55 protein-coding genes and 2 tRNA genes (1 of these 57 running past the window's edge) are annotated in these 57,671 nt (G+C 39.0%); 36 read left to right on the top strand and 21 right to left on the bottom strand.

Features of this window, described 5'->3' with window-relative positions:
• Positions 1-1,914, top strand: the 3' portion of a protein-coding gene (locus EZL74_RS06560) for a DUF7619 domain-containing protein (protein ID WP_131475807.1). Its footprint begins 612 nt before the window's first position; the window shows 1,914 of its 2,526 coding nt (coding positions 613-2,526); its start codon lies off the left edge, out of view; its stop codon occupies positions 1,912-1,914.
• Positions 1,915-1,966: 52 nt separating this feature from the next.
• Here EZL74_RS06560 and EZL74_RS06555 read toward each other — a convergent pair whose 3' ends face one another.
• The gene (locus EZL74_RS06555; RefSeq protein WP_131475806.1) at positions 1,967-3,235 is read right to left on the bottom strand and encodes an acetyl-CoA hydrolase/transferase family protein; all 1,269 of its coding nucleotides are present in this window, start codon (positions 3,233-3,235) and stop codon (positions 1,967-1,969) included.
• Between the two features lie 154 nt (positions 3,236-3,389).
• On the opposite strand from EZL74_RS06555, the gene map reads away from it, so the two are divergent.
• Complete coding sequence (map, locus tag EZL74_RS06550; protein WP_131475805.1) at positions 3,390-4,208, top strand: type I methionyl aminopeptidase; 819 nt, start codon at positions 3,390-3,392, stop codon at positions 4,206-4,208.
• Positions 4,208-4,978, top strand: a complete 771-nt coding sequence (locus tag EZL74_RS06545; protein WP_131475804.1) for a class I SAM-dependent methyltransferase — start codon at positions 4,208-4,210, stop codon at positions 4,976-4,978. Before map ends, EZL74_RS06545 begins: the two co-directional genes overlap by 1 nt.
• A 52-nt stretch (positions 4,979-5,030) precedes the next feature.
• Here the strand turns inward: EZL74_RS06545 and EZL74_RS06540 are convergent, their stop codons facing one another.
• A complete protein-coding gene (locus EZL74_RS06540; protein WP_131475803.1) occupies positions 5,031-7,835 on the bottom strand; it encodes a M16 family metallopeptidase in 2,805 nt (934 codons plus the stop codon).
• A gap of 186 nt (positions 7,836-8,021) precedes the next feature.
• Between EZL74_RS06540 and EZL74_RS06535 the strand changes: the two genes are divergently transcribed.
• From EZL74_RS06535 to EZL74_RS06520, 4 genes are all read left to right on the top strand, one after another.
• Positions 8,022-9,272: a type IX secretion system plug protein gene (locus tag EZL74_RS06535; protein ID WP_131475802.1), complete on the top strand. Its 1,251-nt coding sequence runs from the start codon at positions 8,022-8,024 to the stop codon at positions 9,270-9,272.
• Positions 9,273-9,345: 73 nt separating this feature from the next.
• A complete protein-coding gene (gene apaG / locus EZL74_RS06530) occupies positions 9,346-9,732 on the top strand; it encodes a Co2+/Mg2+ efflux protein ApaG (RefSeq protein WP_131475801.1) in 387 nt (128 codons plus the stop codon).
• Positions 9,733-9,882: 150 nt separating this feature from the next.
• Entirely contained in the window at positions 9,883-11,511 is a 1,629-nt protein-coding gene (gene pruA / locus EZL74_RS06525; RefSeq protein ID WP_131475800.1) for an L-glutamate gamma-semialdehyde dehydrogenase, read from the top strand.
• A gap of 106 nt (positions 11,512-11,617) precedes the next feature.
• On the top strand, positions 11,618-12,631 hold the full coding sequence (locus EZL74_RS06520) for a T9SS type A sorting domain-containing protein (RefSeq protein WP_161971708.1): 1,014 nt from the start codon (positions 11,618-11,620) through the stop codon (positions 12,629-12,631).
• A gap of 28 nt (positions 12,632-12,659) precedes the next feature.
• Here EZL74_RS06520 and rsmG read toward each other — a convergent pair whose 3' ends face one another.
• Entirely contained in the window at positions 12,660-13,289 is a 630-nt protein-coding gene (rsmG, locus tag EZL74_RS06515) for a 16S rRNA (guanine(527)-N(7))-methyltransferase RsmG (RefSeq protein WP_131475798.1), read from the bottom strand.
• A gap of 108 nt (positions 13,290-13,397) precedes the next feature.
• On the opposite strand from rsmG, the gene EZL74_RS06510 reads away from it, so the two are divergent.
• The 13 genes from EZL74_RS06510 to EZL74_RS06450 all read left to right on the top strand — a co-directional run bounded on the left by EZL74_RS06510 (position 13,398) and on the right by EZL74_RS06450 (position 22,659).
• Complete coding sequence (locus EZL74_RS06510; protein ID WP_131475797.1) at positions 13,398-14,492, top strand: fatty acid desaturase family protein; 1,095 nt, start codon at positions 13,398-13,400, stop codon at positions 14,490-14,492.
• Between the two features lie 55 nt (positions 14,493-14,547).
• Positions 14,548-15,735 carry a pyridoxal phosphate-dependent aminotransferase gene (locus tag EZL74_RS06505; protein WP_131475796.1) on the top strand — a complete coding sequence of 396 codons (1,188 nt, stop codon included), beginning with the start codon at positions 14,548-14,550 and terminating at the stop codon, positions 15,733-15,735.
• Positions 15,736-15,745: 10 nt separating this feature from the next.
• Positions 15,746-16,084, top strand: coding sequence for a DUF6370 family protein (locus tag EZL74_RS06500; protein WP_131475795.1), 339 nt, complete (start codon positions 15,746-15,748; stop codon positions 16,082-16,084).
• A gap of 60 nt (positions 16,085-16,144) precedes the next feature.
• Entirely contained in the window at positions 16,145-16,720 is a 576-nt protein-coding gene (locus EZL74_RS06495; RefSeq protein WP_131475794.1) for a Crp/Fnr family transcriptional regulator, read from the top strand.
• 278 nt (positions 16,721-16,998) lie between these two features.
• Positions 16,999-17,715 (top strand): pirin family protein, encoded by a 717-nt coding sequence (locus tag EZL74_RS06490; RefSeq protein ID WP_131475793.1) that lies wholly within the window; start codon positions 16,999-17,001, stop codon positions 17,713-17,715.
• 4 nt (positions 17,716-17,719) lie between these two features.
• Entirely contained in the window at positions 17,720-18,067 is a 348-nt protein-coding gene (locus tag EZL74_RS06485) for a GNAT family N-acetyltransferase (RefSeq protein ID WP_394345858.1), read from the top strand.
• A 10-nt stretch (positions 18,068-18,077) separates the two neighbouring features.
• The gene (locus EZL74_RS06480) at positions 18,078-18,485 is read left to right on the top strand and encodes an OsmC family protein (RefSeq protein WP_131475791.1); all 408 of its coding nucleotides are present in this window, start codon (positions 18,078-18,080) and stop codon (positions 18,483-18,485) included.
• A gap of 1 nt (position 18,486) precedes the next feature.
• Positions 18,487-18,717, top strand: a complete 231-nt coding sequence (locus EZL74_RS06475; RefSeq protein WP_131475790.1) for a (4Fe-4S)-binding protein — start codon at positions 18,487-18,489, stop codon at positions 18,715-18,717.
• Positions 18,714-19,241 carry an NADPH-dependent FMN reductase gene (locus EZL74_RS06470; protein ID WP_131475789.1) on the top strand — a complete coding sequence of 176 codons (528 nt, stop codon included), beginning with the start codon at positions 18,714-18,716 and terminating at the stop codon, positions 19,239-19,241. The genes EZL74_RS06475 and EZL74_RS06470 overlap by 4 nt, the downstream gene beginning before the upstream one ends.
• A 119-nt stretch (positions 19,242-19,360) precedes the next feature.
• On the top strand, positions 19,361-19,891 hold the full coding sequence (locus EZL74_RS06465; protein WP_131475788.1) for a YceI family protein: 531 nt from the start codon (positions 19,361-19,363) through the stop codon (positions 19,889-19,891).
• 102 nt (positions 19,892-19,993) lie between these two features.
• Positions 19,994-20,863, top strand: a complete 870-nt coding sequence (gene fabD / locus EZL74_RS06460) for an ACP S-malonyltransferase (protein ID WP_131475787.1) — start codon at positions 19,994-19,996, stop codon at positions 20,861-20,863.
• Between the two features lie 85 nt (positions 20,864-20,948).
• Positions 20,949-22,388 carry a peptidoglycan DD-metalloendopeptidase family protein gene (locus tag EZL74_RS06455; protein ID WP_131475786.1) on the top strand — a complete coding sequence of 480 codons (1,440 nt, stop codon included), beginning with the start codon at positions 20,949-20,951 and terminating at the stop codon, positions 22,386-22,388.
• 13 nt (positions 22,389-22,401) lie between these two features.
• Positions 22,402-22,659, top strand: coding sequence for a hypothetical protein (locus EZL74_RS06450; RefSeq protein ID WP_131475785.1), 258 nt, complete (start codon positions 22,402-22,404; stop codon positions 22,657-22,659).
• A gap of 45 nt (positions 22,660-22,704) precedes the next feature.
• Here EZL74_RS06450 and galE read toward each other — a convergent pair whose 3' ends face one another.
• Genes galE through EZL74_RS06440 form a run of 3 tightly spaced genes read right to left on the bottom strand, consistent with a single transcriptional unit; the run spans position 22,705 to position 24,998 of the window.
• The gene (galE, locus tag EZL74_RS06445; protein WP_131475784.1) at positions 22,705-23,718 is read right to left on the bottom strand and encodes a UDP-glucose 4-epimerase GalE; all 1,014 of its coding nucleotides are present in this window, start codon (positions 23,716-23,718) and stop codon (positions 22,705-22,707) included.
• A gap of 7 nt (positions 23,719-23,725) precedes the next feature.
• Entirely contained in the window at positions 23,726-23,866 is a 141-nt protein-coding gene (locus tag EZL74_RS13095; protein ID WP_154669979.1) for a hypothetical protein, read from the bottom strand.
• 1 nt (position 23,867) lies between these two features.
• On the bottom strand, positions 23,868-24,998 hold the full coding sequence (locus EZL74_RS06440) for a DegT/DnrJ/EryC1/StrS family aminotransferase (RefSeq protein WP_131475783.1): 1,131 nt from the start codon (positions 24,996-24,998) through the stop codon (positions 23,868-23,870).
• Between the two features lie 95 nt (positions 24,999-25,093).
• On the opposite strand from EZL74_RS06440, the gene EZL74_RS06435 reads away from it, so the two are divergent.
• The 3 genes from EZL74_RS06435 (at position 25,094) to EZL74_RS06425 (ending at position 28,902) form a co-directional block, all read left to right on the top strand.
• On the top strand, positions 25,094-26,329 hold the full coding sequence (locus EZL74_RS06435) for a 3-deoxy-D-manno-octulosonic acid transferase (protein WP_131475782.1): 1,236 nt from the start codon (positions 25,094-25,096) through the stop codon (positions 26,327-26,329).
• A 37-nt stretch (positions 26,330-26,366) separates the two neighbouring features.
• Entirely contained in the window at positions 26,367-28,514 is a 2,148-nt protein-coding gene (locus EZL74_RS06430; RefSeq protein WP_131475781.1) for a S46 family peptidase, read from the top strand.
• A gap of 157 nt (positions 28,515-28,671) precedes the next feature.
• A complete protein-coding gene (locus EZL74_RS06425) occupies positions 28,672-28,902 on the top strand; it encodes a hypothetical protein (protein ID WP_131475780.1) in 231 nt (76 codons plus the stop codon).
• A gap of 83 nt (positions 28,903-28,985) precedes the next feature.
• On the opposite strand, the gene EZL74_RS06420 is transcribed toward EZL74_RS06425, so the two are convergent.
• The 4 genes from EZL74_RS06420 to mutS all read right to left on the bottom strand — a co-directional run bounded on the left by EZL74_RS06420 (position 28,986) and on the right by mutS (position 32,276).
• Entirely contained in the window at positions 28,986-29,333 is a 348-nt protein-coding gene (locus EZL74_RS06420; RefSeq protein ID WP_131475779.1) for a DUF1508 domain-containing protein, read from the bottom strand.
• Positions 29,334-29,394: 61 nt separating this feature from the next.
• Positions 29,395-29,480, bottom strand: a tRNA-Leu gene (locus tag EZL74_RS06415).
• A 13-nt stretch (positions 29,481-29,493) separates the two neighbouring features.
• Positions 29,494-29,566: transfer RNA gene (locus EZL74_RS06410), tRNA-Gly, on the bottom strand.
• Between the two features lie 142 nt (positions 29,567-29,708).
• A complete protein-coding gene (gene mutS / locus EZL74_RS06405; RefSeq protein ID WP_394345859.1) occupies positions 29,709-32,276 on the bottom strand; it encodes a DNA mismatch repair protein MutS in 2,568 nt (855 codons plus the stop codon).
• A 192-nt stretch (positions 32,277-32,468) separates the two neighbouring features.
• Between mutS and EZL74_RS06400 the strand changes: the two genes are divergently transcribed.
• Positions 32,469-32,933: a DUF1573 domain-containing protein gene (locus EZL74_RS06400; protein WP_131475777.1), complete on the top strand. Its 465-nt coding sequence runs from the start codon at positions 32,469-32,471 to the stop codon at positions 32,931-32,933.
• Between the two features lie 107 nt (positions 32,934-33,040).
• Positions 33,041-33,571, top strand: coding sequence for an RNA methyltransferase (locus tag EZL74_RS06395; protein ID WP_131475776.1), 531 nt, complete (start codon positions 33,041-33,043; stop codon positions 33,569-33,571).
• Here the strand turns inward: EZL74_RS06395 and folK are convergent.
• Positions 33,568-34,704, bottom strand: a complete 1,137-nt coding sequence (gene folK / locus EZL74_RS06390) for a 2-amino-4-hydroxy-6-hydroxymethyldihydropteridine diphosphokinase (RefSeq protein WP_131475775.1) — start codon at positions 34,702-34,704, stop codon at positions 33,568-33,570. The genes EZL74_RS06395 and folK overlap by 4 nt on opposite strands.
• Before the next feature lie 178 nt (positions 34,705-34,882).
• On the opposite strand from folK, the gene EZL74_RS06385 reads away from it, so the two are divergent.
• Positions 34,883-37,477 carry an AsmA family protein gene (locus EZL74_RS06385; RefSeq protein ID WP_131475774.1) on the top strand — a complete coding sequence of 865 codons (2,595 nt, stop codon included), beginning with the start codon at positions 34,883-34,885 and terminating at the stop codon, positions 37,475-37,477.
• A gap of 35 nt (positions 37,478-37,512) precedes the next feature.
• Here the strand turns inward: EZL74_RS06385 and EZL74_RS06380 are convergent, their stop codons facing one another.
• Positions 37,513-38,307, bottom strand: a complete 795-nt coding sequence (locus tag EZL74_RS06380) for a DUF2797 domain-containing protein (RefSeq protein WP_131475899.1) — start codon at positions 38,305-38,307, stop codon at positions 37,513-37,515.
• Positions 38,308-38,403: 96 nt separating this feature from the next.
• Between EZL74_RS06380 and EZL74_RS06375 the strand changes: the two genes are divergently transcribed.
• Both EZL74_RS06375 and EZL74_RS06370 read left to right on the top strand, forming a co-directional pair.
• Positions 38,404-39,930, top strand: a complete 1,527-nt coding sequence (locus tag EZL74_RS06375) for a GH3 auxin-responsive promoter family protein (protein WP_131475773.1) — start codon at positions 38,404-38,406, stop codon at positions 39,928-39,930.
• Between the two features lie 148 nt (positions 39,931-40,078).
• A complete protein-coding gene (locus EZL74_RS06370) occupies positions 40,079-40,966 on the top strand; it encodes a DMT family transporter (protein WP_131475772.1) in 888 nt (295 codons plus the stop codon).
• A 101-nt stretch (positions 40,967-41,067) separates the two neighbouring features.
• Here EZL74_RS06370 and clpX read toward each other — a convergent pair whose 3' ends face one another.
• The 6 genes from clpX to EZL74_RS06340 all read right to left on the bottom strand — a co-directional run bounded on the left by clpX (position 41,068) and on the right by EZL74_RS06340 (position 46,601).
• Entirely contained in the window at positions 41,068-42,297 is a 1,230-nt protein-coding gene (gene clpX, locus EZL74_RS06365; protein ID WP_131475771.1) for an ATP-dependent Clp protease ATP-binding subunit ClpX, read from the bottom strand.
• A 72-nt stretch (positions 42,298-42,369) separates the two neighbouring features.
• The gene (gene clpP / locus EZL74_RS06360) at positions 42,370-43,056 is read right to left on the bottom strand and encodes an ATP-dependent Clp endopeptidase proteolytic subunit ClpP (RefSeq protein ID WP_131475770.1); all 687 of its coding nucleotides are present in this window, start codon (positions 43,054-43,056) and stop codon (positions 42,370-42,372) included.
• A gap of 201 nt (positions 43,057-43,257) precedes the next feature.
• The gene (tig, locus tag EZL74_RS06355; RefSeq protein WP_131475769.1) at positions 43,258-44,592 is read right to left on the bottom strand and encodes a trigger factor; all 1,335 of its coding nucleotides are present in this window, start codon (positions 44,590-44,592) and stop codon (positions 43,258-43,260) included.
• A gap of 91 nt (positions 44,593-44,683) precedes the next feature.
• Entirely contained in the window at positions 44,684-45,028 is a 345-nt protein-coding gene (locus EZL74_RS06350) for a phage holin family protein (RefSeq protein WP_131475768.1), read from the bottom strand.
• A 7-nt stretch (positions 45,029-45,035) separates the two neighbouring features.
• A complete protein-coding gene (locus tag EZL74_RS06345) occupies positions 45,036-45,797 on the bottom strand; it encodes an alpha/beta fold hydrolase (RefSeq protein ID WP_131475767.1) in 762 nt (253 codons plus the stop codon).
• Positions 45,798-45,887: 90 nt separating this feature from the next.
• A complete protein-coding gene (locus tag EZL74_RS06340) occupies positions 45,888-46,601 on the bottom strand; it encodes a pyridoxine 5'-phosphate synthase (RefSeq protein ID WP_131475766.1) in 714 nt (237 codons plus the stop codon).
• A gap of 113 nt (positions 46,602-46,714) precedes the next feature.
• Here EZL74_RS06340 and EZL74_RS06335 point away from each other — a divergent pair, with 113 nt between their 5' ends.
• The 8 genes from EZL74_RS06335 (at position 46,715) to murI (ending at position 55,074) form a co-directional block, all read left to right on the top strand.
• On the top strand, positions 46,715-47,374 hold the full coding sequence (locus EZL74_RS06335) for a CBS domain-containing protein (protein WP_131475765.1): 660 nt from the start codon (positions 46,715-46,717) through the stop codon (positions 47,372-47,374).
• A 97-nt stretch (positions 47,375-47,471) separates the two neighbouring features.
• Positions 47,472-48,353 (top strand): NAD kinase, encoded by an 882-nt coding sequence (locus EZL74_RS06330; RefSeq protein ID WP_131475764.1) that lies wholly within the window; start codon positions 47,472-47,474, stop codon positions 48,351-48,353.
• A gap of 164 nt (positions 48,354-48,517) precedes the next feature.
• Entirely contained in the window at positions 48,518-49,204 is a 687-nt protein-coding gene (gene porG, locus EZL74_RS06325) for a type IX secretion system protein PorG (protein WP_131475763.1), read from the top strand.
• Between the two features lie 3 nt (positions 49,205-49,207).
• Positions 49,208-49,948: an isoprenyl transferase gene (locus EZL74_RS06320; protein WP_131475762.1), complete on the top strand. Its 741-nt coding sequence runs from the start codon at positions 49,208-49,210 to the stop codon at positions 49,946-49,948.
• Positions 49,881-52,670 carry an outer membrane protein assembly factor BamA gene (bamA, locus tag EZL74_RS06315; RefSeq protein WP_131475761.1) on the top strand — a complete coding sequence of 930 codons (2,790 nt, stop codon included), beginning with the start codon at positions 49,881-49,883 and terminating at the stop codon, positions 52,668-52,670. The genes EZL74_RS06320 and bamA overlap by 68 nt, the downstream gene beginning before the upstream one ends.
• 35 nt (positions 52,671-52,705) lie before the next feature.
• Positions 52,706-53,698 (top strand): OmpH family outer membrane protein, encoded by a 993-nt coding sequence (locus EZL74_RS06310; protein WP_131475760.1) that lies wholly within the window; start codon positions 52,706-52,708, stop codon positions 53,696-53,698.
• Positions 53,699-53,727: 29 nt separating this feature from the next.
• Positions 53,728-54,228: an OmpH family outer membrane protein gene (locus EZL74_RS06305; protein ID WP_131475759.1), complete on the top strand. Its 501-nt coding sequence runs from the start codon at positions 53,728-53,730 to the stop codon at positions 54,226-54,228.
• Positions 54,229-54,294: 66 nt separating this feature from the next.
• Positions 54,295-55,074, top strand: coding sequence for a glutamate racemase (murI, locus tag EZL74_RS06300; protein WP_131475758.1), 780 nt, complete (start codon positions 54,295-54,297; stop codon positions 55,072-55,074).
• A 97-nt stretch (positions 55,075-55,171) separates the two neighbouring features.
• On the opposite strand, the gene EZL74_RS06295 is transcribed toward murI, so the two are convergent.
• The 3 genes from EZL74_RS06295 to EZL74_RS06285 form a co-directional block, all read right to left on the bottom strand.
• A complete protein-coding gene (locus EZL74_RS06295) occupies positions 55,172-55,687 on the bottom strand; it encodes a gamma carbonic anhydrase family protein (protein WP_131475757.1) in 516 nt (171 codons plus the stop codon).
• A gap of 38 nt (positions 55,688-55,725) precedes the next feature.
• Entirely contained in the window at positions 55,726-56,724 is a 999-nt protein-coding gene (locus tag EZL74_RS06290) for a PorP/SprF family type IX secretion system membrane protein (RefSeq protein ID WP_131475756.1), read from the bottom strand.
• 5 nt (positions 56,725-56,729) lie between these two features.
• The coding region (locus EZL74_RS06285) for a T9SS type B sorting domain-containing protein (RefSeq protein ID WP_131475755.1) at positions 56,730-57,671 on the bottom strand (942 nt) is incomplete at its 5' end.

The following is a 57,671-nucleotide window of genomic DNA, read 5'->3' as shown; positions in this document are numbered from 1 at the left end:
AACCAATTAAATACTTTAACACTATCAGGCTTGCCCAACTTTCATCAATTATTTATTGACAACAATCAACTCACCTCTTTAGACATTAACGGACTGCCCAATTTTCAAAATTTATGGTGCGGATCAAATCAACTCACATCCCTTTCCTTAAACAATCTGCCTAATATTAGAGTATTGCGATGTGGAAACAACCTGCTTACTTCTTTAAATGTAATTGCTTTGACAAGCCTTCAGGATTTGAATTGTTACAATAATCAACTTTCATCTTTGAATGTGACCGGTTTAATAAATATACAAACCCTGACTTGTTTTGGTAATCAACTCACCACTTTAGATGTCAACAGTTTAAAAAACCTTCAAGACCTTTATTGTGGTGACAACAACCTTTCTACTTTATTTATAAAAAATGGTCGTAATGAAACTACTTTAAGTTTCTATGGCAATCCAAATTTAGTATATGTCTGTGCTGATGAAACCCAGTTAGCGACGGTTGAAAATTTGACGCTTGGCTATGGTTACAACTGTGTTGCAAACTCTTATTGTAGTTTTGTCCCAGGTGCTATCTTTTTTACACTAAAAGGCAATGTTAGATATGATAAAGACTCGAATGGTTGTGACGCTTCAGACATTCCTTTCCCTAACACAAAAATAGCAACCACTTATGGAACAGAATCGAGTGTTTTAATAGCCAGCTACGCAGGTAATTATCATTGTGAAATTCCTGCAGGAACACTGACAGCGACCCCTTTACTTGAAAATCCAACGTATTATAATGTTTCACCAGCTTCTGTTTCAGTCACATTTCCTCAAGCCACCAACCCAACTATTCAGGATTTTTGTATTACTCCTAATGGAGTTCATAATGATTTAGAAATTAGTATTTTACCGTTAACTAATGCAAGACCGGGTTTTGACAGTCTATATAAAATCCTTTGTACAAACAAAGGAACCACTACCCTAAGCGGTGATGTAAATGTTGTTTTTGACGATACTGTCTTAGATTATGTTTCTGCTAGCCCAAATTTTGATGCACAAGCCACCAATAACCTAACATGGAACTTTAGTAATTTGACACCCTGTGAAACCAGAATCATCCTAGTTACATGGAACCTAAATGGTCAAATGGAAACTCCATCATTACATGTAGGTGACATTTTGCATTTTACAGCCACCATCAATCCCATAGCAAACGATGAGACACCCCTTAATAATGTTTCCATTTTAAATCAAAAGTTGTTAAGTTCAGCTGATCCAAACGACAAAACCTGCATAGAAGGAACTACTATAACGCCAGAAATGGTAGGCGATTATGTGCATTATGTCATCCGTTTTGAAAATACCGGAAATGCCAATGCAGAGAATATTGTGGTTAAAGACATCATCGACACCACTAAGTTTGACATAAATTCATTAGTTATTTTAAGTAGCAGTGCTTCATTTGTTACCCGCATTACCAACACCAGCAAAATAGAATTCATTTTTGAAAACATTCAACTACCTTTTGACGATGCCAATAACGACGGTTATATAGCCTTTAAGATAAAAACAAAGCCAACCCTTGTTGTGGGGGATACTTTCAGTAATTCGGCTAACATTTATTTTGATTATAATTTCCCTATTGTGACCAATACGACTGAGACAACTGTCGCGGCTTTAGCGGTACAGGATTTTGATTTTGGAACGTATTTTAAAGTTTATCCTATTCCTACCAAACAATTATTGAACCTGGAAGTGAAAGCAGCAATAGGAGTGAAATCGATTAGCATATACAATATGTTAGGGCAAATGGTACTCGTTGTTACGAATGCTCAGAATGTTTCTACGATAGATGTTTCTGACCTTAAAACCGGAACCTACTTTATCAAAATGGATACAGACAAAGGAATAGCAGATACTAAATTTGTTAAAGAATAAAAAAGCCACTAAATAGTGTCTAACTTTTGAGGCTGTAGATTTTAGGTTTTTTTTATTTCAACATCTCATAATAGCTTCTCTCTATAGTTTCCTGATGGGTCGGATGGGCAATTTTAACCATTTCGTTGAGGCGTTGTTTCAGCGTTTTTCCGTATAAATCTGCTATACCGTTTTCGGTGATGATGTATTGTACATGGGAACGGGTCGTTACAACTCCGGCCCCTTGTTTTAAATAAGGTACGATTCTGCTTTCGCCTTTTTTGGTAACAGATGGTAAAGCGATGATAGCCTTTCCGCCTTCGCTGAGAGAAGCTCCACGGATGAAATCCATTTGCCCTCCTACTCCTGAGTACATGTGAGCGCCTATCGAATCAGCACAAACCTGACCGGTGATATCTACTTCAATAGCCGAATTGATGGCTACCATCTTGGGGTTTTTGCGGATTCGGGCCGTATCGTTAACCATCGAAGATTCTTTCATTTCAATAAACGGATTATCATGAACAAAGTCATACAAACGTTTGGAACCAATTAAAAAAGTGGCTAACACTCTGCCGCGCAGAGTTCCTTTGTAATTGCAATTAATCACATCGCTTTCGATTAAATCAATGACACCATCCGAAAACATTTCGGTATGCAGTCCTAAATCCTTGTGGTTTTTGAGTTTACTCAAGGCCGCATTCGGGATAGAACCAATACCCATCTGTAAGGTACTTCGATCCTCTATTAGTGAAGCGATATACTCTCCTATTTTTTCTTCTTCTTTGGAAAACGTGCTGGGCTCATGACCATAAATAGGCATATTAACATCAACCAAGTAATCGATTTCTTCAACGTGCAGGATTCCGTCACCAAAAGTTCTCGGCATTTGAGGATTGACCTGAGCTATTACAATTTTGGCTTTTTCTATGGCCGCAATGGTGGCTTCAACTGATACTCCTAAAGAACAATACCCATGCCTATCGGGAGGCGAAACATGAATAAAAGCCACATCGATAGGCAATACATTTTTTCTAAACAAATGCGGCAACTCGCTTAAAAAAACCGGGGTATACGAACCATTACCGGCGGACAGTGTATGTCGGACGTTGGCGCCGATAAAAAATGAATTAACATGAAAACTCTCTGCTAATGCAGGATTAGCATAAGAAGCTTCACCCTCTGTGTGTAAATGACACACCTCTACATTGCGCAACTCAGAGGCTCTTTCTGCGAGTGCTTTCGTTAAAACAGTAGGGGCTGCCGCTGCTGCCTGAACATAAACCCTATCGCCAGACTTGACTACTTTTACAGCTTCCGCTGCAGTAACATATTTGCTCATAACTAAAATTTTATACAAAAGTAAAAGGTGAAGTTACGGAAAAACATGATAAAACTCATTTCATTTAGGATTATTCAAAATCAGTATAAAGTTGTACTTTTGCCAACTGACCTGAGGCGTTTAGGCCAAACGGTAAGACGTTAATTTACAACAAATGATTATTCCAAAAACAAGAGAAGAGATTGAATTGATGCGCGAGAGTGCATTAATTGTTTCGAAAACATTAGGCATGATAGCCTCCGAAATCAAACCGGGGGTAACTACTTTATATTTAGACAAACTGGCCGAAACTTTTATCAGAGATCACGGTGCGGAACCGGCCTTTTTAGGCATGTACGGATTCCCGAATTCGTTATGCATGAGTCCAAATGCTCAGGTGGTGCACGGCATTCCTAACAACACCCCACTACAGGAGGGCGATGTAATATCGGTAGATTGCGGTGCTTTGAAAAACGGCTTTTATGGCGACCACGCTTATTCTTTTGAAATTGGAGAAGTTGCCCCCGAAGTGAAAAAATTGCTACAGGTAACCAAAGAAAGTTTATATGTAGGTATCCGCGAGTTCAGAGCCGGGAACCGAGTGGAAGATGTGGGCAATGCCATTCAAAAATATACCGAAGCGCATGGCTATGGGGTCGTTCGCGAATTGGTAGGTCATGGTTTAGGCCGAAAAATGCACGAAGAACCTGAAATGCCCAATTATGGCAAACGCGGTCGTGGAAAATTATTTGTAGAAGGTATGGTCGTGGCCATAGAGCCCATGATTAACATGGGAACCAGAAACATCAAACAACTGAAAGACGGTTGGACCATTTTGACTGCCGATGGCAAACCCAGCGCACACTTTGAGCATGATGTAGCCCTGATAGACGGGAAACCCGAACTGCTTTCAACGTTTGCTTATATCTACAAAGCGTTGGGTATTGAAAGTACGGAAGAAGATGAATTCAGAAAACAACCTTTAGTCCTGTAATGAAGAAAATATTCCGATTCATTTTAAACACCATACCCAGACCGATACTGATTCGGTTGAGCATAGTGGTACGCCCTGTTTTGGCCTTTTTACTGAAAGGAAGACGATTTACAGATCCTATTGACGGCAAAAGTTTCAGAATGTTTCTTCCTTACGGATATGGCAATCAAAGAAACAACGTGCTCTCACCCAGTACACTTTCGCTGGAAAGACACCGATTACTCTGGTTGTATCTGCAAAATGAAACCGATTTTTTTACAGCAACAACCAAAAAGAAAGTACTGCACTTCGCTCCCGAACAGGAGTTTTATAAGCGTTTTAAAAAACAAACCAATATCGATTACACTACGACTGATTTGCTTTCACCATTAGCAGATGTTAAGGCTGACATTTGTAATCTGCCTTTTGAAGACAACAGCTACGATATTATTTTTTGCAATCATGTTTTAGAACACATCCCGGATGACACCAAAGCCATGCAGGAATTGTATCGTGTGCTAAAACCAGGCGGAATGGGAATTTTCCAGATTCCGCAAGACTTGTCGAGAGTCGTCACTTTTTCAGACGACAGCATTACAGACCAAAAAGAGCGGGCAAAAATCTTCGGACAATACGACCACGTTCGCGTGTATGGCAGGGATTATTTTGACAAACTGAGAAGTATTGGTTTCAAAGTAATTGAAGAAGATTACACTAACAAAATTGCTCCAGAATTGGTAGAAAAATATTGTTTAGCCAAAGGTGAAATCATTCCGGTTTGCTTCAAATAAAAAAGCCACCCTATTCAATAGGATGGCTCTTCTTTTGTTTTTAAATAAAAATTTATTCCGGCATTAGAACACCAATAGTTTTGTTTTTTGTCAGGTACTTCGCCGCTACATCCTGAATGTCTTTGGCTGTAAGTTCTTTTACTTTTTCAGAAGCAGTTAAAATATCTTCCGGATTGGAACTATTGTTAAAAGATCTTGTAAAGTTGGTCATCCAATAACGGTTTTCTTTGATTTTCTTTTTGTACTCTAAAGCTTCTGCTTCTTTGTATTTATTAACGTCTTTTTCTTCCGGCCCGTTTTTAATAATTTTATCTAATTCTGCCAAAGCCGAAGCAGTTAATTTCTCCGCATTTTCAGGTCCGCAAGGAAAACTGATATTAAAATTATAAGAACCGTAAGGCACTTTACTCATACTCCCGCGGGCATTTACACCGTAAACTCCGCTTTCATTTTCTCTTAACTCCTCGATTAATTTTATCGTTAACACTTCTCCCAAAGCAGTCAAAGCAATTGCTTCCTTGGGTGAATAAGTGGCATCACCATAAAACATAATGGTCACGTTGCTTTTGGGATCTTTCCCTTTATTGACTACTTTTTTAATATCTCCTTTTAACATACGGTATCCCAAATCTTTGGCTGTTTCTTTTGTGTTATTGGAAGGAAGTGAAGCAATGTATTTCTTTGAAAAATCCTCCATAGCGGCATCGTTTACATTACCTACGAAGAAGAACTCAAAATCGCCGGCGTTAGCAAAACGCTCTTTGTATTTGCTGTAAGCCAATTCATAACTGGTTTCTTTCCATTTTTCGGCGGTAGGTACAATTCCGTTCCATCTAGGATTTTCTTTATTCAGATACGTGTAAAACTCTTGTTGGAAATAGAAGTTGGGCTGAGAAATCAAATTATCGAAAAAATTGGATTGTTTTTGTTTGTATCCTTCAAAAGCCGCCTGATCGAAATTCAAATCTGTGAAGTAAGCGTGCAACATTTGAAAAGCATACTCTAAGTCTTTAGGAGTGGTGCTTCCTCTGAAACCCTCTGTAGTATTTGAAATGTAAGGAGTAACATTCGCAATTTTACCCGCCATAAATTTATCAATATCGTTCTGATCTAATCCTGAAAATCCGGCTTCGGCCAAACCACCGTTGGCAAATTGTGTTTTTTTGATTTCCTCGTTGGAATACAAATTAGTTCCCCCAAAACTTACCGCTTCGAGTAAAATTTCATCATTTTTAAAATCGGTTTTCTTGTACGTTACTTTAGCCCCATTGGACAACGTTAGTGTGGTGGTACCTATTTTAGCGTTGGTCTCTTTTTTGACAATACTGCCCGGTTTTACCTCTTTGCGCAACAAACTTGTCGCCACAGCTTTATCTTCATACGGTTTTAAATCATTCGGATTGATGGTCATCGCCTCCAGCACTTCTTTTTCACCTACTTTTTTCAAACCGGCTTTTTCAGGTGCAGTGATAACTACTACTCTGTTGTCTTCTTTCAAATAATCTTTGATTAAATTATTTACCTCTTTCAGTTCAATTTTCGGTAATAATTTTTTGGTAGTATTGAACGTCCATTCTGTGTCGGGTACCGGAGCTTCTTCCAGGAAATTAGATTGGTAGCGCCACACATAATCTTCCGATTCTTTTTTATCTCTGTCTTTGTAACTGCTTTCGCTACGGGCCAAAATTTCGGCTTTTGCTCTTTCCAATTCACCTTCGGTAAAACCGTACTTTTTAACTCTTTCATTTTCCGAAACCAACACTTTCAATGCCTCTAATTGTTTGGTTTCATCTATCATAGCAAAGGACTGAAATGCCTCTTTGTTTCGGGCAAAAGTGCCACCGTGATAGGTAAATCCGTAAGTAAATGGCGGAGTTGGTGAATTGGTAAGTTCGTTCAATCGGTTGTTCAACATGGTTGAAAACAATCCCTCTATTAAATTTTCTCTGTAATCATTGACGGTCTTGATCTTTTTGGGCAAACCATAATCTTTATACAACAATTGCACTTGGGTTTGCGAGGCTTCTTTATCGTTTTCAATAGCTACAAAAGTTTCCTTATGATTGGGTACCTCAAATGTCTTTCTCGGTTTGGCATTTTTCGGATTTTGATAGTTTCCGAAATGATCCTTTATCTTTTGCTCCATGGCTTTTACATCGATGTCTCCCACTACAATAACACTCATCAAATCCGGTCGGTACCAATCTTTGTAAAAACTAACCAATCGGTCGTATGTAAAGTTTTCCAGAATTTCTTTTTTCCCTATTGGTAAGCGTTCCGCATATTGCGAATTGTACATCATTTTAGGGATGTAACGGTCTTCCATTCTTTTGTCGGCTCCCAGTCCGAGACGGTATTCTTCAAGAACAACGCCTCTTTCTTTGTCAATTTCTTCGGGAGTTAAATTGGCATTAAAAGCCCAATCCTCCAGGATTTGAAATCCTTTCTCGAGCTTTTCGGGGCTGTCGGATGGAATGGGAAGAAAATAAACGGTTTCATCAAAACTGGTGTAGGCATTTAAATGTTGTCCGAATTTCACACCGATACTTTGCAGATAATCTACCAATTGATTCTTAGGGAAACGCTTGGTCCCGTTGAAACACATATGTTCCATAAAGTGGGCTAACCCACGTTGGTCATCTTCTTCTAAAATAGAACCCGCATTGATGATTAATCTTAAATCAACTTTGTTTTCGGGTTTTGTATTTTTTCTGATATAATACGTTAATCCGTTTTTCAGAACACCTTTTTTAACATTGGTGTCAAACGGAATTAAATCTGATCCTTTGACCTCCTGGGCAAGGACCGAAATTGGGATTAAAAAAAGCAGCAGTGCCGACCTTAAAATTTGTTTCATAAGTTTAGTTTTGATGGTTACACAACATAATTAACGGACTTTTATTACAATTATTGTGAAAGTACTAAAAAAAAGAACGGTACCTTTTTAGTTGTGTAATTTTTAACACCTGTCTGACAATCAAAAAAAAGCGGCATAATTAATGTGGCAATATTTGTTATATTTACCATTCGAAATTTAGAAACCATGCTACAAAAAAGTCTCTACTTATTTTTTTTACTTTTCACGGGAACACTTTTTTCACAAGTTGAAACAGAAGTTGCCCCTCCCTACAATATCAAAACAGTGACTTTTGTTCAAAACGGTCAAAATGCAATTCCGATATTTAGTTTAGGCGACAGTTTTCAGTTGCAGTTTGATGATTTGTTCGGAAACGAAGCCAACTACTACTACACGATTACCCATTGCGATTATGATTGGAAACCTTCTCAATTGTCCCGAAATGAATACTTGAATGGTTTTGATGATCAACGTATTCAGGACTACACCAACTCTTTTAATTCGCTCCAAATTTATTCGCACTATCGCATTACATTACCCAACCGACTAACCCAATTAAGGGTCAGCGGCAATTATGTCTTGAAAATTTTAAACGAAGACAGAGAGGTTGTCTTTTCGCGAAAATTTATTGTCTATGAAGATTTGGTTTCCGTCCCGGTACAAGTCAAAAGAGCCCGAAATCTCACTTATTACAACCAAAAACAGAATATAGAATTCGCTATCAAATCGCCAACAATCAACTTTCAAAGTCCACTTACCAATGTAAAAGTGCTTTTGATGCAAAACGGAAAGTTCAGCAATGCCATTACCAATGTAAAACCACAATACACCATCGGTAATGACTTGATTTACAAATACGACGCAGAAACGCAATTTTGGGGCGGGAATGAATTTTTATTTTTTGAGAACAAAGACATCAGAGCAGCCAACAACAGCATAGCCTATATTGATTCGAAAGGAGGATTATACAATGCTCATTTGTATCCGAGTGCTGCCCGAGCCAACAACCCATACACCTACTACCCAGACATTAACGGCAATTTCATTGTTAAAAAAATTGATGCCGAAAATAACGATATTGAAGCGGATTACGCCTGGGTTTTCTTCACCTTATCGGCTCCGAATTATTACGGAAACAAATCTATCTATGTTAATGGCATGTTCAACAATTACGCCATAGGCAATGAAAACAAAATGGACTACAATGCCGAAAAAGGAATCTACGAAAAAGCGATTATGGTTAAACAAGGCTTTACCAATTTTCAATACGTTATTGCAGACAGCAATGGGAAAATTGATGAAGAAAACGCCATTGACGGTAACTTTCATCAAACCGAAAACAATTATTTTGTCTTAGTATATTACAAAGAAAACAACCAACGCTACGACCGCATTATCGGCAAAGGAATAGCCAGCTCAGTAGACATCACCAATTGATAAAATTTAACATCAAAATTATACATCAAAATGTATTTTTTGTAAATTTGACAGCATAATACAATCGATTCCAATGGTTTCACAAATAACAAGAGGTATAAAAATTTCGGTTTTGACTAGTTTTGAAGGCACATACTTCAAAAACTACAAGATTCACTTTGCCTTTAGTTATGAAATCACCATTGAAAACCACAGTAAAGATTCCGTTCAACTTAATTCGCGTCATTGGGAAATTCTGGATTCACTTAACGACATTGAAATTGTTGATGGTGAAGGTGTCATTGGCAAAAAACCGGTACTAAAACCCGGCGAAAAACACACCTATACTTCGGGCTGTTTGCTTTCCTCTCCTTTCGGAGCCATGAGTGGTTTCTTCAACATGATTAATTTTACCACTACCAAAACCTTCAAAGTTACCGTACCAACCTTCAAGTTGAGCGCGCCCTTCGCTTTGAATTAAAAGTCTTGTTAAGAGCAAACTAATCTTTGCCTTTCCGTATTAAAAATTCAAAAATTCCTTTGTACTTTTGTGCTTCCTTTTGAATCCCTTCAAAAGGAAATTTTCAAATTTTCAAATTTTCAAATTGTTTCATTTTCAAATTAAAAAAATATGCCAAAAGGTTTTTTTCATATCCCGAAAGCGGTCAATGAACCCGTAAAATCATACGCTCCTAATTCGCCCGAAAAAGCAGCCGTATTAGCAGCCTACAAAAAAATGTGGAACGAAACTATTGATGTTCCTAACTACATCGGCAGCGAAGAGATTCGCACCGGTAATACCCGAAACATGACAGCACCACACGACCATCAGCATGTGGTAGGCACATACCATTTGGCCGAAAAAGTTCATGTAGAAAAAGCCATTGCTGCAGCCTTAGAAGCCCGAAAAAAATGGGCCAACCTGGCTTGGGAACAACGGGCAGCCATCTTTTTAAAAGCAGCGGAGTTAATCGCCGGACCTTACCGTGCGCGCATCAATGCCGCGACTATGATTGCACAATCCAAAACTATTTTTCAGGCCGAGATTGATGCCTCATGTGAGTTGATTGACTTTTTGCGCTACAACGTAGAATTCATGACCCAGATTTACAACGACCAACCCAAATCGGTATCCGATGTTTGGAATCGTGTGGAATACCGACCGTTGGAAGGTTTTGTGTATGCCATTACACCGTTTAACTTTACGGCTATTGCGGCGAATCTTCCGGCCAGTGCCGCTTTGATGGGGAACACGGTCGTTTGGAAACCGAGTGACAGTCAAGTATTTTCAGCCAAAATAATCATTGATGTCTTCAAAGAAGCCGGTGTTCCGGACGGTGTTATCAACGTTGTTTTTGGGGATCCGATTATGATCACCGATACCATTTTAAAACACCCTGATTTTGCCGGAGTACACTATACCGGTTCTACTTTTGTATTCAAAGAAATCTGGAAGAAAATCGGAGAAAACATCCACACTTATAAAACCTACCCGAGAATCGTTGGGGAAACCGGCGGAAAAGATTTTGTATTGGCGCATCCGAGTGCCAATGTAAAACAAGTCGTGACCGGAATTACCCGTGGTGCTTTTGAATTCCAGGGACAAAAATGTTCAGCGGCTTCGAGAGGTTATATCCCGCAAAGTTTGTGGCCTGCCGTAAAAGAGCAATTGATTGCCGATGTGAAATCGATGAAAATGGGTTCACCGGAAGATTTTGGTAACTTCATAACCGCAGTAATTCACGAAGGTTCTTTTGATAAATTGGCAAAATATATTGACCAAGCCAAAAAAGATGACGATGCCGAAATCATCGTAGGGGGTAATTACGACAAGTCAAAAGGCTGGTTTGTTGAACCAACGGTAATTGTAACCACCAATCCGAAATACGCTACTATGGAAACCGAATTGTTCGGTCCGGTGATGACAATTTATGTATATGAAGATGCAAAATGGTCGGAAATATTAGAATTGGTAGACAACACCTCTGAATATGCCTTAACCGGAGCTATTTTCAGCCAGGATCGTTACGCTATTGATGAGGCAACCAAAGCATTGCAAAACAGTGCCGGTAACTTCTACATCAATGACAAACCAACAGGGGCCGTTGTTGGTATGCAGCCGTTTGGCGGTGCCAGAGCCTCGGGAACCAATGACAAAGCCGGTTCGATGCAAAACTTGTTGCGCTGGGTTTCGCCAAGAACCATCAAAGAAACAATGGTTACTCCGGAGGATTACCGTTATCCGTTTTTAGGAGAATAATTTAAGTCCTATTCATATTAAAAAAGTCCAAGTTAAGTCTTGGACTTTTTTTATACTACTGAAAATGAATTTTTTGTACCTTCGGTTATCTGTTAATTGTCAAATTATGAAAACAAAACTACCCTTCCTTTTATTTTTCTGTTCTTTTATTTCTTGGTCGCAAAGCATTCCGGCATTTCACGGTGACAATAATTCGAGCTTTGCCCTTTTAGCGTCAACAACAGCGTTAGACCACAGCCCTTCAGGAGCCAATCAGTCGTGGAGTTTTGGCAGTCTCATTTCATTGGGCAATGTGATTTATACCTACACTGCTCCTACCGGTCTGGAAACCTCTACCTATCCGGGAACTACTGAAGTTATAGTAGGCACCAACACAAACGGCACTACAAAAATGTACACCAAAACAGCAACCGGAAACATTTTATCAATAACAGGGCTGACAGGCACTGATTTGAATATTAATTTTGCAACCAACAACGCCACTCTTGGGGCATTTCCCATGACCTATGGTTATACGAATACTGATAATGTAGCCGGAAATTATACCTACACTACTTATTCAGGAACCTTTAGCGGAACCTTAACAACCACTGTAGATGCTTACGGGACATTGACTTTGACTGACCCTGCCTATGCGTATTCAGGCAATGTAGTCCGCTTAAAAACAGTATTGAGTATTAACCTAAACTATAGCATTTTCACCAATGTTGGAACCGTTACTCAAACTTCTTACATTTACTACACAACTAACAACAACACATTTAACAATCCCATTTTCAGGAGCATAACCACTGTTTCTCTTGTTCCTGTTATGTCGATTGATCAGACGGATACAACATTGGAAAAATTTGAAGCCGTTTTAATGAATACTTCTGAAAATGCGTTGGAAGCCGTTTGGATTCAAAATCCCATAGGTGATGATATCAAAATCAACAGCACAAATCCTATTGAAAATACTACTATAAAAATATCGGATATGTTAGGCAAAACGATTTATCAATCGGACCACAACACCGTTAGCGGAACTTTGGAAATTCCGGTTTCCTTGCCCAAAGGAATGTATCTGATGAATATTAGCAACGACAAAGGCAACATAACCAAGAAAATAATAAAACCCTAAAAGAAAAAGTCCCGAACAGGGACTTTTTTTATAGCTTAAACTTCAGCGGCAAGTGCACTACCTTTTTGGTTTCAAAAAAAGGATCGGAATAAAATGTTGCGATTGCATATTCAGTAGCTTGCGGAAAATCTTTCAATTCTTCGGTCAAGTCGCCTCCTTTCAAATAAAGGATTCCGTTCTTTAATTCGTGTTTGTTTTGTTTTTTGATTTTATCCTTAATCCAGGAAACAAAATCAGGCATATTGGTCACTGCCCGGCTGACAATAAAATCAAAATCTCCTTTTACATTCTCGGCACGAAGTTGTTCTGCTTTTACATTTTTCAGTCCCAAAGCATCAACAACTGCCTGAACCACTTTTATTTTTTTGGCGATAACATCAATCAGATAAAAACGCGTTTCCGGAAATAAAATAGCCAGAGGTATGCCGGGAAATCCACCACCTGTTCCTACATCTAAAACAGTCGTTCCCGGTTCAAAAGGTTGAATTTTGGCAATAGCCAAAGAATGCAGCACGTGTTTGATATATAACTCATCGATATCTTTTCGGGAAATCACGTTGATTTTGGCATTCCAATCCTGATATAACGCTTCTAATTTTTGAAACTGTAAGACTTGATTTTCAGTTAGATTAGAAAATTGTTTGATAATTTCTTCCATGGATAGAATTTTCAACAAAAATACTGTTTTAGTTGATAATTATGATTTGTTTATAATTTTTAAAAAATTATAATATTTATCTTTGGGCAAAATTTTGATTTACACTAAATGAATTCCACAACACCTGTTTTTTCTAAAAACGATAGCTTAAAATTCTTCCGAACTTTAAATTCAAGAGTTAACAACTATTTCAAAGAAAACAATCTCAATCGTACCGGAAACTGGAAACTGCACTTAAAAACAGTTGTAATGTTTACCATTTTCCTGACACCATACTTTGTTTTACTGGCCATGCATATGCCTATCTGGGCTTACCTTTTACTCAATGTAGTAATCGGTATCGGAATGGCAGGCGTGGGGATGAACGTCATGCACGATGGGAATCACGGAGCTTATTCTTCCAAATCATGGGTGAATAAAATCATGGGCGGAAGTATATATATACTGGCCGGAAACGTATACAACTGGCAAGTACAACACAACGTTTTACACCACACATATACCAATATCCTCGGACACGACGAAGATTTGGAAGCCGGAAGAATTATGCGCTTTACCAAAGAAGCCCCTTGGTACAGTTTCCACAAATTCCAACACTATTATTCTATTTTTCTATACGGTTTGCTAACCTTCAATTGGGCCATTACGACCGACTTCCTTCAAATGAAACGGTATTTAAAACGCAACTTATCGTATGGCGAATTCAAAAAACCGGTTATCCGTTGGACAACATTAATCATCACCAAAATCATCTATTTCTCTATCTGGATTGTTATCCCCATCTTGCTTAATGTAGTTTGGTGGAAAGTATTGTTAGGCTTTTTGGTCATGCATTACACGGCAGGTGTCATTCTGAGTGTGGTCTTCCAATTGGCGCACGTGGTACAGGAAACGGAGAACCCTATCCCGGATGACAATGGTGAAATCGAGAATACCTGGGCGATTCATCAATTGTTCACCACCGCTAATTTTGCTCCTAAAAATTGGTTGGTGAATTACTACACCGGCGGATTAAATCATCAAATTGAGCACCACATTTTTCCAAACATCAGTCACATTCATTATGATAAAATTGCCGAAATCGTGAAGCAAACTGCCAAAGAATGTGAGTTGCCTTATTACGAATTTAAAACAACCCGAGAAGCCATAGCCTCACATTTCAAACATTTAAGAGAGTTGGGCAAACAGCCTCAATTAGCCTAATCATTTGTAAAAAAGCGACAACACGTCGCTTCTTTACCAAAATCTACACTCCACAATGAATAACGTATTATCCAATCGAATCAACAACTTATCTACTTCGCAAACTTTAGCTATGGCGGCTTTGGCCAGAGAGTTAAAAGCACAAGGGAAAGACATCATCAGTCTGAGCCTTGGAGAGCCTGATTTTAACACTCCTGATTTTATCAAAGAAGCAGCCAAAAAAGCGATTGACGAAAACTACAGCACTTACACGCCGGTAGACGGATACGTTGAATTGAAAGAAGCGATTTGCCGAAAATTTAAAAGAGACAACAATTTAGAGTATACTCCCGGAAACATTGTCGTTTCTACAGGAGCTAAGCAGTCGTTATACAACGTGGCTCAAGTCATGCTCAACGAGGGTGACGAAGTCATCTTACCCGCTCCTTATTGGGTTTCTTATTACGAAATCATCAAGTTATCGGGCGGTGTACCGGTAGAAGTACCAACTTCCGTTGAAACCGATTTCAAAATCACCCCTGAGCAACTGGAAAAAGCCATCACCCCCAAAACCAAAATGATGTGGTTCAGTTCACCCTGCAACCCAAGCGGCTCGGTGTATAACCGTGAGGAATTAACCGCAATCGGCAAAGTGTTAGACAAACACCCGAACATTTATATAGTATCCGACGAAATTTACGAACACATCAACTTCTCAGGTACATTTTGCAGCATTGCCTCTATTCCGGGCTTGTTTGACCGAACCATAACGGTAAACGGCGTAGCCAAAGCCTTTGCCATGACCGGATGGAGAATTGGTTACATAGGCGCACCCGAATTTATTGCCAAAGCCTGTACCAAAATGCAGGGACAAGTTACCTCAGGAGCCAATTCAATCGCTCAAAGAGCTACGATCACTGCCGTTGAAGCCGACCCAAGCGTTCTGAACAATATGGTGGCCGCTTTTAAAAACAGAAGAGATTTAGTAGTGGGCTTGGCCAAAGAAATTCCCGGATTGAAAATCAACATTCCTGAAGGAGCTTTCTATCTTTTTCCGGATGTATCTTCTTTTTTTGGCAAAACTTTACGCGGAAAGATGATTAACAATGCCGATGATTTGTCGATGTATTTGTTGTCAGAAGCCAATGTGGCTACGGTAACCGGTGACGCTTTCGGAAACCCGAATTGTTTGAGGATTTCCTATGCAACCAGCGAAGATTTATTAACCGAAGCTTTCAAAAGAATTAAGGAAGCTTTATCTTAAATATACTACTATGAAACAACTATTTTCAATGCTGGTGCTTTTGGTTTGTCTTAGCGCAACGGCACAGGAAAAACCAAAAACGCAAATTGTGGAGGCCTCTTGCGGGCAATGCCAATTTGGAATGAAAGGCAAAGGAGGCTGTGATTTGGCCGTACGAATTGATGGCAAATCCTATTTTGTAGACGGCACTAAAATCGACAAACACGGAGATGCCCATGCCAAAGATGGTTTTTGCAATGCCATCCGAAAAGCTGAAGTGGTTGGCGAAATCAAAGGCGATCGATTTGTAGCCAGTTCCTTTAAATTACTTCCAACCGAAGACGACAGTCATAAAGGACACAAACATTAATACAACAAGCGGAATTGATTTCCGCTTTTTTTATGCCCGGAAAATTGTATTTTTGGGAATATGGATCCCATCATACAAAACATCTCGAAACACATTACGCTAACGCCCGAAGAAGAGCAACTCTTTTTGTCTAAAACCGAAATCCGACACTACAAAGCCAAGACCATGCTGCACCATGCCGGACAGGTTTGTAAAGAATCCTATTTTGTCAACTCGGGTCTTATTCGCAGTTTCAACATCAACGACAATATTGTGGAACACGTGCTGAGTTTTGCCTGCGACGGCTGGTGGATTAGCGACATGTACAGCCTCCTCTCCCAAAAACCGGGAAACCTCTTTATCGAAGTATTGGAAGACAGCGAAGTGATGGTTTTATCCAAAGAAAATCAAGACCAATTGTATCTGGAAATCCCCAAACTCGAACGCTTTTTCCGCATCTTAATCGAAAATTCATTGGTGGCCAACCAGGAAAGACTGATGGACAACCTCAGCCTCACCGCCGAAGAGCGCTTTGACAAATTCTGCAAACGCTATCCCACCCTGCTCCAACAGGTTCCTCAAAAGCAAATTGCTTCCTACATAGGCGTGACTCCTGAGTTTTTCAGTAAAATGAAAGCGAGAATGCTTAAGAAGTAAAACGATACCAGAACCCACCCATCTTAAAACATCTCTTCCTCATGTTATATTCCTGTTGAATGCAGTATACATGCAATGTACTTGCGATGTGCATCCGATATTTTATAAGGTTTTATCGGACACACATCGCATACACATCGAACACACATCGCACACACCCCTAATAAAACTCGAAAACCAAAACCACAAACCCGGACCCATTTCTTAACCTACATTAAGTGTAATCTGGGCACCCCAATTGTAAATTTGTATCATAATAATCATTAAATTTATACGATATGAAAAATACAATCTTACACAAAGCCAATACCAGAGGACATGCCGACCACGGTTGGTTGAACGCTCATCACACATTCAGTTTTGCAAGCTATTACGACCCGAACCGGGTACAGTTTGGAGTCCTTAGAGTTTTGAATGACGACATTGTTGCCCCGGGTATGGGATTCGGGACACACCCACATGATAATATGGAAATCATTACCATTCCGTTAGAAGGTGATTTGGCACACAAAGACAGCATGGGAAATACGGAAGTCATCAAATTTGGAGATGTTCAGGTGATGAGTGCCGGCACGGGGATTCAACATTCTGAATTCAACCCAAATCACGACCGAAGAACCAATTTGCTTCAAATTTGGGTATTCCCGAAATACCGCAATGTGGAACCGCGCTACCAACAGATTACGCTGGACACGACCGACCGTCATAACAAGCTGCAACAAATACTTTCTCCTAATGCCGATGATGCAGGAGTTTGGATACACCAAGATGCCTGGTTTCACATGAGCAATTTGGATAAAGGAACAACTTTGGATTACACCCGCAAAAAAGAAGGCAACGGTTTATACGTTTTTGTAATCAAAGGAAGTGTAAAAGTAGATGAACAAGAACTCGAACAACGCGATGGATTGGGCATTACCGATTTTGAAAAAGTAACATTCAAAGCTACAACTGATACCGAAATCTTACTGATGGAAGTTCCGATGGTTCAATAAATATATGAGTGTAAGCCAGAGAATAAACCTCTGGCTTGTATTTTTTACTAAAAAAAAACAAACCAATATGAGCGCTGAAGTACAATTAAAAATAGCAGACAATAAAGGCTTTTTTTACATCGATATCGATGGGAAACGCGAAGCCATGATGACCTTTGTTTTTGCAGGCGAAAACAAAATCATTATTGACCACACCGAAGTCTATCCGGGAAATGAAGGCAAAGGATTTGGCAAAAAAATGGTAACCAAAGCGGTAGAATATGCCCGTGAACACGGTATCAAAATCATCCCTCTTTGTCCTTTTGCCAAAAGTGTGTTTGATAAAGTTGCTGAATTCAGAGATGTTTTGTAATCAATAAAATATGGCAAATCTTTTAGAAAACAATATAGAAGGAAGCATAGGCACTCAAAAATACCTATGCACTATTTCCTGGCGTAACGGCACCTTGTTGATGGATGAACCCGAAAACGTGGGCGGACAAAACATTGGTCCCGATCCGTTTTCTACTTTCTTAGCTTCGTTGGCCGGTTGTACGCTTTCTACGTTGAGAATGTATATTGACCGCAAAGGTTGGGACATCCCCGAAATCAATATCTCACTAAATCTGGCTCAGGATGTAACCCCTGAATTAGAGACTACCATTTCAAGAGCCATTACCTTTCCGGGCAACATCAGCGACGAACAAAAAGAACGCTTGTTATCGATTGCCGAAAAATGTCCGATATCTAAAATCCTTAAAAACAAAATAACTATTAACACCACTATATAACATGGATCCTAAAAACCTAACCAAAGAATACACCAATGGCGAAGTAACCATAGTGTGGCAATCGGGGAAATGCATACATTCAGCCAATTGCGTAAAAAACAATCCCGATGTTTTTAAACCCAGAGAAAAACCTTGGATTACCCCCGAAGGTTCTACTACAGAAAAAATTATTGAAACAATAAAAAAATGTCCTTCAGGCGCTTTGACTTATTACTTAAATAACGAAAAATGAAAAAAATCATAGCTTTTGGCGGTTCGTCGAGCAAGAACTCCATCAATAAACAATTGGCCGTGTATGCGGCAGGTTTATTTGCAAATGCCGAAGTAGAAGTACTGGATTTAAACGATTACGACATGCCGGTATTTTCGGTTGACCGGGAAAAAGAAAACGGAATTCATCCTTTGGCTCAAGTCTTTTATGATAAAATAGGCAGTGCGGATTTTATCGTTCTCTCATTGGCCGAACACAACGGCGCCTATTCCTCAGCGTTTAAAAACACTTTAGATTGGGCATCGCGCATCAATAACAAAACCTTTCAGCAAAAACCGATGTTATTGTTGGCAACTTCGCCGGGAGCCCGAGGTGGAGCAAGTGTATTGGATATTGCTTCCAAAAGATTTCCATACCAGGGCGCTGAAGTAAAAGGAACATTTTCACTACCCACTTTCTTTGAAAATTTTGATACTGTGAACGGCATTATTAATCCCGAATTCAAAAATCAACTGATGGAAATTATTCAATCCATCGAAATCTGAAGTACATCAAATGACTTTGAAGTTGAATTTATTTCTTAATCTAGGTTAAGTGACACCTGCGCCAAGTCAACCTAACTTTGTACTATCAAAATGAAAGTAAAAATTTAAAAAAATAAATTATGGCAACAACTAAATGGGCTATAGACCCGACACATTCAGAAATTGGTTTTAAAGTGAAACACATGATGTTTACTAACGTATCCGGAAAATTTGAAACCTATGATGCATCAATCACTACAGAAGATGATGATTTTACTAAATCCGTAATTTCGTTTTCGGCGGATATTGCTTCTATCAACACGAACAACACGGACAGAGACAATCACCTGAAAAGTGCTGATTTCTTCGATGCGGAAAATTATCCGAAGTTGAGCTTTACCTCTTCTTCTTTTACCAAAATAGATGATGAAAATTATGAATTAATCGGAGAATTGAGCATGCACGGCGCAACCAAAACTGTAAAACTGGCAACTGAATTCAGCGGTTTAATGAAAGACCCTTGGGGAAACACCAAAGTGGGGTTGAACATTTCGGGCAAAATCAACCGTAAGGATTGGGGCTTGAATTGGAATTCGGCTCTGGAAACCGGTGGCGTTCTGGTGAGCGAAGAAGTAAGGCTGACTATTGAAGTACAGCTTTTAAAACAATAAACTATTCAACAGAATAATATGCAAACCCTGAGCTTTACTTGAGTTCGGGGTTTGTTTGTTAAAAAATAGTATTTTTGCTTTTCAAAACAATAAAACCACAAGATGAAAGCATACGTTTTTCCGGGACAGGGAGCACAATTTACCGGTATGGGTAAAGACTTATACGAAAGTTCGGCAGTAGCCAAAGAATTATTTGAAAAAGCCAATGATATACTCGGCTTCCGAATTACCGACATCATGTTTGAAGGAACCGCTGAAGAATTGAAAGAAACCAAAGTAACCCAGCCGGCTGTTTTTTTACATTCGGTAATTTTAGCCAAGACATTAGACATAAAACCCGATATGGTAGCCGGACACTCCCTTGGCGAGTTTTCAGCATTGGTAGCCAACGGCACTTTATCGTTTGAAGACGGGCTGAGATTAGTATCCCAAAGAGCCATAGCCATGCAAAAAGCATGTGAAATAACACCTTCAACCATGGCAGCAGTTCTGAATCTTGATGATAAAATTGTGGAAGACATTTGCGCTTCTATAGATGGTGTAGTGGTGGCAGCCAACTACAATTGTCCGGGCCAATTGGTCATTTCAGGCGAATACAAAGCCGTAGAAGCAGCTTGTGAAAAAATGAAAGAGGCAGGAGCCAAACGCGCGTTGATTTTACCGGTAGGCGGCGCCTTTCACTCTCCCATGATGGAACCGGCCCGTGAGGAATTGGCTGCAGCTATCGAAGCCACTACATTCAATACCCCGAGTTGTCCCGTTTATCAAAATGTTACAGCCAGTGCGGTTTCAGATGCCAATGAAATCAAGAAAAATTTAATCATTCAACTGACAGCTCCGGTAAAATGGACTCAATCGGTTCAGCAAATGATTAAAGACGGTGCCACCAGCTTTACCGAAGTGGGTCCCGGAAAAGTACTGGTAGGATTGGTAAATAAAATTGACCGAGAAGTAGAAACGATTTCGGCTTAATTGATTCCAAAATAAATTAAATCCTCACAGCAATAGTTGTGAGGATTTTTTAATTACATTTACTTGATTTTTAAACAATTGACCTATGAAAAATATTTCCAAAATATTAAAAACAATAGGCATTATTTTTTTGTTTTTGGCATCAATCTCACTCTATTCCCAAACTAACAAAAAAGATTTTCAAGTTGACGGTGGCAATTATCCTTTCCCTAAAAATGATGCGCAACACCCTTGTATCAGTATTGAGGAATATGAGGTTTTAAATAAAGAAGTGGGTGAAAACCTGAGAAAATTACACCTTGAAGACAGAGTCAACCGAAATTCATTAACAACATCCCTGAATTGGCCTTTACAAACAGCATCAGGATTTACTCAGTGTTCCTACCATTTTATTGGTGCTTATGTTGACCAAAACACCGCTACAACAGCAATACAGGATTATGACTGCGGAACCAATACATACGATGGTCATCACGGAACCGATATAGCTATATGGCCTTACAGTTTTTATAAAATGGATAACAATCAAATTGAAGTAGTTGCAGCAGCAGCCGGAACTATAATCCAGAAAGCCGATGGAAATTTTGATCGAAATTGCTCAAGCAATACATTAACGGCCAATTCGATTATCATTCAACATGCCGATGGCACTTACGCACTGTATTGGCACATGAAAAAAAACTCGGTGACCACAAAAAATGTAGGACAAACTGTAGCCGCCGGAGAATACTTGGGTATAGTAGGGAGTTCGGGCAGTGCCTCTGGGCCCCATTTGCATTTTGAAATTTGGTCGGGCAATACCAATACAACCTACAAAGATCCTTACTCGGGAAGTTGTAATCTTTTGAATGTGAATTCATGGTGGGCTTCACAAAAACCACACACGGATCCGGCAATTATGAAAGTGTCCGTAAATACCACAGACAACATTATGCCGGGTTGTCCAACAACTGAAACCCCTAACGAAAGTGATGTATATGTGATTCCTTTTCAAGGAGATGGTTTACCGGCAGGTTATGCTAAGTTTTATGTTTTTTTAAGAGAGATTCCAGCTAATTCGCTGTTGACAATGCGTATTTTAAATCCTAATGGAACTGCTTTCAGTTCTTGGACTTATACAGTTCCTACGTTAAACAAAATAAGTTATTGGGGATTTTCTAAACTGTTACCAACCACTGATGGCAATTATATTTTTGATGCCACCTATAACGGACAAACTTGCTCTAAAAGTTTTACGATTACTCACTCCCTTGGAATAAATGATGTTACTACAGCTGACTCATTCAACATCTTTCCCAATCCGACCAGCGATGAATTCTCCCTTTCGGTATATAGTTTGGAAAGCAAAACCTATACTTACTGCCTTAGTAACATAACGGGGCAAATTATCGAAACAGATAAAATTACCATTAACAATCATAAGTGGGAAAAGTCTTTTTTGATATCCTCTTTATCCAAAGGCATTTATTTTTTAACTTTGAATGATTCAAATTCACAAATCGTTAAAAAGATTATCAAAAATTAAAATCAACAATTTCATGAAAAAAATAATTTTAGCGCTGGCCTTTGTGGCTATGATTTCCTGTCAGGATAAAACCAAAGAAAAAATTGAAGATGCTAAGGATGCCATTGGCACTGAGGTAGAACAAAAAATCGACACCGTGACCGAAAAAGCAGAATCAGCAATTGACACTGCCAAAGCCAAAGTAAAAGACAAAGTAAAAGATGTGGTAGCCAAAGGGGCTGAAAAAGTAGAAGAAGGTGCCAAAAAAATACAAGAATCAGTAAAGAAATAAAAAAAGTCCTCTTTTACAGAGGACTTTTTTATGAAGTATTAAAACTTAACTTCTGATTTTTTGTTCCCATTTCCAAGCGGAGGCCAGGGCCTCTTCGAGGGAGGTTTCCGCTTTCCAGCCCAATATGGTGTTGGCCTTATCGGTATTGGCATACGCTTCGGTAATATCACCTTCGCGACGGGCTACGATTTGATAGTTGAGTTTTTGACCCGAGACGTTCTCGAAAGCCTGAATCACTTCCAAGACCGAACTTCCTTTTCCGGTACCGAGATTAAAGGTTTCGACTTTTTCCTGATTTTGTTTGTTGAGTAAACGCTGTAACGCCACCACATGGGCTTTGGCTAAATCCACTACGTGAATATAATCGCGTATACAAGTTCCGTCCGGCGTCGGATAATCGTTTCCGAAAACGGATAATTTTTCGCGCAAGCCAATAGCCGTTTGGGTAATGAATGGTACTAAATTTTGAGGAACCCCTATAGGCAACTCCCCTATTTCAGCGGTAGGATGGGCGCCAATGGGATTGAAATACCGCAACAAAATGGAACGCAACGGGGTAACTTTGGCCGTGTCCTGAATAATTTCTTCGCCGATTTGTTTGGTATTGCCATAAGGCGAAATGGCTAGTTGCACCGGAGCATCTTCGGTGATTGGCATTTTTTCGGCTTGCCCGTACACCGTACACGACGAACTGAAAATAAAGTTGGCCCGTGGCAATTGGATTAATTCCTGTAAGACATACACCAAAGCGTTGATGTTGTTTTCGTAATAAAGTAAGGGATTTTCCACACTCTCCCCGACCGCTTTGGATGCGGCAAAATGAATAACCCCTACAATATCCGTGTGCTTTTTGAAAAAATGCTGAACAGCCGATTTCTCGCGCAAGTCGAGCTTTTCAAAATGCGGTTGTTTACCGGTAATTTTTTCAATGCCCAGTAACACCTTTTCTTCGGCATTGGAAAGATTGTCAATGGCGATAACTTCGAATCCTTGATTTTGTAATTCAACTACGGTGTGTGACCCTATGAACCCAAGACCTCCGGTAACTACTACTTTCATTAATCGGTTATTTTGTTGATTCTTTTATTTCTTTGGTTTTATTTGATTTTAACTGCGACATCACATATTTTGTTCCCAGAAACGCGATGGCAAAAACCACAACAAAAATCAGAACCTGAACCCCTATTTTTTTATTGTCCTTTTCCATTTTATTTCAAAAACTCCAAAACGCTGTCTGTAATAAATTGGATTTGTTCGTCATCCAATTCGGTGTGCATGGGCAACGAAATCACTTCTTTCACCAACTGGTTGGTCACCGGAAAGTCTTCTTCTTTGTAACGACTGTCCGCATACGCTTTTTGACTGTGCAACGGAATCGGGTAATAAATAGCACACGGAATTCCTTTGGCCAATAAATGTTCCATCAGTCCGTTTCGATCGGCATCGATAATACGTAAAGTGTATTGGTGAAACACGTGGCAATCGCAGTTGTCACAAATGGTTGGTGCAATGATGTTTTTATGGCCTTCAAACGCCGCCGAATATTTACGCGCCGCGTCCTGACGTGCTTTTCCGTAAGCATCCAAGAACGGTAATTTGGCATTCAACACCCCGGCCTGTATACTGTCTAAACGCGAGTTTACACCAACCACATCGTGGTGGTATCGTACATACATCCCATGATTAACAATACCTCGAATTTTGTGTGCCAAATCGTCGTCATTGGTAAAAATAGCGCCACCATCACCATAACAGCCCAAGTTTTTAGAAGGGAAAAAGGACGTTGAAGCCACATGTCCTATCGTTCCGGCTTTCTTCTTGGTGCCGTCAGAGAATTTGCAATTCGCACCGATAGCCTGTGCATTGTCTTCGATTACGTATAAATTGTGTTCTTTGGCAATCGCCATGATGGCTTCCATATTGGCCGCTCTTCCGAACAAATGTACCGGAACAATAGCTTTGGTTTTGGGCGTAATGGCTTTTTTTATGGCCTCAATTGAAATGTTCATATTGACCATATCCACATCGACCAAAACCGGCGTCAGTTGCAACAGTGCAATTACTTCTACGGTGGCCGCAAAAGTAAAATCGGCTGTTATTACCTCATCGCCCGGTTTTAAATCCAAAGCCATCATGGCAATTTGAAGCGCGTCGGTTCCGTTAGCACACGGAATCACGTGTTTCACGTCGAGGTACTGCTCCAAATTCTTTTGAAACTCATGCACCAAAGGGCCGTTGATATAAGTGGTGGTATCTAAAACTTCCTGAATAGAGGCGTTAACCGTGTCTTTTATTTTATCGTATTGACTTTTTAAGTCAACCATTTGAATCTTTCTCATGTTGTAAAAATTAAGCGTAGCAAAAGTAACAAATTCTGAAGTAGAATATCCTATTCCGCAAAAGAAACGTATTTTAGCGCAACAAAAATTAGGAGATGCTTTTTCTATACAATCTATTACTGGTTTTGGCCGCACAAGTCGTTAAATTATTGGCGGTTTTCAGTCCCAAAATAAAACTGTTTGTGGATGGCAGAACCACTGTCTTTCAAACTTTGGCAGAGAAAATCAATCCGCAGGACAAGACCATTTGGTTTCATGCGGCTTCGCTCGGCGAATTCGAACAAGGACTGCCGGTGATGGAAAAAATCAAACAGAAATTCCCGAATCACAAAATTATACTGACGTTCTTTTCGCCATCTGGATATGAAGTCCGAAAAAATAATACCATCGCCGATGTGACCGTTTATCTGCCTTTGGACACCCAAAGCAATGCCCGTGAATTTTTAAAATTGGCACATCCCGATTTGGTCTTTTTTATCAAATACGAATATTGGCCCAATTATTTGAACGCATTGAAAAAAGCAGGCATTACGACCTATTTGATATCGGGGATTTTCAGAGAAAATCAGGCTTTTTTCAAGTGGTATGGCGGTTTCTACAGAAAGGCTTTGCAAACGTTTGATTACTTTTTTGTGCAAAATGAAAGTTCTAAAAAGCTGCTGCAATCTTTGGGGTATCAAAACGTAAAAATCTCCGGCGATACGCGTTTTGATCGCGTGGTTTCGATTTTGGATCGCGATAACTCTCTTGATTTTATAGCACATTTTAAAGACGGAAAAATCACTATTGTCATTGGAAGTTCGTGGCCAAAAGATGAAGCTTTGCTAATCCACTTCATCAACCAAGCGCCCGAAAGCGTCAAATTCATCATTGCGCCGCACAACATCAAAGCCGACCAAATTCAGGAATTGAAAAAGGCCATTTCAAGAAAGACACTTTTATTTTCGGAAAAAGAAAACCACAATCCGGCCGATTTTCAGGTTTTTATCATTGATACGATTGGTCTTTTGACCAAAATCTACCGTTATGCCGACATTGCTTATGTAGGCGGTGGTTTTGGAAATCCCGGCGTACACAATCTCTTAGAACCGGCAACCTTTGGCATTCCGATTGTGCTGGGTCCCAATTATTCGCATTTTGCCGAAGCCACTGCACTGGTCAATTTGGAAGGCTGTATTTCTGTAAACAATCAAGAGCAACTCAACGATGCCTTCAATCTTTTGATTGCCAATACCGACATTCGTCACGAAAAAGGGCATATTTGCGCCACTTTCGTGCAAATGAATAAAGGCGCCACCGAAGTGATTATGAAACATCTTTGTAACAAATAAAACATTTAACAAACACATACTTCAAAACTAAATTGACATGAAATTTTTAAGACTTCTTCTTTTATTTGTTTTTGTTCAGGTAAATGCCCAACAAGGCGGCATGTGGATTCCTTCGCTTTTGAAAGGAATGAACGAAAACGAAATGAAAAATCTGGGCATGAAAATCACAGCAGAACAGATTTATTCCATCAACAAATCGAGTTTAAAAGATGCCGTACCCCAATTTGACGGTGGCTGCACTGCCGAAGTGATTTCGGATAAAGGGTTGATTTTAACCAACCACCATTGCGGGTTTGATGCCATTCAAAACCATTCTTCGGTTGACCACGATTATTTAACCAATGGCTTTTGGGCCTACAAAATGGAAGATGAACTGCCCAACAAAGGAATGGTCGTGACTTTCGTCATTCGCATTGAAGACGTGACCACTAAAGTGATGGAAGGAGTTGCCGCCATTTCTGCCGAAGTGGACAAGCAAAAGAAAATTCAGGAAAACATCAGCAATCTGACCAAAACCTTACCCAAAGAAGCTTGGCAGGAAAACAGCATCCGTACCTTTTACGACGGAAACCAATACCTTCTTTTCGTGACCGAAACCTATAAAGACATTCGATTGGTTGGGGCGCCGCCAAGTTCGATAGGAAAATTTGGCTCTGATACTGATAACTGGGTTTGGCCGCGCCATACAGGAGACTTTTCTATGTTCAGAATTTATGCCGACAAAAACAACCGACCGGCAGAATACTCGGCTGACAACGTTCCGTACAAACCGAAATACTTTTTCCCTATTTCTATCAAAGGCGTAAAAGAAAACGACTTCACGATGGTAATGGGCTATCCCGGAAGAACACAGGAATATTTGCCTTCGTATGCAGTTGATCAAATTGTAAACACCCTCAATCCGGCAAAGATTGAAGTGCGCGATGCCGCTTTGAAAGTACAGGATGGCTTTATGCGCAAAGACAATGCGATTAAAATTCAGTACGCCTCAAAATATGCCGGTGTAGCCAATTATTGGAAGAAATGGATAGGCGAAACCAAAGGCTTGAAAAAGTCGAATGCCATTGGGGTCAAACAAAAATTTGAAAAAGATTTTCTTGAAAAAGTCAACAAAGCCGGAAAACAGTCTGAATACGGCAGCTTATTGAGTGATTTTGAAAAAAATTACAATGATATTAAGGACTATGCCTTAGCCAGAGATTTATTTACTGAAATCGCTTTGCGAAACACCGAAATTCTGACGTTGGGATACAAATTGTATCAGTTGGAGCAGATTTACAATAACAAAGGCGAACAATCTTTTAACGACCGCAGAAACACTTTAATCAACGGTTTGGGCGATTTCTACAAAGATTTCAACCCGGCAGTAGATCAAAAAGTATTCGAGCAGCTGATCGGTATTTATGTTAAAAGATATCCGAAGCCATTTTTGCCAAGTTTCTTTGAGAATGTCAATCCTGAAGTACTGGCAAACGATGTTTTCACCAAATCACAATTGGTTACTTACGACAAAATAAAAGTACTATTGACCGGCGACTCTAAAACCGTGTTGGAAAACATTAACAAAGACAATGGATTCAAAGTAATCAAAGCCATGGCAGATGGTTACTTAAAAAATGTAGCCCCTAGATACGATGAAATCAATTTAAAAAACATCGCTACCCAACGCACTTACATGAAAGCCATTTTGGAATTGAGTCCGAAATCCGCGCGCATATTCCCGGATGCTAACAGCACCTTGCGCGTAACGTACGGAAAAGTAAAAGGCTACAAACCCAATGACGGCGTGATTTACGAACCGTTTACTTATTTGGATGGGGTGATGGAAAAATACATTCCGGGCGATTATGAATTTGACGTTCCGAAAAAACTAATTGATCTGTATAATACCAAAGATTATGGCATGTATGGCTCTAATGGGAAAATGCCGCTAGCTTTTATTGCCACCAATCATACTACGGGAGGCAACTCGGGTAGTCCGGCCTTGGATGCCAACGGTAATTTAATCGGATTGAATTTTGACCGTGTTTGGGAAGGTACCATGAGCGACATCTATTATTCGCCCGAAATATGCAGAAATATTATGGTTGACCTGCGTTATGTACTGTTTATCGTAGATAAATTTGCCGGTGCTCAAAACCTGATTAAAGAGATGAAAATCATCACCGCCGAAAAGAAAAAATAATTTTTTAACTTTATTTTAAACTTTGGCACGATTGTTGTTAAATAGAAACGGAAGCAAAAATAGAGATTTTTAAAAAAAGTTAAATAAAAGTTTTTCCGAATAAAAAAATTTATATCTTTGCCTCGAATTAATAATTAACCTTTTATAATTAAGTAAGATGAAAAAAGTATTTTTAAGTTTAGCTGTTGTTGCTGCATTAACTGTAGTATCTTGTAAACAAGCTGATGCTAATGCTGAAGCTGCTACTGATTCAACTGCTGTTGAGGCTGTTGACACTGCTGCTGCTCCTGCTGCTGATACAACTGCTGCTCCTGCTGCTGACACAACTGCTGCTAAAGCAGAAGCTGCTCCAGCTGAAGCTGCTCCAGCTGCACCTGCAAAAAAATAATTAGTACACACTAGTTATCTTTAAAGAATTAAAGCCACGCAATGCGTGGCTTTCTTTATTATATCAACTTTCGCAGAGCTGTATTAATCAGGAAAAACAAAATCACCTCCCGAAAAATCAAGTACTTCTGCCTTGGACGCATACTTACTAATCTCCTGAATACCTTTCTGCATCATCAATTCAGTAGCATATTTTCTACTGGTTGCCACTACCTTTTCATTCAGCATTAACTTAAAGAAGCATTTTCCTTTACTGGTTTTAAAACGCAGATAACTGCAAGTATTTAAAGCAGCTTTTATCACTTCTATTTCCTCTTCACATTCAAACCGCAATTCATAACCGGCGCTAATCAAAATAGTCTTCCCCCTTCGGGAAACAAACTCAAACTTGTATTCGTCATTTTTTTTTCGGCTTATAACAAAAGTCCCCATAAGTTTCTTTACAAAAGAGATTAAAACAAAAAAGCCTCAAACATTAAAGTTTGAGGCTTTGTACTCAGAGCGGGACTTGAACCCGCACGAACATTGCTGTTCACTGGATTTTAAGTCCAGCGTGTCTACCAATTTCACCATCCGAGCGTAATCGTTATTGAGCGAAAAACGGGGCTCGAACCCGCGACCTCAACCTTGGCAAGGTTGCGCTCTACCAACTGAGCTATTTTCGCATTTCAAATTGTATAAGAACCGCAACACTTGTGCCGTATTGCGGATGCAAATGTAATACTTAAATTGAATTATACAAACCTTTTTTTGAAAAAAACTTTTTGAAAATCTAATTCCCTGATTAGCAAAATCAAGCGATGCACATTATTTTTTGGTCAGCATTCTTTTCAGCTCATTCAACTTCATCAACGCTTCAACCGGCGTCAACGTATTGATGTCTAAATTCAATATATCTTCCCTGATTTCTTCCAACAAAGGATCATCCATGCTGAAAATATTGAGTTGCATTTCATCTTTGGCCGATTTGATGGTGTTGAGCGCATCACTGGAATGATTCTTTTCTAACTTCTTCAAAAGTTTCTGGGCTTTCTGAATCACCATTTGAGGCATGCCGGCCATCTTGGCTACGTGTATTCCGAAGCTGTGGGCGCTCCCTCCTTTAACCAGCTTTCTGATAAACAAAACCGTATCCTTAAGTTCTTTTACCGAAACATTATAATTCTGAATTCTAGGCAACAACTCACTCATTTCATTGAGTTCATGATAATGAGTTGCAAACAGTGTTTTTGGCCGTGCCGGATTTTCATGCAAAAATTCCGCGATTGCCCATGCAATGGAAATTCCGTCATACGTACTGGTTCCGCGTCCGATTTCATCTAAAAGCACTAAACTTCTGTCTGAAATATTGTTAAGAATAGATGCTGTTTCATTCATTTCAACCATGAATGTTGATTCGCCCATAGAAATATTATCACTGGCTCCTACTCTTGTAAATATTTTATCTACCACACCCATTCTTACTTTCTCGGCCGGGACAAAACTTCCCATTTGAGCCAACAACACAATCAAAGCTGTTTGACGCAATATAGCCGACTTACCCGACATGTTTGGTCCGGTAATCATGATTAACTGTTGAATATCTCTATCTAAAAAAACATCATTGGCTACATAAGGAACTCCGACCGGCAACTGTTTTTCAATCACAGGATGACGACCATTGGTAATTTCCAGTTCAAATGTGTCATCCAGAATAGGACAAACGTAATTGTTCTCTATGGCCAATTGTGCAAAAGACGTAAGACAATCAAGCTGAGCCACCAAATTTGCATTCAACTGCACTTGTTTGATGTAGGTCCCAATCCAAACCACCAGTTGTTCAAACAAATGACTTTCGATTTGGTGTATTTTTTCTTCGGCTCCGAGGATTTTGGTCTCGTATTCTTTCAGTTCCTCAGTAATGTAACGCTCCGCATTGACCAAGGTTTGCTTGCGAATCCATTCGGAAGGCACTTTATCTTTGTGCGTATTTCGAACTTCAATATAATATCCGAATACGTTATTAAAGGAGATTTTGAGAGAAGTAATTCCGGTACGCTCCGATTCGCGGGCTTCAATACCTTCTAAATATTCTTTTCCTGAAAAAGCAATGCTGCGCAGTTCATCTAATTCTGCATGAACCCCCATTGCAATTGCGTTTCCTTTAGCAATGGCTACCGGAGCATCTTGATTGAGAGTAGTTTGTATTTTCTCACGAAGCAAATCACAAGCATGCAAATTATCTCCGATAACTCGGACTGCTTCTTGTTTACTTTCCAAAGCAATACTCTTAATCGGAATTATGGCATCCAGTGATTCTTTTAAATAAATGACTTCACGAGGCGAAATTTTCCCGGTAGCCACTTTGGATATCAAACGTTCCAAATCAGATATTTGTTTGATTTGATATTGTATCTTTTGAAGAATTTCCTGGTTGTCTTTCAAATATGCAACCACTTCATGACGGCCTCTTATTTTATTTATATCTTTCAAAGGCAAAGCCAGCCAACGTTTCAACAATCTTGAGCCCATAGGCGACAGCGTTCGATCGATAACATCCAGAAGGGTTACTGCATTTTGTGAAGTACTGTGATACAACTCGAGGTTGCGAATGGTAAAACGATCCATCCAAACATAGGCATCTTCGGCTATACGATTGATGTTGGTGATGTGCTGTAATTTGTTATGCTGTGTTTCTGATAAATAATAAAGAATGGCTCCCGAGGCAATCACACCATCTGTCAACTCTTCAACACCAAAACCTTTTAACGAATTGGTTTGAAAATGATTCATAAGGGTTTCCTGCGCATAATCCTCTTTATACACCCAATCTTCCAAATAAAACACATTAAAGTCTTCGCCAAAAGCTTCTTTAAATTGGACTTTGTTATTTTTTTGAATCAAAATCTCGCTGGGACTGAAGTTTTGCAACAGCTTATCAATGTATTCTTCGTTTCCTTGTGCCGTTAAAAATTCTCCGGTTGAAACATCCAAAAAAGCCACACCCAGATTTTTTTTACCAAAATAAATCGAAGCCAAAAAGTTATTGGATTTAGCCTGCAAAACCTCATCGTTCATAGATACACCGGGCGTCACTAATTCGGTCACTCCACGTTTAACAATGGTCTTGGTCATTTTGGGATCTTCCAACTGGTCACAGATGGCTACGCGCAATCCGGCCTTTACCAACTTAGGCAGATACGTATTCAAAGAATGATGCGGAAAACCGGCCAAAGCAGTTTCGGTTTCTGTACCTGCACCCCGCTTAGTCAAAACAATTCCCAAAATCTTTGAAGCTCTGATGGCATCTTCTCCAAAAGTTTCATAAAAATCCCCTACCCTGAACAACAAACACGCATCGGGATATTTTCTTTTTATCTCGTTGTATTGTTTCATTAAAGGGGTTTCCTTGGCTTTGTTTTCTTTGACTGACAATGGATTTCGTATTTTATTTATGAGAAAGCGAATTTAAAATATTTTAAGTTGAATAGGTTACTGAAAAAAAATTAATTTAATATTAAGATAAAAAAAATAGCACGTTTTTAATTTTTAGATAGATTTGTCTCAGAAACTTAAAAACTTTTAAAAATGAAAAAAATAATTTTACTAGCTGCCATTACTGTTTTCGGTGTTACAGCTTCAAACGCTCAAGCTAAAAAAGCAGTTAAAAAAGAAGCTGCAAAAGTAGAAACTCCAAAAGTAGAAGGAGCCGGAATGGTTTTTGAAAATGAAACTATCGATTACGGAACCATTCCTCACAACGCTGACGGAAAAAGAGAATTTGTTTTCACCAACAATGGAAACAAACCTTTAGTAATTGAAAGCACTCAAGGTTCATGTGGTTGTACTGTTCCTTCAAAACCGGAAAAACCAATTTTACCAGGAGAAAAAGGAGTGATTGGTGTTAAATATGCAACAGACAGAGTTGGTCAATTTACTAAAACCGTTACTGTAAAATCTAACGCAGCCGGTCAAGAAACTAAAGTTCTTACCATTAAAGGAAATGTTTTACCGGATGCTCCTGCTGACGGAAATGCTCCAACTAAAAGCTAATTAGACTTAGTTATAAATTCTAAAAGGTCCCGATTATTCGGGACTTTTTTTTTGAATATATTTGCTCCCGAATCTCATCAATGGAATTGAACAAAATAAAACCTGTTATGCGCAAGCTGGAAAATAAAGAACTCGAAAGAAAATCAGTAGCCGATTTCAAGGAAGCCCCAAAAACGCCGTTAATCATCGTGTTGGATGATATTCGGAGTTTACACAACATCGGTTCGGTTTTCAGAACAGCTGATGCTTTTTTAATCGAAAAAATTTACCTCTGCGGCATCACAGCTGTACCACCCAATAAAGAAATTCACAAAACCGCACTAGGCGCCACCGAAACTGTGGCCTGGGAGTACCAACAGGATGTACTGAGCGTGATTGAAAAATTAAAAAAAGAGCAGGTTGCTGTTTTTGCCGTTGAACAAGTTGAAAACGCAGTCTTTCTTCAGGATTTTAAAGTTGTCAGCGATAAGAAATACGCTTTGGTCTTCGGAAATGAGGTATATGGTGTTTCTCAGAAAGCTGTGGCCTTGTGCGATGGCGCTGTCGAAATCCCACAATTGGGAACAAAGCATTCGTTAAACATTTCAGTAAGCGCAGGTATTGTAGTTTGGGATTTGTTTCAAAAAATGAAATACTAATTTGAGATTTTAGCTTTGATTTCTTCTAAAACAAAAACATAATCGTCCTGATTATTCAAAAAATCTCTATTGGTGACATCAATAATTAATACATTCAAATTTTGTTGCGATTTGATGTAATCTAAATACCCGTTGTTGATTTTCTCTAAATATTCTGCCGGAATTTCCTGTTCGTAACTTCTTCCTCTTGTCTTGATGTTGCTCAAAAGACGCTCGGTATTTTGATACAAATAAATATACAAATCAGGTTTTGGCATTTCTTTGTAAATGATATCAAACATCGTTTTATACAGGCGGTATTCGTCTTCTGCCAAAGTTACTTTGGCAAAAATCAGTGATTTAAAAATATGATAATCGGCAACAATAAAATCCTTAAACAAATCAAACTGAGCTAAATCATCCGAAATCTGTTGGTACCTGTCTGCCAAAAAAGACATTTCTAACGGAAAGGCGTACCGACTCTGATCTTCATAAAACTTCGGCAAAAACGGATTGTCTGCAAAACGTTCCAAAACCGTTTTGGCGTTAAAATCTTCGGCTAATTTATTGGCTAAAGTTGTTTTTCCTGCCCCAATATTTCCTTCGATGGCTATATAATTAAAATGGTCCAGTTTGATTCTGGAAATGGGTGCTTCAAGATTCTGGACTACTTTACAATTGCTTTTGTCTTCGGAAAGCACGAGTAGTTCGTGTAAATATTTTTGCAGAATAGGATGGCGCCAGTCCAAATTCAAATCGCGCATCGGCAGTAACACAAACAGTCGGTTTTGCATTTCAGGATGAGGAACCTGCAATTTCTCGGAAGCTATAATTTCTTCATCAAAAGCAATCACGTCTATATCTATAATCCTGGGCTGGTATCCTGCTGAATTTTCACGAACTCTTCCCAAAGCTTCCTCGAGGAGCAATACTTCTTCTAAAATCTGATGGGCAGATTTGTGTGTATTCATAATCACAGCACAGTTGTAAAAAGGAGCGCTTTCAAAACCCCAAGACGGTGTTTCATATAGCTTGGAAACCCGAATAACAGTTCCTATTTCCCGATGCAAACTATCAATGCATCGCTCAATGTTTTCGAGACGATTGCCTTGGTTTGTGCCTAATGATAAAATGACTTGATGCTGCTTATTCATGGAAGCACAAATTAACTAAAACTATTTCAGAATAAAGACAAAAACCGACGGACTGTTAATAACAATTTCTCAACAGTCACTGTTTAACAAAATCATAAAAGTTCTTTAAATAGTTAACATTTTGTAGGCAAAAGACATTACTTTTGTTATGTTGAAGCGTAACTAAATCCATCACACCATGTTAAAGAAAATCTTAAAAATAGTTGGAATCGTTTTATTATTATTGGTGATTTCGGCCTTTGCCATTCCTTATTTCTTCAAGGATCAAATCAAAGCCAAGATTCTTACCGCCATCAATGAAAAAGTAGATGCTAAAGTAGCTTTTACAGACGCTGATTTGAGTTTATTCAAAAACTTTCCTCATGCCAGTGTAACGGTTGAAAAGCTCTCGATAATCAATAAAGCACCGTTTGAAGGAGATACTTTAGTGGCTTTTGACGAATTAAACCTTAAAATGTCAGTCAAAGAATTGTTTAAAGGTGACAACGAACCTATGAATATTGATGGTATTTCGTCAAAAAACGGTTTGATTAACATCATCTTCAACAAAGATGGTGTGGGTAATTTTGACATCGCTTTGAAAGACAATGGACCTGAAGACAGCAGCAAAAACAAACCGCTTTCGCTAAAAATAAAAGAATACTCGGTAGCGAATTTTAAATTCAAATACTACGATGAAAAATCTAAAATCAAAATGGTCATCGATAGTATAAACCATGAAGGAACCGGCGATTTTGCTTCATCAAAATTGGATTTGGCCACAAAATCAACCGCCAAAGTTTCACTCGACATGGACAAAGTAAACTACATGAATCAGGTAGCTATTTCATTGGATGCGGTTTTGGGAATTGATTTGGATAAAAGCAAGTATACCTTCAAACAGAATAAAGCGAAAATCAACGAATTGCCGCTGGAGTTTGATGGTTTCATCCAAATGGTCGATGCCGGACAACAGTACGATTTGACCTTTAAAACGCCTACCTCTTCTTTCAAAAACTTCTTAGGCTTGATTCCTGCCAAATATTCGAGCAACCTGAAAGACGTAAAAACCAGCGGTGATTTCACCGTAGGTGGTTTTGCCAAAGGATTGTTTTCAGATACTTCGGTACCCAAATTCAATATCGAAATTGCTTCCAACAACGCTTCATTTCAATATCCAAACTTACCCAAATCGGTTCAAAAAATTGTTATTGATACTAAAATCATCAACGAAACCGGTGTAATGAATGATACATATGTCAACTTAGACCAACTATCGTTTCAAATCGATCAGGATGTATTTAATGCCAAAGCCAACATCAAGAATGTCGCAGAAAACGCTTTGGTTAACGCCGTTTTAAAAGGAACTGTAAATTTAGCTAACGTGACCAAGGCCTATCCGGTGAAGCTTGACAAACCTTTAACCGGAATTCTGAAGGCCGATGTTACCACTGAATTCGACATGCAATCGGTAGAAAAAAGCGACTATGCCCGAATTAAAAATGCCGGAACGATTGACCTCACCGGTTTTAACTACACCGATGAAAACGGAAAAACCATGAAAATCAGCAAAGCCTTGGTTGCATTTGACCCAAGCAAGGTCAATCTGAAACAGTTCAATGCTACCACCGGAAAAAGCGATTTGGCGGTGACCGGATTTTTGGAAAATTTCTATGGCTTCGTATTTAAAAATCAGGAACTGAAAGGAAACTTCACTCTTAATTCGAACCAATTGGCCGTAAACGATTTCTTGACTACTGAAACAACAGCCAAAAAGGAAACCAAAGCCAGCGAACCAATGAAGATTCCGGCGTTTCTGAATTGTACTCTGACAGCCAAAGCTAATACTGTTTTGTATGACAATTTAACGCTAAAAGACGTAGCGGGCAAAATCATCATTAAAGACCAAAAAGTAACCATAGAAAACGGAAAAACTAACATCTTCGGCGGTTCTATTGCCTTTAATGGGGATGTTTCGACTAAAGAAAAAATCTCAAAGTTCAACATGGATTTAGGATTGAACAGCGTTGACATAGCACAAACATTTACCCAATTGGACATGATGAAAAAAATTGCCCCTATTGCCGGAGTGATCAACGGGAAACTAAATTCAAAAATTAAAGTTTCGGGGAATTTGAAAGACAAAGAAATGACTCCTGATTTAAACAGTTTGTCGGGTGATTTATTAGGTCAGTTGCTTTCTACCACCGTAAATTCGAGTAATTCTACACTCTTGTCTGCTTTGGATGACAAGCTGAATTTTATTGATTTGAAAAAACTAAACCTCAACGACTTAAAAGCAGCCTTAACGTTTAAAGACGGAAAAGTGAACTTGAAACCGTTAGATTTAAAATACCAGGACATCAAAGTAAACTTAGGAGGTACCCACGGATTTGACCAAACCATGAATTATTCGATGAAATTGGATGTTCCGGCTAAATATTTAGGAACCGAAGCCAATGCTCTGCTTGCCAAACTATCTCCGGCAGATGCCAAAAAAGTAGAAAATGTTCCTATAAATGCGATGCTCACCGGTAATTTCACCAACCCTAAAATCACTACCGATCTCAAACAAGCCACTTCCAATTTGGTAACCTCTCTGGTTAAACAACAAAAAGAGAAGCTGATTCAGCAAGGTACTTCGGCATTGGGAAATATTATTAACAATAACACCAAGCCAAAAGACACGACAAAAACCGAAACAAAACCGGATGTAAAAACACAGGCCAAAGACTTATTGAAAGGTTTATTCAATAAACCGAAACCAACCTCTACGACCAATACAACAAAATAAAAAAGAAACCCTTTCTGATGAGAAAGGGTTTTTATTTAGATGTTTATTTTTACGACATAGCCTTCAAAAGTACGGACATTGAAAACCGTCCCGTCTTCAAACATCAGATATTGACCTTTAACGCCCGTAAGCCTGCCCGAAAAATTAGGTGATTTATCCAGATTCAAACTATTCACTTTTCGAGGAAACTGCAACACCGGATAATGGAGATTATACAAATCCTCTTTTTCGGGATGATAAAACTCCTGAACTTCTTTTGGTATTAAATACTTGAGACTTGCTTTTTCTTTGAGCAAATCAACCTGAGGCACTTCATTTTTAAGCATTTTTTGCCAATTGGTTTTATCAGCATAATGGCTCTTTAAAGCCACTTCGGTAATTCCTGCCAAATAACGATTAGGAACCTCAACGATTGGAACAGCCTGTACGGCACCTTGATCTATCCAACGGGTTGGCACCTGAGTTTTCCGGGTTACACCAACTTTTACTTCACTTGAAAGAGCAAGATATACTATATGAGGTTGCAACTGTACTTTTTTTTCGTACTCCAAATCTCGGTCTTCTATATCGAGGTGTGCGGTGCTTAGTTCGGGTTTCATGATCCAATCGCCGGCCGCTGCACTGCTCATTAAACAATCATAACAAAATCCCTGACGGAAAATTTTTTTCTTTTTACCGCAGTTCAGGCATTGATAACCCTGAAAACTGATTTCTAAAGATTTGTCCAACAGCTGGTTTAAACTCAAAAAACTATTTTCAAATACCAAATAATACTGAATCGGATTGGAAAATTCGGTTTGCATTTTGGTTAACACCCCTTGGTAAGTCATCATTATTTGGGAATTAAGATTCAGGAATTAGGAATAATTCTTATTTTAGCGTAAAGTTATAAATCCTAAATCGTATTTCCTAAATCCACAATCAAAATGCCGTTTCCAATCATCAATTCTATCGCTTCCTGGGTTTTGAAACAACGTATACACCAAATTGAGTTGTTTTTAAAATACCCTCATGAAGTGCAGGAAGAACTGATGATGAATTTGATTCGTTCAGCCGAAGGAACCGTCATTGGACAGAAATACGACTTTGAAAGCATCAAATCATATCAGACATTTTCGGAAAGAATACCGGTTTCTTCCTATGAAGATTTGGAACCCATGATTGAACTGACCCGAAAAGGGGCACAAAACGTTTTTTGGAATACCCCCATCAAATGGTTTGCTAAATCCAGCGGCACGACCAATGCCAAAAGTAAATTCATCCCGGTAAGCAACGAAGCCCTTGAAGATTGTCATTACAAGGGCAGTAAAGATTTGTTGTGCATGTACCTCAACAACAACGAAAACTCCGAAATGTTTTTGGGCAAAAGTTTACGCTTGGGAGGCAGTTCTCAAATTTATGAAAACAACAATACCTATTTCGGTGATTTATCTGCCATACTGATTGAAAACATGCCTATTTGGGCCGAATTCAGCAGTACGCCCAGCAGTAAAATATCCTTGATGAGCGAGTGGGAAGCCAAGCTAACCGCCATCATTAACGAAACCAAAACCGAAAACGTAACCAGTTTTGCCGGTGTCCCTTCGTGGATGCTTGTTTTACTGAACCGCATCATGACCGAAACCGGAAAAGAAAACCTGTTCGAGTTGTGGCCCAACTTAGAAGTTTATTTCCACGGCGGTGTGAGTTTTGAACCCTACAGGGAACAGTACCAAAAGATTTTGCCTCAAAATAATTTCAAATATTACGAAATTTACAATGCTTCGGAAGGTTTTTTTGCTATACAGGATTTAAACTATTCCAATGATCTGTTGTTGATGTTGGACTACGGAATTTTCTACGAGTTCATTCCGATGGATACTTTTGGTACACCCAACCAAAAAATTGTTCGACTGGCCGATGTGGAATTGTTTAAAAATTATGCCGTAGTGATTACGACCAATTCGGGACTATGGCGTTATTTGATTGGCGATACCGTTCGATTTACTTCTTTAAACCCTTACCGCATCCGGGTTTCGGGCAGAACCAAACATCACATTAATGTTTTTGGCGAAGAATTGATGGTGGAAAATACAGATATGGCTTTGGCCAAAACTTGTTCGGTATTAAACTGTGAAGTCACCGACTATACCGTGGCTCCTATTTTTATGAAAAACCGCGAAAAAGGAGCTCATGAATGGATGATTGAATTCAAAAAGCATCCGGAAGATGTAACTTTATTCCAAAAGACTTTGGATGAAAATTTACAGGCACTCAATTCGGATTACGAGGCCAAACGTTACAACAACATGACATTAAACCCTTTAAAAGTGAATGTAGCGAGAGAGAATTTATTTTACGATTGGCTCAAAGAAAACAACAAATTAGGCGGTCAGCATAAAATACCACGCCTTTCCAACCAAAGGGATTATTTGGAACAATTGAAAAACATGCAAATTGGTGTAAACCGATAATATGAAAAAACTCCTCATCATACTACTATTCCTCGGACTCTTATCCTCTTGCGGACCACACCGAATGAAATGCGGCCCCGGAAGACGCTGTTTAGTAGAACCCCCAAAACCTATCATTCATCTACACTTTACTTAATCTGCTTCTTTTTTGAAATCAAAAATATACCTCTCCCTTTTTTGTGTTGCGTTCTTTTGGGGCACCACATTTTTGGGCATCCGCATTGGCGTTGAAACTATTCCGCCTTTTATCTTGGCCGGCATCCGAAATTTAATTTCGGGCTTTATCATATTGGGTTATTTAATTTATCAGAAGAGACTGGAACCTATCAATCCAGGGCAGTTCATGAGGGCTTTTGTTTTATCGGTGATGATGATTGTTTTGGCAAACGGACTAACCACTTATGCCGAAAAATTCATCAGCAGCGGTTTGGCTTCATTGATTTCAACTTTATCTCCATTCTTTATTTTGCTGTTGAATCTGTTGCTGGGATATGAAAAAATATCTCTCAAAACTGTAATTGGAATTGCGTTGGGAATGTTGGGTATTTTCCTGATTTACCAGAGCAGTTTGACAGATTTATTAAATCCGGACTATCGCATGGGAGTGTTTGCCATACTGGTAGCCGTTTTGATGTGGGCTATAGGAACCATTATCACGAAAAAAGGCAGTGTCAATTCGTTATCTATGTTGATGAGTGTCAGCGTACAGATGATTATTGCCGGTATCATTTTGACGATAACTCAGTTTGCTTTAACTCCCGATGTTTCGGTGACAAGCTGGAGCACGCGGAGCATACTTGCTATGATTTATTTGGCGTTGTTTGGTTCGGTGGTGGGATTTGTGGCCTACAGTTATCTGATATCACAACTGCCGTCGACTAAAGTTTCTGTGCTTTCTTATATCAATGTGATTGTGGCTTTGTTCTTGGGCTGGCTTGTTTTGGACGAAACCATTACTGCAAGAATAATTTTGGCCGCAGCTCTTATTATCAGTGGAGTTGTTATTGTAAATTATAAAAAAATGAGGCAGCATTAATTTGTAGCCAAAAGCGTTGAAAACTTAACTTCATTTGATTTTTCAAAATAAAAAAGGGGCTTGTAAATACTACGAACCCCTTTATTTTTGTTTTATTATTTTTATGAAGCTAACTCCAATCGTTTTAATAAATTTTTGGTCAAAGCATCATGAGTATAATCTAAATCGATGCGCAATTCTTTTTCGTCAGAACTTGGCAAATCATACATGGCATCGGTCAATATGGCTTCGCACAAAGAACGCAATCCACGGGCACCCAATTTGTATTCTAATGCTTTATCTACTATATAATCTAAAGCTTCGTTGGTAATTGAAAACTTAACCCCATCCATACCGAACAATTTTTCATATTGCTTGATTAAAGCATTTTTAGGCTCGGTTAAAATGGCTCTGAGAGTTTCTTTATCCAACGGATCCATGTGGGTCAATACCGGTAAACGGCCAATGATTTCGGGAATCAATCCAAAATCTTTAATGTCTTTCGGAATCACATACTGCAACAAATTATTTTTGTCAATACCTTCCGCATTTTTAGAAGTGGAATATCCTATAGCCTGACGATTCAAACGTTTTGAAATGATTCGTTCAATTCCGTCAAAAGCACCACCGGCTATAAACAAAATGTCTTTGGTGTTGACTTCTACAAATTTTTGGTCGGGGTGTTTTCTGCCTCCTTTTGGCGGTACGTTTACCATAGTTCCTTCCAACAATTTTAATAAAGCCTGCTGCACACCTTCCCCTGAAACATCTCTGGTGATAGACGGATTATCGCTTTTGCGGGCAATTTTATCAATTTCATCAATAAACACTATACCTCTTTCCGCTTTGGCTACGTCATAATCAGCAGCTTGCAGCAAACGGGTTAAAATGCTTTCCACATCTTCACCCACATAACCCGCTTCAGTTAGTACCGTAGCATCAACGATGGCTAAGGGAACGTCTAACATTTTAGCAATGGTTTTGGCTACTAATGTTTTTCCGGTTCCGGTTTGTCCTACCATTATGATGTTGGACTTTTCAATTTCCACATCTTCTTCGTGTTGCAGCTGCATTAATCGTTTGTAGTGATTGTATACCGCTACCGACATTACTTTCTTGGTTTGATCCTGTCCGATAACGTATTGATCAAGGAAGGCTCTGATTTCTTTAGGCTTTTTCAGCACTAAATCAACCGATTGTTTTACCGCATTTCCTTTTAACTCTTCCATTACAATGCCATGTGCCTGTTCAATACAACGGTCACAGACATGTGCATTAATTCCGGCAATCAACAGATTGGTTTCCGGTTTTTTTCTTCCACAAAAGGAACATTCTAAAACTTGTTTTGCCATTTTTATCAGTTAGCAGAAGGCAGATTTGAGAAGGCAGACTGATTTCTGCGTTCCAAATTCTGCTATCTAAATTTATCTTCTTAACACTTCGTCAATCATTCCGTACTCTTTGGCTTCGTCGGCAATCATCCAGTAATCGCGTTCAGAATCCTGATATACTTTTTCTTTAGGTTGCCCTGAGTGATGGGAAATGATTTGATACAATTCGTCTTTTAGTTTCAACATTTCTTTCAAGTTGATTTCCATATCGGTGGCCACCCCTTGTGCACCTCCTGAAGGCTGGTGAATCATTACTCTTGAATGTGGCAGAGCCGAACGTTTACCGGGTGCACCGGCACACAACAACACTGCTCCCATTGAAGCTGCCATTCCGGTACAGATGGTGGCTACGTCGGGACGGATGTACTGCATGGTGTCATAAATTCCCAAACCGGCGTACACACTGCCTCCCGGAGAGTTGATGTAGATTTGGATATCTTTAGAAGCGTCAACGCTTTCTAAAAACAATAATTGGGCTTGTATGATATTGGCCATGTAATCGTCAACTCCGGTTCCCATGAAGATGATTCTGTCCATCATTAAACGCGAAAACACGTCGAGTTGTGAGATGTTTAATTGGCGTTCTTCGATAATGTAAGGGGTCATACTGCTTACTATTTTATCGTAGTACATACTGTTTACGCCGTGTTTTTTGGTGGCAAACTTTTTAAATTGCTTCGCCAGTTCGAGCGTAGCTCTTGGGTCTTTTCCGTAGTCCATATAAATGAATTATAAATGGTGAATTATAAGTTGTTTTTTCTTAGTCAAAGGTTGTGCCTTTTTTTAAAGATGACATCCTGTCGTGCGTGGCTGCCCTAGCCCGGATAGGAGCTAGCTACCGTGTAGCGCGGATAGCCGGAAAAGCTTCTAAATAAAAAAGCGCCAAATTACTTTGACGCTCAAATATAGTAAAATATATGATTAGTGTTTTAATTCACCATACATTGCTTTGATGAACTCATCGTAGCTTACTTCTTTTGCTTTGGCTTTTACTTTGTCTTTGAACAAATTCAGCATTTTTTCGTTCATCAGTTGTTCTGACAAGCGACGCACTTCGTCTTGGTTTGACATGACGCGTGCCACGATTCCCTGAACATCCTCATCGGTTGGGTTCATTTGCCCAAACTGTGCCATTTGTTTTTTGATAAGCTCGGTGGTGTAAGCTTTTAAATCTTCGAAGGTGATTTGTAAATTGTTTTCGGTGATGATTTTACCTTCTATCAATTGGAAACGCAAACCGTTTTCTGACTTGGCGTACTCTGCTTCAGCTTCTTCGGCAGTCATTGGATTTTCGCCGGCAGACTGTATCCATTTTTTCAAGAACTCAGCCGGTAAATCGAACTTAGTGTTGGCGATTAAGAACTCGGTCACATCGTTAAAGAATTTTTGGTCGGCTTGTTGTGCGAATTGCTTTTCGGCGTCCTCTTTGATTTTAGCTTTTAGTTCCGCTACGGAAGTAACCACTTTTGGTCCGAACAATTTGTCGAATAATTCCTGATCCAAAGTAGCCAATTCGTGTCCTACTACTTCATCAATAGTAAAAGTTACTTCGATATCCAATCCGTGAACATCATCGTGACCAACGGCTAAGAAATCCATCAGTTTGTGGTCGTCGTCAAACAATCCTTTGGTTTTTAGAGTAATTACATCGCCTACTTTTTTACCCATAAAGGCTTTGGCTGTTTTTTTATCTTTGAAAACGTCTAACGACAACGTGGTTCTGTTGTTGATTCCTTTTTCTTCGTTAGCAAAAACTCCTGAAACATCATTTCCTTCTTCAACCGTATCTTTGGCGATTAGTTTTCCGTATTGTTTTTGGATGCGGGCCACTTGCTCGTCTAACATTTTATCATCGGCAACGATGGCGTATTTTACCAAATTGTTTTTGGCCGTCAAATCGACCGTGAATTCAGGTGCTAACCCTAATTCGAATTCAAATTTATAATCTTCTACATCCCAATTGAAATCTTCGGTTACTTTAGGTAGCGGATTTCCAAGGATGTCTAATTTTTCTTCTACTAAATAGTTATTCAAGTTGTCTTGTAACAATTTGTTTACTTCGTCCAACAATACTGCTTTACCGTATTGTTTTTGGATTAAACTCATCGGCACTGCTCCTTTTCTAAATCCCGGGATAGTAGCATTTTTTCTGTAATCTGCTAAAACTTTCTCTACTTTTTCTGCGTAATCCGATTTTGATACTTCTACAGTAACCACTGCATTTAATGCGTCTACATTATTTCTTGTGATGTTCATTTCTTGTGTTTTTTACATACTAAAATTGGGTTGCAAAATTATAACATTTATACAACCCAACCAAGTTTTTATTTTATTGATTTTGAAAGTATTATTTCGACTCTCCTGTGATTTGGTAAACTAATGATTGCGAAAGCGATAAAATGATGCTAAAGAGCATGGCTGTCCAAAATGAATTGATGCGGAAACCGTCTATGAAATAATCACAAAGTTCAATAATAACCGCATTGATTACCAGCAAAAATAAGCCTAAAGTAAAAAACGTAACCGGCAATGTAAACAGGACTAAAACAGGTTTCACAAAGAAGTTCAGCAAAGCCAAAGCTATAGCCACGGTAAGGGCTGTGGTAAATTCGTCAACCACCACTCCTTTCATAAGGTAAGCGATAGCCATAACCAAGAGCGCTGTGATTAGTATTCGGATAAGTATTTTCATAATTGTTTTATTTTAAAAAGGAAATGGTTTCTTCAAAAAAGGCTTTAGGGTTTTCGGCATGCAGCCAATGACCTACATTGGGAATGGTTGCTAGGGTAAAATTAGGAAACTGTTTTTGTATCTCGGGCAAATCTGCATCTAAAATGTATTTCGAATTGCCACCACGGATGAACATGGTGGGTTTGTCAAAACGATTTTCCTCGGGCAATTTTTCTCCGATGGTTTCTATTTTGGCATTAAATACCGGAAGGTTAAATCGGAAAGCCAGCTGACCCGGCTCTACCCAATAGAGATTCTTCATCAAAAATTGACGGGTACCAAAATCCGGAATGAAAGGATACAAGGTTTCTTCTACTTCATTTCGGCTCGGTTTGGCAGCAAAATCAACGGCATTCAATCCGGCCAATATATCCTGATGGTGAGGCGCATAATATTTCGGACCAATATCGGCAACGATTAATTTTTCAACCAACTCGGGGTGAGTGGTAGCAAAAAGCATCGCAACCTTACCTCCCATCGAATGGCCTATAAGCGCAATATCTCTTAAATTGTGGGATTGACAATACTCTAACAGGTCATCAGCCATCACCGCGTAATTGAAATCCTCGGAATGAAAACTTCTGCCATGGTTGCGCAAATCGAGCAGGTGCACCTGAAAACCTTCGGCAGCGTAAAGTGATCCGAAGGATTTCCAATTGTCACTCATCCCCAAAAATCCGTGGATTATAACAAGCGGTTTACCTTCGCCTTCTATTCTGGAATACAACATAGAGTTTTTTTTGATTTTTGATTGCAGATTTTTGATTGCAGAATGGATTTAAAATTCTTAAATCATCATTCGCTAATCACAAATCCCATATCATTTTAGTTTTTGCAAATACATATTAACGACATTGTCCAAGCCGAGATACAAGGCTTCAGAAATCAAGGCATGACCAATAGAAACTTCCAACAAACCGGGGATGTTTTCTTTAAAAAATCTGATATTATCCAAACTCAAATCGTGTCCGGCATTAATTCCTAATTCTAATTCATTGGCTAAAACGGCAGCTTTTACATAAGGCTCGATACCGGCTTTATTGCCCAAACTGTATTGATGAGCGAATGCTTCGGTATACAATTCAATTCGGTCGGTTCCCGTTTTTTTGGCACCTTCAATCATTTCCAAAACCGGATCAACAAAAATAGACGTTCGGATTCCGTTTCTTTTGAATTCGGCAATTACTTCAACTAAATAATCCTGAAATTTAACTGTGTCCCAACCGGCGGAAGAAGTAATAGCGCCAATCGCATCGGGCACTAAGGTGACCTGAGTGGGTTTGCATTCCAGAACCAAATCGATAAAGTTGTGTTGCGGATTGCCCTCGATGTTGAATTCGGTATAGACAACCGATTTTAAATCACGTGCATCCTGATAACGAATGTGCCTTTCATCGGGTCTGGGGTGAATGGTGATGCCATGTGCGCCAAATTTCTGAATGTCGCGGGCTACCTGCAGCAAATCGGGCACATTTCCGCCTCGGGCATTTCGCAATGTGGCTATTTTATTGATGTTTACGCTTAATTTTGTCATATCATTTTTGATAAAATCTTCTTTTAAAAATTTGATTACAAAAATACAAAGTTAAACTAAGTGGGCATGTCCTAAATTTTGATTATTTTGCAGTCGCTAAAAGAAAAGAATACATGAGATTACTTTCCGATTACATCAACAATGATTTTAAGCCTTTTTCGACTACTGAATCAGTAGCAGCCATTCAGGATTTTTTTGCCGAAAGTACTTTTTCCCACTTCCCGGTATTAGACCAAGAGGTATTTGTAGGCTGTGTGTCGGCAGTTGACGCAGAAACATTCGAATTTCAGAAAAACATAACCGATTATCGCTATGCCTTGGAAGGTTTTTTTGTGAGGGACACCATGATTTGGTTGGATGTTTTAGAAGTTTTTGCCCGCAACAATGCTAATTTGGTTCCTATTTTAGATGAAGCCAACAAATACATCGGTTATTATGAAATCACAGATGTCATCAAGTTCCTGAACGAGACTCCTTTTTTGAAAGAAACCGGAGGTATCATTGTGGTAGAAAAACCGGCCGCCGATTATTCAATGAGCCAAATTACACAAATTGTAGAGAGCAACAACGGGAAATTATTGGGGGTTTTTGTATCCGAAGCCAACACCGAAAAAGTACAAGTCACCATAAAAATCACTTTGGGTGCAATGAACGAAATCATTCAAACATTTCGCCGTTACAACTACGAAATTGTTTCAGAACACCATGAAGACAATTATTTAAACAGCCTAAAAGAGCGTTCGGAATATTTAGACAAATACCTTAATATGTAAATGAAGACGTCGGTTGACAGAACTCAAAAATTGGGATTCTGAAATCTGACCCGAGGCGAATCCCTTGTTGGGCACGCTGCAAAAAAATACAACCATCATGAAAATTGCCATCTTCGGTCAATATTACCAAAACGACACCCGCCCGATTATCAGAGATATTTTTGTTTTCTTCAACAGAAATAATGTCGAATTGGTCATTGAAGAAAAATTTCTGAAGATACTGTATGAAGAAAAAATTGTTGAACGCGAATACAAGACCTTCGCTGCTCATACCGATTTAGACAAAAGTTTTGATATTCTCATCAGCATTGGAGGTGATGGAACCATCTTGAGAGCCACAACATTTGTCCGCGATTCGGGTATTCCTATTTTGGGCGTAAATGCCGGAAGATTAGGATTTTTAGCCAAAGTGCAAAAAGACAACATAGAGTCTTTTCTGCAAAAAGTACTGGAAAAAAAATACACTATTTCGGAAAGAACCCTATTGACCACCGAATGCAGTTCGGCAGAATCAAAAATCGATATTAATTTTGCCATGAACGAAGTGTCTATCAGCCGAAAAGACACCACTTCGATGATTACCATCGAAACCTATCTGAATGATGAATATCTGAATTCTTATTGGGCTGACGGATTAATCATTTCTACCCCAACAGGCTCAACCGGCTACTCAATGAGTTGCGGCGGACCGATCCTGACTCCCGAAGTAAAAGTACTTTTGATTACGCCTATTGCGCCTCATAATCTCACGGCCCGTCCGTTAGTGATTCCTGACAACACCGAAATAAAACTAAAAGTTTCGGGCAGAGAAGAACAACACCTGATTTCTTTGGATTCGAGAATTACCTACATCAGCAACCATTCGGAATTGAAAATTAAAAAAACGCCATTTAACATCAACATGGTAGAAATTCCCGAAGAAACGTTCCTAAAAACCCTTCGCAACAAACTCCTTTGGGGAGAAGACAAGAGAAATTAGAAAAAAACATTTCAAATTATACTACAATTCCAAAAAATTCGTTTTAGAATATAATCTGTTCAAAGAGGTATAATTACCGGCACGTTATTTTATTTAGCAGAAATCCTGATTTCATGTTATATAAGTACTGAGAATTATTATATTTGCACGCTATTTTCTATTTGATGAAAAAGGTTTTAGTTTTATTTTTTTGTTTGATTTTCCATACTATTTCGAATGCCCAAATACATGAAATCGGGGTATTCCTGGGAGGCAGTAATTACATTGGAGATGTGGGTAAAACCAACTATATTTCTCCCAACGAATTAGCCTTCGGAATTTTATACAAATGGAACAAAAGCCCTAGACATTCCTGGAGGTTTTCGTACACACAAACCAATATTTCGGGAAATGATTTAGACTCTGAAATTCCCGGCAGGTATTTGAGAGGATATAAATTCAAAAACAGCATCAAAGAATTTTCAGCCGGGTTGGAATTTAATTTTTTTGATTTCAATCTGCATGAAGTATTAAAAAGGAAGCTAACCCCCTACGTTTACTCGGGTGTTTCCTATTTTATTTACGATGAATTGTATGTAATTGGTGGTGACACCAGAAAAGATTATACCTCGAGTAAAGTTGCCATTCCGATGACCGTTGGGATTAAAACCAACATTTTGGAAAACTTTATTCTAGGACTCGAAGTGGGCGCCCGCTATACATTCACTGATAATTTGGATGGAAGTTTGCCCAAAAATGAAAATTTAAAACCCTTGCAATTTGGCAATGTAAACAGCAAAGATTGGTATGTCTTTACCGGGTTTACCTTAACGTATACTTTTGGAGACAAACCGTGCTATTGTGCCGATTAAAAAATGAAATTACTCGATACTATAAATAAAGATAACTTACCCAAACACCTAGCCATTATTATGGATGGCAACGGAAGGTGGGCAAAACAAAAAGGGCTCTTAAGAGCCTTTGGTCATGAAAACGGCACCAAATCGGTTAGAGTAACTGTAGAAGCCTGTGCCAAATTAGGTATCGAGAACCTTACGCTATATGCTTTTTCTACTGAAAACTGGAAACGCCCAAAATTAGAAGTCGACACACTGATGAAGTTGTTGATTTCGTCGTTAAAAAATGAACTGGAAACACTTCAAAAAAACAACATACGGTTGAACTGTATCGGTACTATTGATTTGCTTCCTGCCAAAGCAAAAACAGAGCTTTTGGCCGTGATGGAAAAGACCAAAAACAACAGCAGAATGACCCTTACTCTGGCTTTGAGCTATGGCTCGAGAGAAGAATTGTTAAATGCTGTTAAAATCATAAGCAATAAAGTTAAAAATAATATAATTTCGATAGACTCCCTTGATGAATCAATTATTAATCAGCATCTTTACACGCACAATTTACCCGATGTAGATTTAGTGATCCGAACCAGTGGCGAACACCGAATCAGCAACTTTTTGTTGTGGCAGATAGCCTATGCAGAATTTTATTTTACGGATGTATTGTGGCCTGATTTTAAAGAAGACGATTTATATGAAGCCATCATCAGCTATCAAAAAAGAGAACGAAGATTTGGAAAGACAAGTGAACAAATTAAATAAAACTTCAGTGCAATTAAACCCTTTAAAAATACTTCTGAGCATTGTATTATTTGGAAGTATTTTTCAGTTACAAGCCCAAGACAGAATTCCGTTTGATCAAGGTAGAAAATACATTTTAGCCGATGTTAAGGTGAATGGCAAAATCAGCTACAATCAACAAACGGTTGTCACTTTTGCCGGTTTGGAAAAAGGGCAGCAAATCACCGTTCCGGGAGAAGAAATCAGCAACGCCATCAAGAAATTAGGGAAACTTGGCTTATTCAGTGATATTGATTTTTACGTAAATAAAACCGAAGGTGACAGTATATGGCTTGACCTTGACATAGCCGAATTACCAAAGCTGAAAGAAGTAAAATTCAAAGGTGTCAAAAAATCAAAAACAGAAGGTTTAATAAAAGACAACAGCCTGACCAAGGGAAAAATTGTCAATGAAAACCTGATTACTACTACCCGAAACTACATTGAAAACAAATACAAAAAAGAAGGGTATTTCAAAACCAAAGTATACATCACCACCGTTGCTGACACTACCGAAGGTAATCAGGTAAACATGTTGGTGAATATTGACAAAGGAGATAAACTGAAGATTTCAAAAATCAGTTTTGAGGGCAATGAAAAATTCTCAGATGCCAAACTCAGAAAGGCAATGAAGAATACCAAGCAAATCAATCCGATTCGTATTTTCAAAAAATCAAAATTCATCAAAGACAAGTACAAAGAAGATTTGAACAGCATCATCGAAAAGTACAAAGAAAAAGGATATCGAGATGCCCGTATTATTGATGATTCGGTTGCTTTAAATGCCAAAAAAACCAAACTGGCGATCAATGTAAAAGTTGAAGAAGGACACAAATACTACTTCGGAAACATTAAATTCCTTGGAAATTCGGTTTATTCCGATCAGATGCTGAGTCGAATTTTAGGGATTAAAAAAGGAGATACTTATAACGGAGTATTGTTGGAAAAAAGAATTGCCGACAAAACCAAACCGGATGCAGACGACCTGACCAATCTTTATCAAAATAACGGATATTTATTTTCTAACATCAATGCAGTAGAGGTAAAAACAGCCAATGACACTATTGATTTTGAAATCAGAGTTACCGAAGGACCTATTGCGTATTTCAATAACATTACCGTTGTCGGAAATGATAAAACCAACGACCGTGTTATCTACCGTGAGTTGAGAACACAGCCGGGACAAAAATACAGCAAAGAAGACTTGGTAAGAACCATTCGCGAAATTGGCCAGTTAGGTTTCTTTGACCCCGAGGCTATCGATCCGAAATTCAAAAACGTAGATCCGGCAGCAGGTACTGTTGACATTGAATATCACGTTGTAGAGAAAGGTTCCAGTCAAATTGAATTGCAAGGCGGTTACGGCGGCGGCGGATTTATCGGAACCTTAGGATTGTCTTTTAATAATTTCTCAGCCCGAAATCTGTTTAAAAAAGAAGCTTACAAACCACTACCTATGGGGGATGGTCAAAAAGTAGCTTTGCGTTTACAAGCCAGTTCGTATTTCCAAACATACAGTTTATCGTTTTCTGAACCTTGGCTTGGTGGTAAAAAGCCTATTAGCTTTTCATCGTCCATATCGCACAGTAAACAGTTTTTATATTCCGGAAGCTCAAGTAATGTAGACCGAAGCAAAAGCTTTAACATCACCTCTCTTTCGGTTGGTATAGCCAAGAGATTAACCATACCTGATGACTATTTTGTATTCTCCAGTTCGGTTTCTTTCCAATATTACGACCTCCACAATTACAATACGGGATTGTTTACTTTTGGTAATGGTGCTTCAAGAAACTTAGCTTACACACTGGGCATTAGCAGAAACAACAAAGGAGTCAATCCGATTTTCCCTACTTACGGATCAGAATTCAGTTTAACCGCCAAGTTTACTTTACCTTATTCGGCGTTTAACGGAATTGATTACGGCAACTTAAAAAACCTACCGGAATACAAACAAAGATATACCGGTACTACAACCACTTTCGGAATTGATAATGTAGCCATCAATAACGGTGATTTTATCAGAACTACCACCATAAATGACCAGAGCGGGAATCCGGTTACGGGGATAGTACACGTAGATGATGCCGATTATTTACAAGCCGATACCAACCGTGGAAAAGTAGATCAGGAAAAATTCAAATGGTTGGAGTACTACAAAATAAAATTCAAGGCCGACTGGTATACCAAAATTGCAGGTCCCCCTTCGAAAGCATTAGTTTTAAGATCACTGGCCGAATTTGGATATTTAGGCGCTTACAACTCCTCAAGAGGAACCAGCGTTACTGATCCTGATAAGGGAGTTGTACCATTTGAACGATTCTTTTTAGGAGGAGATGGTTTAGCAAACTTTTCACTTGACGGACGCGAGGTAATTCAGCTAAGAGGATATCCAAACCAATCCTTATCACGTCAGGATGGAGATCCGATTTACAACAAATTCTCGTTAGAATTAAGATACCCGTTAACCTTAAAAGCAGCAGCTTCTATTTATGCGTTGACTTTCTTAGAAGCCGGTGCCTCATACGACAGCTTCAAAAATTACAACCCGTTCGTATTGCAACGTTCAGCCGGATTTGGCATCAGAATCTTTATGCCGGCCTTTGGATTACTCGGAATTGACTTTGCGCATGGCTTTGATGCGATACCGGGTTATACACAAAAGAATGGTTGGGAAACACATTTTATAATTGGTCAACAATTTTAATTATATTTGGTACCATATTTCTAAATCATAATCGTATGAAAAAATATTTTGCAATATCACTTCTTCTTTTATCCTTAGGATTTAAAGCCAATGCCCAATCAAGAGGGATAAAAATAGGCTACATTGACATGGAATATATTCTGCAAAATGTGCCCGATTATGCTGAAGCTAAAAATCAGTTAGAACAAAAAGCTCAGAAGTGGAAGCAGGATATTGAAGCCAAAAAAGTTGAAATTGCAAAATTAAAAGATGCTTTAAAAACAGAAAGAGCCCTACTTACCAAAGAACTTATAGACGAACGCGAAGAAGAGATCAAGTTTCAGGAAGACGAACTATTAGATTTTCAACAGAAAAAATTCGGACCTGACGGAGATTTGATTACTCAAAAAGCCGTATTAGTTAAACCCATTCAAGATCAGGTTTTTACAGCTGTTCAGGATATTGCAGAAGTTAGAAAATACGATTTCATATTTGATAAATCTTCTGATTTAACCATGTTATTTGCAGCCAAAAGACACGACATCAGCGACCAAGTAGTAAGAGCCATTACAAGAGCTGAAAAAAGAGAGCAACTGAGCAAAAAACAATTAAAAGAACAAGAGAAAAAAGAATACCAAGAGGATGTTGAAGATGAAAATCCAACATTAGCAGCCCGCAGAAAGGCTTTGGATGAAAAAAAAGCAGCGCGTGAAAAATTGATTGCTGACAGAAAAGCGGCAGCCGAACAAAAGAAAGCCGATCAAGAAGCCAAAAGAAAGACTTTGCTTGACGAGAAAGCAGCCAAAAAAACTGGCACGGTTCCTGATAGTGATAAAACGTCCGAAGAAAAAACAACCACTTCTGATGATAAAAAAACCGGAGAAGCTACCTCGGAAGAAAACACTAAAGAAGACAAAGCTGCGGCAAGAGCCAAACTATTGGAAGACAGAAAAAAAGCAGCAGAAGAAAGAAGAAAAAAAATAATTGAAGACCGAGAAGCTGCCAAAAAAGCAAAAGAAGAAAAAAGCAACTCTCAAAAAACAGAATAAAATAATAATTAATTAATACTTTTAAAACAATGAAACGATTGAAATCATTACTAATAGCTACTGTATTGCTTTTGGGAACAAGCCACACCATCAATGCTCAGGCTAAAACGGCACATGTAGACGTAAATGAATTAATTTCTAAAATGCCGGCGATGTTGGATGCTCAAAAACAATTAGAAAAATTAAGCGCTACATATGATGCCGAATACAAAACCATGGCGGAAGAGTATCAAAATAAAATTAAGAAATACGACCAGGAAGCTTCAACAGTAACTGATGCCGTAAACCAAACTCGTCAAACTGAAGTTCAGGATTTAGTAAAACGTATCACAGACTACAGAGACAACGCTCAAAAAGAATTACAAAAGAAAGAAGCTGATTTGGTAAAACCATTAATGGATAAAATAAAAGCTTCAATCGCTAAAGTAGGAAAAGCTAAAGGATACCAATACGTATTGAACGTGGCTGATTTACTTTTAGCTGATGGACCAGACTTAACAGCTGACGTTAAAAAAGATTTAGGATTTTAATCCAATTGAAGAAAGACCATACAAAACTGCTCAACGACTTGAGCAGTTTTTTTTTATTTTTGTTTTATGATAAACAACAATCCCATCGGTCTTTTTGATTCAGGCATCGGAGGCACCTCCATTTGGTCTGCTATACACGAATTACTTCCCAATGAAGACACTATATACTTGGCCGACAGTAAAAATGCTCCTTACGGTCAAAAATCAAAAGAAGAAATCATAGAACTCAGTATCAAAAACACCGAGTTTTTACTCGATCAGGATTGTAAAATTATAGTAGTCGCCTGCAATACCGCCACTACTAATGCCATTAAAGAATTGCGCGCCAAATACGACATCCCGTTCATCGGCATCGAACCGGCCATAAAACCGGCGGCCATCCACTCACAAAAACATGTCATCGGAATTTTGGCCACACAAGGAACTTTAAACAGCGAACTTTTTCATCAAACCGCCGAGAAATTTCAAGACACTAAAATCATCGAACAAATTGGCCACGGATTGGTGCCTTTGATAGAAAACGGAGCCCTATATTCGCCCGAAATGGACAAACTGCTCCATGCCTATCTTGAGCCCATGATAGCCGCTAATATCGACTATTTGGTGCTAGGCTGCAGCCACTACCCCTATCTCATCCCTCAAATTAAAAAAATACTGCCAAAAGACATCAAAATCATCGATTCAGGAGAAGCCGTTGCCCGACAAACCAAAAATGTATTACAAGAAAAAGTAGGCCTGCACAGCGAAAATCATTTGGCAAAAACCGTATTTTATACCAATTCAAACCCAAAAGTGCTGAGTGAAATTTTAGAAAACAAGTATCCGGTAACTGTAAAGGATTTTTAAGAGCCAAACATCAGGAGCTTTTTGTACCATTTACCCGCTGTCCGCGCTACACGGTAGCCACTCCCATCGGGGCTAATATCCAAACTGAAGGCTTCTTTTATACGTCTTTAAACCAACCCGAATACATAACATAGTTATCCGAAATGCGGGCAATCTCACCGGCAAAATCAGATTGGTCAATCGTTTTAACTTTTCGGGCAGGCACCCCGGCATAAATACTCCCCGATTCAACAACCGTGTTCTGAGTAACAACAGAACCGGCAGCAACAATAGAGTTGCTTTCAATAACACAATTGTCCATTACTATCGCTCCCATGCCAATCAGCACATTGTCGTGTACTTTACAGCCGTGAACAATGGCATTGTGTCCAATGGAAACGTTGTTACCTATCTCCGTAGGATGCTTTTGATAAGTACAGTGAATAACTGCTCCGTCTTGTATGTTTACTTTATTACCTATTTTGATATAATGTACATCACCCCGAATAACAGCATTAAACCATACACTGCATTGCGAACCAAAAACAACATCACCAACTATGGTTGCATTTTCAGCCACAAAACAATCCTTAGGTATTTGCGGAGACTTTCCGTTTACAGATTTTAGTACCATAAAAAAATTGTCCCGATTCATCGGGACAAGTATTTGAATTAATTAATAGCAGGACAATTACAGTGGTATTTTTCCGGTTTACAGAATAAATTAATACCAAGCGTTATCTGATGAAAACCACCTTTATCAAAGTTAACATTTCCTAACAAATACGAGTAGGTGTAAGCAAACATGTAATTTTTAAAGTTAACCCCTAATATAGGAGTAACGTACTGCAGCTTTTGATCAGCAACCGAGTTCCCTTCCACATACTGAGCACCGTCTAAACTTCTTCGATAAGACAATCCTCCCCACAACTTACCAAACTCTAATTCTTTGTAAGCTTTTAAATTTAAGTCAACAGTCTTCTCTTGTGTTTGTGTCACTAATTGAAACATAACTGATGGCTCCCACAATATGGCATCCGGATCTCCAAAAGTATAACCGGCACTAAGAATCGCTCGTCTTAAATTAACAGGCTCTCTGTCAGAGTATAACTTTCTGTCGCTGGCCAAAGCATTTTTAACAGTGAAATGAAGGTAAAAATCAAGAAAATTATAAGATGCCCCTATATCAACATTGAAGTAAGAAGCCTTTTGGATAGAACCAAAAACATTGGGATCATAAGTTGGATCGTTTGTATAAAAAGTACTTTCATCCAGATTACTTTGTACAAAACCGGCACTCATACCAAACGACAATTGATTTAAATCAACATTATCACGAGAAAACATAATGTGGTGCGCATAAGTCAATTTCAAACCGGTTTGAGAGTGATAACCATTTTTATCATTAAAAACAATAATTCCAGCTCCGGAACGCTCCCCTACCGCACCGTTCATACTAATAGTTTGTAATGCAGGAGCATCCTGTTGACCAAACCACTGTTGTCTGGCAGTAAGTCTAAGCTTAGCACAATTGGCTGCACCCGCCATAGAAGGGTGGAGTAAATAGTAATTATCAGACAGATAATCGGAATAAACCGGTAACCCCTCTTGTGAGTATGAAAATTGAGCTACTATTAGAACTGCGAATAAATAAAATTTTTTAAAATTCATTTTAACTATCTTTTTAATGAGAAATGGGCTTTAAATTGTTTGGCTGTTGCTTGTTCAAAATAATCTACTGTAAACCAATAATCATCGGCTGGCAACAACTGACCGTTGAAAGTTCCGTCCCAACCATCACCTTTCGAGCTGATTTGTTTAAGTAGTTTTCCATAGCGGTCAAATATATAAATTTTTGCGTTACCCTGAAAACCTAATCCGCTTATATTCCAATGATCGTGATACCCATCGCCATTCGGAGTGAAATAATGTGGGTAATCAATCGTCTGGATGTCTTTAATCATCTCCACGCCACATGAATATCCGTTAGGGTCTCTTACATCCCATACATAAACTGTGTGTTCGCCTAATGAAACATTCTCAAAGATTGGACTGCTTTGTCTCGGACCGTCATCCAAACTGTATTCATACACCCCATAACCGTCATTGGTAATGGTGATGATTTGGTTTTGTGAAAAAGCATTGGTCACCGTTGCGGTAATATTAGCCGCCGGACCTGATTTAACCACATCAAAGGTTGATAAAGCCGTAATGTCTGATTTACATCCCTGTGGCGATAAACTAACAGCCTGTACCGTATACACCACATGGGTATCGGTAAGAGCCATACTGTTTACGGCCAGTGTTGAGGATGTCTCACCCGGTAATACCGAATTGTTAGCCGTCCAGATAAAAGTATAGCCCGGTGCCGTAATACCGCTGTTCAAAATCAAACCATTGGTGACCGCCGTAGTGTTCCATCTCACACAGGCTATGTTACTGCCCGTATTGCTGGTAATTACCGGCTCAGCCAGTTTCTCAACTATCACTTCAAACGAGTCTAATGCATAACAGCCCGTTAGGGTATTCTCAACTCGTACCCAGTAGAAGCCGGTTTGTACTTCATACGTATCTAAATTGGTTAGTGCACTGCCTGAGTTACCCGCTTCAGCATCCGC

It is taken from the genome of Flavobacterium silvisoli (genome assembly GCF_004329815.1).
Taxonomy (GTDB): domain Bacteria; phylum Bacteroidota; class Bacteroidia; order Flavobacteriales; family Flavobacteriaceae; genus Flavobacterium; species Flavobacterium silvisoli.
The sequence above is the reverse complement of the archived record's forward strand: the minus strand, read 5'-3'. Positions and strand labels throughout refer to the sequence as shown.

Bases quoted from the DNA above. Each gene is read 5' to 3' on its own strand.
- EZL74_RS06555 (WP_131475806.1), bottom strand. From the start codon at position 3,235: ATGAGCAAATATGTTACTGCAGCGGAAGCTGTAAAAGTAGTCAAGTCT.
- map (WP_131475805.1), top strand. From the start codon at position 3,390: ATGATTATTCCAAAAACAAGAGAAGAGATTGAATTGATGCGCGAGAGT.
- EZL74_RS06545 (WP_131475804.1), top strand. From the start codon at position 4,208: ATGAAGAAAATATTCCGATTCATTTTAAACACCATACCCAGACCGATA.
- EZL74_RS06540 (WP_131475803.1), bottom strand. From the start codon at position 7,835: ATGAAACAAATTTTAAGGTCGGCACTGCTGCTTTTTTTAATCCCAATT.
- EZL74_RS06535 (WP_131475802.1), top strand. From the start codon at position 8,022: ATGCTACAAAAAAGTCTCTACTTATTTTTTTTACTTTTCACGGGAACA.
- apaG (WP_131475801.1), top strand. From the start codon at position 9,346: ATGGTTTCACAAATAACAAGAGGTATAAAAATTTCGGTTTTGACTAGT.
- pruA (WP_131475800.1), top strand. From the start codon at position 9,883: ATGCCAAAAGGTTTTTTTCATATCCCGAAAGCGGTCAATGAACCCGTA.
- EZL74_RS06520 (WP_161971708.1), top strand. From the start codon at position 11,618: ATGAAAACAAAACTACCCTTCCTTTTATTTTTCTGTTCTTTTATTTCT.
- rsmG (WP_131475798.1), bottom strand. From the start codon at position 13,289: ATGGAAGAAATTATCAAACAATTTTCTAATCTAACTGAAAATCAAGTC.
- EZL74_RS06510 (WP_131475797.1), top strand. From the start codon at position 13,398: ATGAATTCCACAACACCTGTTTTTTCTAAAAACGATAGCTTAAAATTC.
- EZL74_RS06505 (WP_131475796.1), top strand. From the start codon at position 14,548: ATGAATAACGTATTATCCAATCGAATCAACAACTTATCTACTTCGCAA.
- EZL74_RS06500 (WP_131475795.1), top strand. From the start codon at position 15,746: ATGAAACAACTATTTTCAATGCTGGTGCTTTTGGTTTGTCTTAGCGCA.
- EZL74_RS06495 (WP_131475794.1), top strand. From the start codon at position 16,145: ATGGATCCCATCATACAAAACATCTCGAAACACATTACGCTAACGCCC.
- EZL74_RS06490 (WP_131475793.1), top strand. From the start codon at position 16,999: ATGAAAAATACAATCTTACACAAAGCCAATACCAGAGGACATGCCGAC.
- EZL74_RS06485 (WP_394345858.1), top strand. From the start codon at position 17,720: ATGAGTGTAAGCCAGAGAATAAACCTCTGGCTTGTATTTTTTACTAAA.
- EZL74_RS06480 (WP_131475791.1), top strand. From the start codon at position 18,078: ATGGCAAATCTTTTAGAAAACAATATAGAAGGAAGCATAGGCACTCAA.
- EZL74_RS06475 (WP_131475790.1), top strand. From the start codon at position 18,487: ATGGATCCTAAAAACCTAACCAAAGAATACACCAATGGCGAAGTAACC.
- EZL74_RS06470 (WP_131475789.1), top strand. From the start codon at position 18,714: ATGAAAAAAATCATAGCTTTTGGCGGTTCGTCGAGCAAGAACTCCATC.
- EZL74_RS06465 (WP_131475788.1), top strand. From the start codon at position 19,361: ATGGCAACAACTAAATGGGCTATAGACCCGACACATTCAGAAATTGGT.
- fabD (WP_131475787.1), top strand. From the start codon at position 19,994: ATGAAAGCATACGTTTTTCCGGGACAGGGAGCACAATTTACCGGTATG.
- EZL74_RS06455 (WP_131475786.1), top strand. From the start codon at position 20,949: ATGAAAAATATTTCCAAAATATTAAAAACAATAGGCATTATTTTTTTG.
- EZL74_RS06450 (WP_131475785.1), top strand. From the start codon at position 22,402: ATGAAAAAAATAATTTTAGCGCTGGCCTTTGTGGCTATGATTTCCTGT.
- galE (WP_131475784.1), bottom strand. From the start codon at position 23,718: ATGAAAGTAGTAGTTACCGGAGGTCTTGGGTTCATAGGGTCACACACC.
- EZL74_RS13095 (WP_154669979.1), bottom strand. From the start codon at position 23,866: ATGGAAAAGGACAATAAAAAAATAGGGGTTCAGGTTCTGATTTTTGTT.
- EZL74_RS06440 (WP_131475783.1), bottom strand. From the start codon at position 24,998: ATGAGAAAGATTCAAATGGTTGACTTAAAAAGTCAATACGATAAAATA.
- EZL74_RS06435 (WP_131475782.1), top strand. From the start codon at position 25,094: ATGCTTTTTCTATACAATCTATTACTGGTTTTGGCCGCACAAGTCGTT.
- EZL74_RS06430 (WP_131475781.1), top strand. From the start codon at position 26,367: ATGAAATTTTTAAGACTTCTTCTTTTATTTGTTTTTGTTCAGGTAAAT.
- EZL74_RS06425 (WP_131475780.1), top strand. From the start codon at position 28,672: ATGAAAAAAGTATTTTTAAGTTTAGCTGTTGTTGCTGCATTAACTGTA.
- EZL74_RS06420 (WP_131475779.1), bottom strand. From the start codon at position 29,333: ATGGGGACTTTTGTTATAAGCCGAAAAAAAAATGACGAATACAAGTTT.
- mutS (WP_394345859.1), bottom strand. From the start codon at position 32,276: ATGAAACAATACAACGAGATAAAAAGAAAATATCCCGATGCGTGTTTG.
- EZL74_RS06400 (WP_131475777.1), top strand. From the start codon at position 32,469: ATGAAAAAAATAATTTTACTAGCTGCCATTACTGTTTTCGGTGTTACA.
- EZL74_RS06395 (WP_131475776.1), top strand. From the start codon at position 33,041: ATGCGCAAGCTGGAAAATAAAGAACTCGAAAGAAAATCAGTAGCCGAT.
- folK (WP_131475775.1), bottom strand. From the start codon at position 34,704: ATGAATAAGCAGCATCAAGTCATTTTATCATTAGGCACAAACCAAGGC.
- EZL74_RS06385 (WP_131475774.1), top strand. From the start codon at position 34,883: ATGTTAAAGAAAATCTTAAAAATAGTTGGAATCGTTTTATTATTATTG.
- EZL74_RS06380 (WP_131475899.1), bottom strand. From the start codon at position 38,307: ATGACTTACCAAGGGGTGTTAACCAAAATGCAAACCGAATTTTCCAAT.
- EZL74_RS06375 (WP_131475773.1), top strand. From the start codon at position 38,404: ATGCCGTTTCCAATCATCAATTCTATCGCTTCCTGGGTTTTGAAACAA.
- clpX (WP_131475771.1), bottom strand. From the start codon at position 42,297: ATGGCAAAACAAGTTTTAGAATGTTCCTTTTGTGGAAGAAAAAAACCG.
- clpP (WP_131475770.1), bottom strand. From the start codon at position 43,056: ATGGACTACGGAAAAGACCCAAGAGCTACGCTCGAACTGGCGAAGCAA.
- tig (WP_131475769.1), bottom strand. From the start codon at position 44,592: ATGAACATCACAAGAAATAATGTAGACGCATTAAATGCAGTGGTTACT.
- EZL74_RS06350 (WP_131475768.1), bottom strand. From the start codon at position 45,028: ATGAAAATACTTATCCGAATACTAATCACAGCGCTCTTGGTTATGGCT.
- EZL74_RS06345 (WP_131475767.1), bottom strand. From the start codon at position 45,797: ATGTTGTATTCCAGAATAGAAGGCGAAGGTAAACCGCTTGTTATAATC.
- EZL74_RS06340 (WP_131475766.1), bottom strand. From the start codon at position 46,601: ATGACAAAATTAAGCGTAAACATCAATAAAATAGCCACATTGCGAAAT.
- EZL74_RS06335 (WP_131475765.1), top strand. From the start codon at position 46,715: ATGAGATTACTTTCCGATTACATCAACAATGATTTTAAGCCTTTTTCG.
- EZL74_RS06330 (WP_131475764.1), top strand. From the start codon at position 47,472: ATGAAAATTGCCATCTTCGGTCAATATTACCAAAACGACACCCGCCCG.
- porG (WP_131475763.1), top strand. From the start codon at position 48,518: ATGAAAAAGGTTTTAGTTTTATTTTTTTGTTTGATTTTCCATACTATT.
- EZL74_RS06320 (WP_131475762.1), top strand. From the start codon at position 49,208: ATGAAATTACTCGATACTATAAATAAAGATAACTTACCCAAACACCTA.
- bamA (WP_131475761.1), top strand. From the start codon at position 49,881: ATGAAGCCATCATCAGCTATCAAAAAAGAGAACGAAGATTTGGAAAGA.
- EZL74_RS06310 (WP_131475760.1), top strand. From the start codon at position 52,706: ATGAAAAAATATTTTGCAATATCACTTCTTCTTTTATCCTTAGGATTT.
- EZL74_RS06305 (WP_131475759.1), top strand. From the start codon at position 53,728: ATGAAACGATTGAAATCATTACTAATAGCTACTGTATTGCTTTTGGGA.
- murI (WP_131475758.1), top strand. From the start codon at position 54,295: ATGATAAACAACAATCCCATCGGTCTTTTTGATTCAGGCATCGGAGGC.
- EZL74_RS06295 (WP_131475757.1), bottom strand. From the start codon at position 55,687: ATGGTACTAAAATCTGTAAACGGAAAGTCTCCGCAAATACCTAAGGAT.
- EZL74_RS06290 (WP_131475756.1), bottom strand. From the start codon at position 56,724: ATGAATTTTAAAAAATTTTATTTATTCGCAGTTCTAATAGTAGCTCAA.